This is a genomic window from Frankiales bacterium (assembly GCA_016125335.1).
Lineage (GTDB): Bacteria > Actinomycetota > Actinomycetes > S36-B12 > CAIYMF01 > Longivirga.
The window spans coordinates 1-53,980 of sequence record WGLY01000034.1; the positions used below are offsets into that span (position 1 = coordinate 1).

The 53,980-nt window shown below is 73.8% G+C and carries 56 protein-coding genes and 1 tRNA gene; 21 read left to right on the forward strand and 36 right to left on the reverse strand.

Translation table 11 applies throughout. From position 1 onward, the window contains the following. Positions 1-510 precede the first annotated feature (510 nt). The 4 genes from GC157_16550 to GC157_16565 all read right to left on the reverse strand — a co-directional run bounded on the left by GC157_16550 (position 511) and on the right by GC157_16565 (position 3,325). Positions 511-858 carry a co-chaperone GroES gene (locus tag GC157_16550; protein ID MBI1379069.1) on the reverse strand — a complete coding sequence of 116 codons (348 nt, stop codon included), beginning with the start codon at positions 856-858 and terminating at the stop codon, positions 511-513. A 34-nt stretch (positions 859-892) separates the two neighbouring features. After that, the gene (locus GC157_16555; protein MBI1379070.1) at positions 893-1,405 is read right to left on the reverse strand and encodes a DUF427 domain-containing protein; all 513 of its coding nucleotides are present in this window, start codon (positions 1,403-1,405) and stop codon (positions 893-895) included. Positions 1,406-1,410: 5 nt separating this feature from the next. Continuing rightward, complete coding sequence (locus GC157_16560; protein MBI1379071.1) at positions 1,411-2,037, reverse strand: DUF3618 domain-containing protein; 627 nt, start codon at positions 2,035-2,037, stop codon at positions 1,411-1,413. 70 nt (positions 2,038-2,107) lie between these two features. Next, complete coding sequence (locus GC157_16565; protein ID MBI1379072.1) at positions 2,108-3,325, reverse strand: HoxN/HupN/NixA family nickel/cobalt transporter; 1,218 nt, start codon at positions 3,323-3,325, stop codon at positions 2,108-2,110. A 289-nt stretch (positions 3,326-3,614) separates the two neighbouring features. Between GC157_16565 and GC157_16570 the strand changes: the two genes are divergently transcribed. Further along, positions 3,615-4,094: a thioredoxin-dependent thiol peroxidase gene (locus tag GC157_16570; protein MBI1379073.1), complete on the forward strand. Its 480-nt coding sequence runs from the start codon at positions 3,615-3,617 to the stop codon at positions 4,092-4,094. Between the two features lie 78 nt (positions 4,095-4,172). Here GC157_16570 and GC157_16575 read toward each other — a convergent pair whose 3' ends face one another. Together GC157_16575 and GC157_16580 are read right to left on the reverse strand one after the other, a co-directional pair. Continuing rightward, on the reverse strand, positions 4,173-4,442 hold the full coding sequence (locus tag GC157_16575; GenBank protein ID MBI1379074.1) for a metal-sensing transcriptional repressor: 270 nt from the start codon (positions 4,440-4,442) through the stop codon (positions 4,173-4,175). Between the two features lie 56 nt (positions 4,443-4,498). Further along, positions 4,499-6,199, reverse strand: coding sequence for a pyridine nucleotide-disulfide oxidoreductase (locus tag GC157_16580; protein MBI1379075.1), 1,701 nt, complete (start codon positions 6,197-6,199; stop codon positions 4,499-4,501). A 157-nt stretch (positions 6,200-6,356) separates the two neighbouring features. Between GC157_16580 and GC157_16585 the strand changes: the two genes are divergently transcribed. Both GC157_16585 and GC157_16590 read left to right on the forward strand, forming a co-directional pair. Beyond that, positions 6,357-6,438, forward strand: a tRNA-Leu gene (locus GC157_16585). A 79-nt stretch (positions 6,439-6,517) separates the two neighbouring features. Further along, positions 6,518-6,802 (forward strand): GNAT family N-acetyltransferase, encoded by a 285-nt coding sequence (locus GC157_16590; protein MBI1379076.1) that lies wholly within the window; start codon positions 6,518-6,520, stop codon positions 6,800-6,802. A 19-nt stretch (positions 6,803-6,821) separates the two neighbouring features. Here GC157_16590 and rdgB read toward each other — a convergent pair whose 3' ends face one another. From rdgB to GC157_16610, 4 genes are all read right to left on the reverse strand, one after another. Continuing rightward, positions 6,822-7,376 (reverse strand): RdgB/HAM1 family non-canonical purine NTP pyrophosphatase, encoded by a 555-nt coding sequence (gene rdgB / locus GC157_16595; GenBank protein MBI1379077.1) that lies wholly within the window; start codon positions 7,374-7,376, stop codon positions 6,822-6,824. Positions 7,377-7,441: 65 nt separating this feature from the next. Continuing rightward, positions 7,442-8,167, reverse strand: coding sequence for a ribonuclease PH (locus GC157_16600; GenBank protein MBI1379078.1), 726 nt, complete (start codon positions 8,165-8,167; stop codon positions 7,442-7,444). A gap of 44 nt (positions 8,168-8,211) precedes the next feature. After that, positions 8,212-8,955, reverse strand: a complete 744-nt coding sequence (locus tag GC157_16605) for an MBL fold metallo-hydrolase (GenBank protein ID MBI1379079.1) — start codon at positions 8,953-8,955, stop codon at positions 8,212-8,214. After that, positions 8,955-9,761, reverse strand: a complete 807-nt coding sequence (locus GC157_16610) for a glutamate racemase (protein ID MBI1379080.1) — start codon at positions 9,759-9,761, stop codon at positions 8,955-8,957. The genes GC157_16605 and GC157_16610 overlap by 1 nt, the downstream gene beginning before the upstream one ends. A gap of 193 nt (positions 9,762-9,954) precedes the next feature. Here GC157_16610 and GC157_16615 point away from each other — a divergent pair, with 193 nt between their 5' ends. Further along, positions 9,955-10,857, forward strand: a complete 903-nt coding sequence (locus GC157_16615) for a DUF2510 domain-containing protein (GenBank protein MBI1379081.1) — start codon at positions 9,955-9,957, stop codon at positions 10,855-10,857. A gap of 22 nt (positions 10,858-10,879) precedes the next feature. Here the strand turns inward: GC157_16615 and GC157_16620 are convergent, their stop codons facing one another. The 5 genes from GC157_16620 to clpS all read right to left on the reverse strand — a co-directional run bounded on the left by GC157_16620 (position 10,880) and on the right by clpS (position 13,755). Further along, positions 10,880-11,827 carry a cysteine synthase gene (locus tag GC157_16620; protein ID MBI1379082.1) on the reverse strand — a complete coding sequence of 316 codons (948 nt, stop codon included), beginning with the start codon at positions 11,825-11,827 and terminating at the stop codon, positions 10,880-10,882. 7 nt (positions 11,828-11,834) lie between these two features. Beyond that, positions 11,835-12,107: a molybdopterin synthase sulfur carrier subunit gene (locus GC157_16625; protein ID MBI1379083.1), complete on the reverse strand. Its 273-nt coding sequence runs from the start codon at positions 12,105-12,107 to the stop codon at positions 11,835-11,837. A gap of 260 nt (positions 12,108-12,367) precedes the next feature. Next, positions 12,368-12,784, reverse strand: a complete 417-nt coding sequence (locus GC157_16630; GenBank protein MBI1379084.1) for a peptidase — start codon at positions 12,782-12,784, stop codon at positions 12,368-12,370. A gap of 81 nt (positions 12,785-12,865) precedes the next feature. Further along, positions 12,866-13,465, reverse strand: a complete 600-nt coding sequence (locus GC157_16635) for a DUF2017 family protein (protein ID MBI1379085.1) — start codon at positions 13,463-13,465, stop codon at positions 12,866-12,868. Further along, entirely contained in the window at positions 13,465-13,755 is a 291-nt protein-coding gene (gene clpS, locus GC157_16640; protein MBI1379086.1) for an ATP-dependent Clp protease adapter ClpS, read from the reverse strand. The genes GC157_16635 and clpS overlap by 1 nt, the downstream gene beginning before the upstream one ends. A 179-nt stretch (positions 13,756-13,934) precedes the next feature. Between clpS and GC157_16645 the strand changes: the two genes are divergently transcribed. Next, positions 13,935-15,557 (forward strand): aminotransferase class V-fold PLP-dependent enzyme, encoded by a 1,623-nt coding sequence (locus GC157_16645; GenBank protein MBI1379087.1) that lies wholly within the window; start codon positions 13,935-13,937, stop codon positions 15,555-15,557. Positions 15,558-15,573: 16 nt separating this feature from the next. On the opposite strand, the gene GC157_16650 is transcribed toward GC157_16645, so the two are convergent. The 3 genes from GC157_16650 to GC157_16660 form a co-directional block, all read right to left on the reverse strand. Further along, complete coding sequence (locus tag GC157_16650) at positions 15,574-16,110, reverse strand: GNAT family N-acetyltransferase (protein ID MBI1379088.1); 537 nt, start codon at positions 16,108-16,110, stop codon at positions 15,574-15,576. Between the two features lie 61 nt (positions 16,111-16,171). Beyond that, positions 16,172-18,241: a hypothetical protein gene (locus GC157_16655; protein MBI1379089.1), complete on the reverse strand. Its 2,070-nt coding sequence runs from the start codon at positions 18,239-18,241 to the stop codon at positions 16,172-16,174. 282 nt (positions 18,242-18,523) lie between these two features. Continuing rightward, the gene (locus GC157_16660) at positions 18,524-19,699 is read right to left on the reverse strand and encodes a homogentisate 1,2-dioxygenase (protein ID MBI1379090.1); all 1,176 of its coding nucleotides are present in this window, start codon (positions 19,697-19,699) and stop codon (positions 18,524-18,526) included. A 92-nt stretch (positions 19,700-19,791) separates the two neighbouring features. On the opposite strand from GC157_16660, the gene GC157_16665 reads away from it, so the two are divergent. The 4 genes from GC157_16665 to GC157_16680 all read left to right on the forward strand — a co-directional run bounded on the left by GC157_16665 (position 19,792) and on the right by GC157_16680 (position 24,524). Further along, positions 19,792-20,685: a hypothetical protein gene (locus GC157_16665; protein MBI1379091.1), complete on the forward strand. Its 894-nt coding sequence runs from the start codon at positions 19,792-19,794 to the stop codon at positions 20,683-20,685. Further along, positions 20,682-21,920 (forward strand): fumarylacetoacetase, encoded by a 1,239-nt coding sequence (gene fahA, locus GC157_16670; protein MBI1379092.1) that lies wholly within the window; start codon positions 20,682-20,684, stop codon positions 21,918-21,920. The genes GC157_16665 and fahA overlap by 4 nt, the downstream gene beginning before the upstream one ends. A 140-nt stretch (positions 21,921-22,060) precedes the next feature. After that, positions 22,061-23,857, forward strand: coding sequence for a glycoside hydrolase family 15 protein (locus GC157_16675; protein MBI1379093.1), 1,797 nt, complete (start codon positions 22,061-22,063; stop codon positions 23,855-23,857). Positions 23,858-23,951: 94 nt separating this feature from the next. Continuing rightward, positions 23,952-24,524, forward strand: coding sequence for a dienelactone hydrolase (locus GC157_16680; protein ID MBI1379094.1), 573 nt, complete (start codon positions 23,952-23,954; stop codon positions 24,522-24,524). A gap of 5 nt (positions 24,525-24,529) precedes the next feature. Here GC157_16680 and GC157_16685 read toward each other — a convergent pair whose 3' ends face one another. Next, entirely contained in the window at positions 24,530-24,895 is a 366-nt protein-coding gene (locus GC157_16685; GenBank protein ID MBI1379095.1) for an STAS/SEC14 domain-containing protein, read from the reverse strand. Positions 24,896-25,009: 114 nt separating this feature from the next. Between GC157_16685 and GC157_16690 the strand changes: the two genes are divergently transcribed. From GC157_16690 to GC157_16700, 3 genes are read left to right on the forward strand one after another with little or no spacing between them, the layout of a single operon-like run. Next, the gene (locus tag GC157_16690) at positions 25,010-25,564 is read left to right on the forward strand and encodes a GNAT family N-acetyltransferase (GenBank protein ID MBI1379096.1); all 555 of its coding nucleotides are present in this window, start codon (positions 25,010-25,012) and stop codon (positions 25,562-25,564) included. Positions 25,565-25,614: 50 nt separating this feature from the next. Further along, positions 25,615-26,346, forward strand: a complete 732-nt coding sequence (locus GC157_16695; protein ID MBI1379097.1) for a dienelactone hydrolase family protein — start codon at positions 25,615-25,617, stop codon at positions 26,344-26,346. Further along, positions 26,346-27,047, forward strand: a complete 702-nt coding sequence (locus GC157_16700; protein MBI1379098.1) for a hypothetical protein — start codon at positions 26,346-26,348, stop codon at positions 27,045-27,047. The genes GC157_16695 and GC157_16700 overlap by 1 nt, the downstream gene beginning before the upstream one ends. Here the strand turns inward: GC157_16700 and GC157_16705 are convergent. The 4 genes from GC157_16705 to GC157_16720 form a co-directional block, all read right to left on the reverse strand. Then, positions 27,009-28,253: an MFS transporter gene (locus GC157_16705; protein ID MBI1379099.1), complete on the reverse strand. Its 1,245-nt coding sequence runs from the start codon at positions 28,251-28,253 to the stop codon at positions 27,009-27,011. The two genes, GC157_16700 and GC157_16705, sit on opposite strands and share 39 nt — an antisense overlap. A gap of 5 nt (positions 28,254-28,258) precedes the next feature. Beyond that, positions 28,259-29,653, reverse strand: a complete 1,395-nt coding sequence (locus tag GC157_16710) for a beta-glucosidase (protein ID MBI1379100.1) — start codon at positions 29,651-29,653, stop codon at positions 28,259-28,261. Positions 29,654-29,734: 81 nt separating this feature from the next. Beyond that, positions 29,735-30,454, reverse strand: a complete 720-nt coding sequence (locus GC157_16715) for a DUF2510 domain-containing protein (GenBank protein MBI1379101.1) — start codon at positions 30,452-30,454, stop codon at positions 29,735-29,737. Positions 30,455-30,521: 67 nt separating this feature from the next. After that, positions 30,522-31,379 carry a helix-turn-helix domain-containing protein gene (locus GC157_16720; GenBank protein MBI1379102.1) on the reverse strand — a complete coding sequence of 286 codons (858 nt, stop codon included), beginning with the start codon at positions 31,377-31,379 and terminating at the stop codon, positions 30,522-30,524. Here GC157_16720 and GC157_16725 point away from each other — a divergent pair. Further along, the gene (locus GC157_16725) at positions 31,378-32,097 is read left to right on the forward strand and encodes an SDR family NAD(P)-dependent oxidoreductase (protein MBI1379103.1); all 720 of its coding nucleotides are present in this window, start codon (positions 31,378-31,380) and stop codon (positions 32,095-32,097) included. The two genes, GC157_16720 and GC157_16725, sit on opposite strands and share 2 nt — an antisense overlap. Before the next feature lie 28 nt (positions 32,098-32,125). On the opposite strand, the gene hppD is transcribed toward GC157_16725, so the two are convergent. Continuing rightward, complete coding sequence (hppD, locus tag GC157_16730) at positions 32,126-33,259, reverse strand: 4-hydroxyphenylpyruvate dioxygenase (GenBank protein MBI1379104.1); 1,134 nt, start codon at positions 33,257-33,259, stop codon at positions 32,126-32,128. 134 nt (positions 33,260-33,393) lie between these two features. On the opposite strand from hppD, the gene GC157_16735 reads away from it, so the two are divergent. Together GC157_16735 and GC157_16740 are read left to right on the forward strand one after the other, a co-directional pair. Beyond that, positions 33,394-33,897 (forward strand): winged helix-turn-helix transcriptional regulator, encoded by a 504-nt coding sequence (locus tag GC157_16735; GenBank protein MBI1379105.1) that lies wholly within the window; start codon positions 33,394-33,396, stop codon positions 33,895-33,897. 78 nt (positions 33,898-33,975) lie between these two features. Further along, complete coding sequence (locus GC157_16740) at positions 33,976-35,367, forward strand: hypothetical protein (protein MBI1379106.1); 1,392 nt, start codon at positions 33,976-33,978, stop codon at positions 35,365-35,367. 30 nt (positions 35,368-35,397) lie between these two features. Here the strand turns inward: GC157_16740 and GC157_16745 are convergent, their stop codons facing one another. The 10 genes from GC157_16745 to GC157_16790 form a co-directional block, all read right to left on the reverse strand. Further along, a complete protein-coding gene (locus GC157_16745; protein ID MBI1379107.1) occupies positions 35,398-36,045 on the reverse strand; it encodes a helix-turn-helix domain-containing protein in 648 nt (215 codons plus the stop codon). 215 nt (positions 36,046-36,260) lie between these two features. Continuing rightward, the gene (locus GC157_16750) at positions 36,261-36,827 is read right to left on the reverse strand and encodes an HdeD family acid-resistance protein (protein MBI1379108.1); all 567 of its coding nucleotides are present in this window, start codon (positions 36,825-36,827) and stop codon (positions 36,261-36,263) included. 115 nt (positions 36,828-36,942) lie between these two features. Further along, positions 36,943-37,695, reverse strand: coding sequence for an ATP-binding cassette domain-containing protein (locus GC157_16755; GenBank protein MBI1379109.1), 753 nt, complete (start codon positions 37,693-37,695; stop codon positions 36,943-36,945). Further along, positions 37,692-38,588, reverse strand: a complete 897-nt coding sequence (locus GC157_16760; GenBank protein ID MBI1379110.1) for an ABC transporter permease subunit — start codon at positions 38,586-38,588, stop codon at positions 37,692-37,694. Before GC157_16760 ends, GC157_16755 begins: the two co-directional genes overlap by 4 nt. Further along, positions 38,585-39,721: a transporter substrate-binding domain-containing protein gene (locus GC157_16765; GenBank protein MBI1379111.1), complete on the reverse strand. Its 1,137-nt coding sequence runs from the start codon at positions 39,719-39,721 to the stop codon at positions 38,585-38,587. The genes GC157_16760 and GC157_16765 overlap by 4 nt, the downstream gene beginning before the upstream one ends. After that, complete coding sequence (locus tag GC157_16770; GenBank protein MBI1379112.1) at positions 39,577-40,137, reverse strand: hypothetical protein; 561 nt, start codon at positions 40,135-40,137, stop codon at positions 39,577-39,579. Before GC157_16770 ends, GC157_16765 begins: the two co-directional genes overlap by 145 nt. A 45-nt stretch (positions 40,138-40,182) precedes the next feature. Continuing rightward, positions 40,183-41,907, reverse strand: coding sequence for an AAA family ATPase (locus GC157_16775; protein MBI1379113.1), 1,725 nt, complete (start codon positions 41,905-41,907; stop codon positions 40,183-40,185). A 96-nt stretch (positions 41,908-42,003) separates the two neighbouring features. Beyond that, on the reverse strand, positions 42,004-43,407 hold the full coding sequence (locus GC157_16780) for an MFS transporter (protein ID MBI1379114.1): 1,404 nt from the start codon (positions 43,405-43,407) through the stop codon (positions 42,004-42,006). Positions 43,408-43,508: 101 nt separating this feature from the next. Next, positions 43,509-43,793, reverse strand: a complete 285-nt coding sequence (locus tag GC157_16785; protein MBI1379115.1) for a DUF3039 domain-containing protein — start codon at positions 43,791-43,793, stop codon at positions 43,509-43,511. A gap of 57 nt (positions 43,794-43,850) precedes the next feature. After that, positions 43,851-44,420, reverse strand: a complete 570-nt coding sequence (locus GC157_16790; GenBank protein MBI1379116.1) for a YqgE/AlgH family protein — start codon at positions 44,418-44,420, stop codon at positions 43,851-43,853. 227 nt (positions 44,421-44,647) lie between these two features. Here GC157_16790 and GC157_16795 point away from each other — a divergent pair, with 227 nt between their 5' ends. The 4 genes from GC157_16795 to GC157_16810 are packed head-to-tail and all read left to right on the forward strand — an operon-like array spanning position 44,648 to position 47,593. Beyond that, the gene (locus GC157_16795) at positions 44,648-44,989 is read left to right on the forward strand and encodes a WhiB family transcriptional regulator (protein MBI1379117.1); all 342 of its coding nucleotides are present in this window, start codon (positions 44,648-44,650) and stop codon (positions 44,987-44,989) included. Positions 44,990-45,021: 32 nt separating this feature from the next. Further along, positions 45,022-46,248 (forward strand): arginine deiminase, encoded by a 1,227-nt coding sequence (locus tag GC157_16800; protein MBI1379118.1) that lies wholly within the window; start codon positions 45,022-45,024, stop codon positions 46,246-46,248. A gap of 40 nt (positions 46,249-46,288) precedes the next feature. Continuing rightward, entirely contained in the window at positions 46,289-47,296 is a 1,008-nt protein-coding gene (gene argF, locus GC157_16805) for an ornithine carbamoyltransferase (GenBank protein ID MBI1379119.1), read from the forward strand. Between the two features lie 42 nt (positions 47,297-47,338). Beyond that, the gene (locus GC157_16810; protein MBI1379120.1) at positions 47,339-47,593 is read left to right on the forward strand and encodes a DUF2516 family protein; all 255 of its coding nucleotides are present in this window, start codon (positions 47,339-47,341) and stop codon (positions 47,591-47,593) included. Between the two features lie 69 nt (positions 47,594-47,662). On the opposite strand, the gene GC157_16815 is transcribed toward GC157_16810, so the two are convergent. Both GC157_16815 and GC157_16820 read right to left on the reverse strand, forming a co-directional pair. Further along, complete coding sequence (locus tag GC157_16815) at positions 47,663-49,477, reverse strand: phosphoenolpyruvate carboxykinase (GTP) (protein ID MBI1379121.1); 1,815 nt, start codon at positions 49,475-49,477, stop codon at positions 47,663-47,665. Between the two features lie 371 nt (positions 49,478-49,848). Next, on the reverse strand, positions 49,849-50,052 hold the full coding sequence (locus GC157_16820) for a cold-shock protein (protein MBI1379122.1): 204 nt from the start codon (positions 50,050-50,052) through the stop codon (positions 49,849-49,851). Between the two features lie 254 nt (positions 50,053-50,306). On the opposite strand from GC157_16820, the gene GC157_16825 reads away from it, so the two are divergent. Beyond that, positions 50,307-50,633, forward strand: a complete 327-nt coding sequence (locus GC157_16825; protein ID MBI1379123.1) for a DUF3467 domain-containing protein — start codon at positions 50,307-50,309, stop codon at positions 50,631-50,633. 339 nt (positions 50,634-50,972) lie between these two features. Continuing rightward, a complete protein-coding gene (locus tag GC157_16830) occupies positions 50,973-53,429 on the forward strand; it encodes an FAD-dependent oxidoreductase (GenBank protein ID MBI1379124.1) in 2,457 nt (818 codons plus the stop codon). Positions 53,430-53,980 lie beyond the last annotated feature (551 nt).

Genomic DNA, 53,980 nt, shown 5'->3' on the forward strand with positions numbered 1-53,980 from the left:
AGTGCGAACCCGCAGGACCCGTGGTGTCCCGGTCGTCGACGGCGGTCATCGGGCACCTCCCACGGGTTCGGCTGGTTTCGGATGGATGTAGGAATGCTATCGGAGACCACCGACAGGCACAACCCCCAAACCCCAGCAATCTCAACGGATTTCGCCGATCTGTCGTCCACAGGCTGTGGATGACAGATCGCGAGACGAGCAGCACCACCGACGTTGCAGAGCGACCAGGACATCGCACTCCCAGCACGTCGCACCCACAGGGCGTCGCGCTCGCAAAGGGCGCGCGGAGCAGGTCGTGCACACACGAGCCTCGTCGCGCGCGAGAGAAGGCGACACGGCAGAGGGCCGGGCTCCAGCCCGGTTCGGTGGGAGCCGAGGCTGCCGAGCTGAGGCTGGAGGCGTCGTGAGGGGGGGCGGGTTGCGTTCCCGGCAGGTCCGGCTCGGAGCAGCCCGGGCTCGAGGACACGAGGCTGGCTGACTCAGCCGGCGCCCGTCGTCGGCGGGGTCGCGCTAGAGGTAGAGCCCGGAGCGGCCGTCGCTCACCCGCGACGCGGCGAGGGCGTGCACGTCGCGCTCGCGCAGCAGCACGTACTCGCTGCCCTGCAGCTCGACCTCGGGGTGGCTCTCCGGGTCGTAGAGCACCTGGTCGCCCACCTCGATCGTGCGCACGTTCGGGCCGATCGCGACCACGCGGGCCCACATGAGCCGGCGTTCGACGGCCGCCGTGGCCGGGATCAGGATCCCGCCGCTGGACCGGCGGTCGCCCTCGCCGTCGTCGACGCGGACCAGCAGCCGGTCGTGCAGGAGCTTGATCGGCACCGAGCCGTCGGGCAGCGGGGTCGTGTCGGGATGGCTCACGGCGCCGAGGGTACGGGGCGGGCAGCGACCCCGCTCACCACCCCCAGGTGCCCGGTCCGCCCTTGAAGGGGCCCACCACCGACGACGTGACCCACCCGCCGTAGAAGCCGCCGTCCTGCGCGCGCACCCGCTCGCCGTCGACGAGCACCGAGTCGACCCGGCCCGGGTACAGCGAGACGTGGCCGACCAGCGCGCGGAACGCCGGCAGCGGGTCGGGGTAGGTCCAGGCCGCGGCCGGGGCGACCGCGTCCCCCGCCACCACGTCGAGGTAGGCCGCCGTGCCCTTCCACTCGCACACGCTCGAGCCAGGGGCCGGGCGCAGCGCGCCGGGCGCCCAGTCGTCGCGGGGCAAGTACCAGGTGGGCGGGTGCGAGGTCTCGAGCACCTGCAGGGCGCGCCTGGACCGGCAGACCTCCACGCCCCCGAGGACGACCACGACGTCGGCCTGCACCACGCGCAGCGCGGGCGGCCGGGGGTAGTCCCACACCGACTCCTGGCCGGGGCCGGGCTCGACGGCGACGACGCCCGGCGGCGTGCGACGGGCCACCCGGGTCAGGACCGCCGGCGGCGGCGCACCACGCCGAGGCCCACGAGCAGGACGACGACGCCCGCCGCCATGAGGACGCGGTCCGGCTTGACGCCGCCGTACTCGTCGACGAACACGCCCTTGACCGAGGCCAGGCCGCGGGCTGCGACATTCTTGGGCGACACGTAGGCCTCGAGCTCGTCGATGCGTCCGGCCAGCCGGGCCCGCACGACGTCGAGGTCGGCCTCGATCTGCGCAGGGGTGCGCGGCGGGCGCGGCGGCTCGGCGGCCGTGGGCACCGACATCCCCGCGGCACGCGCCACCTTCGTGACGTCGCGGGAGGCCTCGGCCGCGGCCTTGTCGGCCGCATGGGCCGCCGCCGCCGCTGCGCTGGACGAGGCGTCGGCCCGCGCGCCCGGGTTTCCCGCCACGCGCTCGTGGCCCTTGGCGGCCGCGTCGGCCACCTTGCCGGACCCGGCCACAGCTGCGGCGGCTGCGGCGTCGAGGCCCTTCTGGGCGGACTCCGCGGCCACCTTCGCGGCGTCGGGTCCTCCCGCGGCCGCGCGTTGCGCGGCCTGCTGGACCTGCTCTGCGGCTGCCTTCACGGAGTCGGCTGCTGCCGACGCGGTCTCGCGCACGGTGGAGTCGCTCACGCGGCGAGCCTACGCCGGGACCCTGCATCGGGGCAGGTCGGTCGGCCCGAGGACCCCGGTGCGCGGACGCTCACGCCGTGCGGCCGCCGGGCCCGGGAGCGCCCGTGCCGGCGCTCTCGGCGTCGGGTGCGTGGGTGTGCCCGTCGTCGTGCAGGCGGCCGTCGGCGTGCACGTGGGCGGTGTCCGGCAGCGCGACCTCGTCGACGTCGACGCCGGGATCGGCAGTCTCCGTCGCCTGCGCGGAGTCCGTGCCGAGGGTGGTCACCGGCTTGAGGTTCTGCGACCACTTGTGCTCGATCCGGCCGAATCGCCACACGAGGATCGCGACCAGCCAGGTGAGCACGAAGAGCCCGACGATGACGAAGCCGACGTTGTTGAGGTCGATCCCCCCGATGGCCGCGAGCGGACCGCTGGTGATGCCCAGCTTGTCGGTCACGATCGACACCACCTCGATGAGGCCGATGCCGAGGGCCACCGCCACGGACAGGCCGGTGATGACGATGTTGTAGTAGATCTTGCGCACCGGCTGGGAGAAGGCCCAGCCGTAGGCGAAGATCATGAACGCGCCGTCGATCGAGTCCAGCAGGCTCATGCCCGCCGCGAACAGGGTCGGCAGCACCAGCACCGCGTACCAGGGCAGCTGGAACGCCGCGGCGCCGCCCGCGAGCACCAGCAGCGACACCTCGGTGGCCGTGTCGAACCCGAGCCCGAACAGCAGGCCCACCGGGTACATGTGCCGCGGCTTGCGCACGGCCTTGGTGACGCCGCCGAGCAGCCGGTTCATGAAGCCGCGCTGCGAGAGGTGGTGCTCGAGCTCCACCTCGTCGAAGTGGCCCTCGCGCATGGCCCGGAAGACGTTGACGATCTTCGCCAGCACGACGAGGTTGATGATGCCGATGAGGATCAGGAACGTGCCCGAGACCGAGGTGCCGATGAGCCCGAGCGTCGTCTGGAGGGTGGAGTTGCCGTCCTCGACCTGACCGGCCAGCGACTTGACGCCGATGCCCAGCAGGAAGCAGAGGCCGAACACGACGCTCGAGTGGCCGAGGGAGAACCAGAAGCCCACCGACACCGGCTTCTGCCCGTCGCTGAGCAGCTTGCGCGTGGTGTTGTCGATCGCGGCGATGTGGTCGGCGTCGAACGCGTGGCGCATGCCCAGGGTGTAGGCGGTGACGCCGATGCCGATGCCGAAGATCCCCGAGGAGCCGAGGTCGAAGCCCTGCGGGGCCACGACGCCGATGAGGGTGCCCCAGCCGACGACGTGCAGCAGCAGGACGAAGCCGGCCATCGCCGCGAGCACGATCCACTCGGTGCGGCCGAGGGAGATGCGGCGGTTGGGGAGCGCCTCGTCGACGAGGGTGGGGCCGGTGGGGGCCGCGACCGGGCGTGAGCTCACGGGGCGAGGTTAGTGCGAACGACTGGCAACTGCATCCGAGAAGCAGGAAGGGCGGTCGCCCGGTGCCGGCCGCAGCCGTCCTCAGCGCCGGCCCGGGCGCCGGGGGCTCCCGGCACGCACCGGCGGTGGCGGGCCTAGCCTCTCCCCTGCCCGTCCCGCCCGCCAGCCGAGAGGACCCGCCATGACCGAGCGACTCGCCCCCGGGGACCCCGCACCGCCGCTCGGGCTCGTGGACGACCAGGGCACCCGGCACACCTGGAAGCAGCACGCCGGCGAGCGGGTGGTGCTCTACGCCTACCCCGCCGCCATGACGCCGGGCTGCACCACGCAGGCGTGCGACTTCCGCGACTCGCTCGACGCCCTGGCCGCGGCGGGCATCACGGTGCTCGGCATCTCCCCGGACTCGCCCGAGAAGCTCGCGCGGTTCCGCGAGCGTGACGCGCTCACCTTCCCGCTGCTGTCCGATCCGGACCGCTCCGTGCTCACGGCGTACGGCGCCTACGGCGAGAAGCAGCTCTACGGCAAGACGGTCACCGGGGTGATCCGCTCGACGTTCGTGGTCGACGTCGACGCACGCGGGCGCGCCGTGGTCGAGCGGGCGATGTACAACGTGAAGGCGACCGGCCACGTGGCCAAGCTGCGCCGCGAGCTCGGCGTCTGACCCCACCCCCACCGATGTCACTGGTGAAAGGGTCGCTTCCCGGGCTGGGAGACGACCGTTTCACCAGTGACGTGCGGCTCAGGCCAGGGACAGGAAGAGCTTCTCGAGGCGGGCGCGGTCCATGGGGGCGTCGTCGCCCCGGGACTCGGCCTCGATGCACGCGGTGAGACCGCACGCCACGATGGTGAAGGCGGCCCGGTCGATGGCCTTGGAGGCCGCCGAGAGCTGGGTGACGATGTCCTCGCAGTCCCGGCCGGCCTCGAGCATGGACAGGACGCCGTCGATCTGGCCGCGGGCGCGGCGCAGCCGGGTGGCGACGGCGGTGGAGGACTCGGCGTCGAGCTGCATGGGGTTCTCCTGCTCGGGGGCGGCTGTTGCGTCAGGTGCAACAACGTCGACGGTGCTCACGATGCCACCACCGCCCGCTCGATCCTGCCCGGGAGCAGGGTGAGGTCGCGGCGCGCCGCCGCGAGCGTCTTCAGGCCGCCGTCCAGGGAGGCGCTGTCGACGCCGTGCCCCACCAGCGCCCGGTGCGCCAGGTAGGACCGGAACCCGCTGGCGCAGAACAGCCGGACGGGCCGGCCGTCGGCCGCTGCCAGCACCTCGTCGAGGCGGTCGCGCAGCGCCGTGTGCGGGACGTTGATCGCGCCGGGCAGCGTGCCGCCGGCGTACTCGCGGGCCGACCGGACGTCCACGAGCAGCACCGAGCCGTCGGTGACGGTCTCGAGGTCGGCCTCGGTCCAGAGCACCACCGTGCCGTCCAGCACGTTCTGCGCGAGGAAGCCGGCCATGTTGACCGGGTCCTTCGCGCTGCCGAACGGCGGCGCGTAGGCCAGCTCGAGCTCGGCGAGGTCGTCGACGGTCATCCCGGCGCGCAGCGCCACGGCGAGCACGTCGATGCGCTTGTCGACGCCGGCCCGGCCCACGGCCTGCGCGCCCAGAAGCCGCCCCTCGGGGGTGAACAGCACGGCCAGGTGCACCTGGTGCGCCCCGGGGTAGTAGCCGGCGTGGTGCCCCGGGTGCAGGTGCACCACCGTGTGCTCGACGCCGGCGGCGGTCAGCTTGCGCGAGGTCGGTCCGGTGACCGCCGCGGTGAGGCCGAACACCTTCACGATCGCGGTGCCCAGCACGGGGCGCGAGGCCACCTCCCGGCCCATGATCGCGTCCGCGGCGGTGCGGCCCTGGCGGTTGGCCGGGCCCGCGAGCGGGACCACGCCGGGCGCGCCGGTGACGGCGTCGTGCACCTGGATCGCGTCGCCCACCGCCCAGATGAACGGGTCGCTGGTCTGCTGCGACGGCGAGACCACCACCGCGCCGTGGGGCGAGAGCTCGAGGCCCGCGTGGCGGGCGAGGTCGGTCGAGGGCCGGACGCCCACGCCGAGGAGCACGACGTCGGCGGGCACGCGGGAGCCGTCCGCGAGCACGACGTCGACCGCGTGCTCCGTCGCGGAGTCCTCCACGCCGGCGAGCCCGACGCCCACGCGGACGTCGACGTCGTGGGCGCGCAGCTCGTCCTCCACGAGGGCGGCCATCTCGGCGTCGAGGGCGGGCAGCACCTGCGGCGCGAGCTCGATCAGCGTCACGTCGAGCCCGCGGTGCCGGAACGCCTCCACGGTCTCGAGCCCGATGAACCCGGCGCCGACGACCACCGCGCGGCGCGCGCCCGCGTCGAGCATCTCGCGCAGGACGTCGGCGTCCGGGACGGTCCGCAGCGTGCGCACCTGGGGGCGGTCCAGGCCGGGCAGCGGCGGCACGATCGGCTCGGCACCGGTGGCCAGCACCAGCGCGTCGTAGGAGAGGTCGTAGGCCGACCCGGCCTCGAGGTCGCGCACCACCACGGTGCGGGCGGCGCGGTCGAGGGCCACCACCTCGTGGCGCACGCGCACGTCGAGGTCGAGCGAGCGCCGCAGGCTGCGCGGGGTGTGCAGGAGCAGCTTGTCGCGGTCGGCGATCTCGCCGCCCACGTGGTAGGGCAGCCCGCAGTTCGCGAACGACACGTCGTGACCGCGCTCGAGCACCACGATCTCGGCGCTCTCGTCGAGCCGGCGCAGCCGTGCCGCCGCCGACATCCCGCCGGCGACGCCGCCGACCACCACGATGCGCATGTCCGCTCCCGTCCTCGTCCGGAGCCATCAGGATACCCCTGGGGGTATCCTGATGGCGAACCGGGCGCGCGCGGATCCTTCCCGGCGACGCCGTCGTGCGCCGTCCCCGCCCGGACCGCCCGGCCGTACGACCCCGCCGCCCTAGGCTGACCACCGCGCGGACGTGGTGGAACTGGCAGACACGCAGGATTTAGGTTCCTGTGCTCCCGAGCGTGCGGGTTCGAGTCCCGCCGTCCGCACGGGCTCGGGCGTCCGCTCGGCGGGCGCCGTACGCGCCCCCGCCGGGCCGGCGGGAGGGCGCTCGCGCAGACTGGGCGCATGACGGTGCAGGTGCGCGAGAACGCAGGACTGGCCCGCTACGAGGCGCTCGTCGACGGCGAGGTCGCCGGGTTCGCGGAGTACCACGACCGCGCCGGCCGCCGGGTGTTCACCCACACCGAGGTCGACCCGGCCCACGAGGGCCAGGGGATCGGCGGCGCGCTCGCCCGCGAGGCGCTCGACGACGTGCGGCGCCGCGGCATGGCCGTCGTGCCGCTGTGCCCGTTCTTCCGGTCGTGGATCGACCGGCACCCGGACTACGCCGACCTCGTGGCGGCCTCCTGACCCCACGACGGGCGCCGGATCACTCCGGGAGGAGCTCGCGCAGCACGGGCACGAGGGCGCGCAGCGCCCGTCCGCGGTGGCTGATGGCGTCCTTCTCCCGGTCGGAGAGCTCGGCGCTGGTCCGCTGCTCGCCGTCGGGCACGAAGATCGGGTCGTAGCCGAAGCCGTTCGTGCCCCGCCGCACGCGCACGAGCCGGCCGGGCATCTCCCCGTGGACGACGGCCTCCCGGCCGTCGGGGAGCACGAGGGCCACGGCGCAGCGGAACTGCGCGCCGAGCCGCTCGTCCGGGGTGTCGGCGAGCTGGGCGAGCACGAGCTCGAGGTTCGCGACGTCGCCCTGCCCGCCGGACCACCGGGCCGAGAGCACGCCCGGCATGCCGTTCAGGGCGTCGACGCACAGGCCCGAGTCGTCCGACACGGCCGGGACGCCGGTGGCCGCGCAGACGGCGCGCGCCTTGAGCAGCGCGTTGCCCTCGAAGCTGTCCTCCGTCTCAGGCACCTCGGGCACGTCGTCGAAGGCGTCGATGCCCACGACGTCGACGTGCAGGCCGGCATCGTCGAGGATGCGGGCCATCTCGCCGATCTTGTGCGCGTTGCGCGACGCGAGCACGACCGTGCGGCGGCCGTCGACCCCGCCGCTCACGACGCCAGGGCCTCCGCCTGCAGGCGGGTCAGCTCCGCGCAGCCGGCCGCCGCGAGGTCGAGGAGGCGGTCGAGCAGAGCCCGGTCGAAGGGCTCGCCCTCGGCGGTCCCCTGCACCTCCACGTAACGGCCGCCGCCGGTCATCACGACGTTCATGTCTGTGTCGGCCGCGACGTCGTCGTCGTAGTGCAGGTCGAGCCGCGGCTCGCCGTCGACGATGCCGACGCTCACCGCGGCCACCGAGTCGACGATCGGCTGAGCGCCGGCCTTCACGTGCCCCTGCGTGCGCGCCCAGGCGATCGCGTCGGCCAGGGCGACATAGGCCCCGGTGATGGCCGCGGTGCGCGTGCCGCCGTCGGCCTGGAGCACGTCGCAGTCGATCATGATCGAGTTCTCGCCGAGCGCGGAGAGGTCGACCGCCGCCCGCAGCGAGCGGCCGACGAGGCGCGAGATCTCGTGCGTGCGACCGCCGACCCGGCCCTTGACCGACTCGCGGTCGCTGCGCGTGCCGGTCGCGCGCGGCAGCATCGCGTACTCGCCGGTGACCCAGCCGAGGCCGGAGTCCTTGCGCCAGCGCGGGACCCCCGGCGTGAACGAGGCCGCGCACAGCACGCGGGTGCGGCCGAACTCGACCAGGCACGAGCCCTCCGCGTGGTCGAGCCAGCCGCGCTGGAAGGTGACGGGTCGGAGCTGGTCGGCGGCACGGCCGTCGCTGCGGGTCATGCGCGAGAGCCTAGGCCGGGCGGGGCACGGCACCCGGCCGCGGGTCAGACCTCGAGCACCAGGCCCGGCTCGGCCAGCACCAGGTCGCCGTCGTAGGCCGCCCGGGCCTCGGCCTCGGTCTCCTCGCGCGGGGTCCACGGCACGAGATGGGTCAGCACCAGGCGCCCGGCGCCGGCCCGCACCGCGTGCTCGGCCGCCTGCCGCCCGGTGAGGTGCAGCCCCGGGGGGATCTCGTGGCGGTCGAGCAGCGAGGCCTCGAACAGGGCCAGGTCGGTCCCGGTCGCGATCTCGACCAGCGCGTCGCACTCCCCCGTGTCGCCGCTGAACACCAGCGAGCGCCCGCCGGCCTCGACGCGGACGGCGTAGGCCTCCACCGGGTGCGCCACGCGGACGGTCGAGACCCGGAACGGCCCCAGCTCGGTGACCGGGACGTGGTCGCGGAACTCGAACTCGCCGAGCATGCCCGGCTCCGGCGGCAGGTCGTAGGCGCGCACCATGCGCTGGTGGGTGCCCGTGGGGCCGAGCACCGGGATCACGTGCGCCGGGCCTTCGGGCCGGTAGCGGCGCCAGACGTAGTAGGAGGTGAGGTCGAGGCAGTGGTCGGCGTGCAGGTGCGAGAGCACCACGGCGTCGACGTCGAGCGGGTCGACGTGGCGCTGGAGCGCGCCGAAGGCGCCGTTGCCCAGGTCGAGCACGATCCGGTGCCCGTCGTGCTCGACGAGGTAGCAGGACGCCGGCGAGTCCGGGCCGGGATAGCTGCCCGAGCAGCCGACGACGGTGAGCCGCATCAGCCGAACACCTCGACGGCGTGCTCGACGTCGATCACCTCGGGGCCGAGGAACCGCCGGGCCAGGGTGGAGAACGGGGCGGGGTCGCCCGTGGCACGGAAGCGGTGAACCGGCGGCGGGAGCGACGGGTCGCGCTCGAGCCCGTGGGCCACGAGGGTGCGGTAGACGTCGAGCGCGGTCTCGTCGGCGCTGTTGACCAGGGTGACCTCCTCGCCCACGACATAGGAGATGACGCCGGACAGCAGCGGGTAGTGCGTGCAGCCGAGCACGAGGGTGTCGACGCCCTGCGCGCTCACGGGGTCGAGGTACTCGTGCGCGACCGCCTGGAGCTCGGGGCCGCCGGTGACGCCCTCCTCGACGAACTCGACGAACCGCGGGCAGGCCTGCTGCACCAGCTCGATGTGCGGCGCCGCGGCGAAGGCGTCGGCGTAGGCCCCGCTGGTGACCGTCGCCCGCGTGCCGATGACGCCGACCCGGCCGTTGCGGGTCACCCGCGCGGCGCGGCGGACCGCGGGCTGGATCACCTCGACGACGGGCACCGCGTAGCGCTCGCGCGCGTCGCGCAGGACGGCGGCGCTCGCGGAGTTGCACGCGATCACGAGCAGCTTGACGCCCTGGTCGACGAGGTGGTCCATCACGTCGAGGGCGAAGGCGCGCACCTCGGGGATGGGGCGCGGGCCGTAGGGGCCGCGCGCGGTGTCGCCGACGTAGAGCACCGGCTCGTGCGGGAGCTGGTCGAGGACGGCCCGGGCCACCGTGAGACCGCCGACCCCCGAGTCGAAGATGCCGATGGGCGAGTCCGTCACGCCTGCGAGCCTAGGGCCACCGCCGCCGTGCCGCGGCCAGCCCGCGCGGGCGCTGTGAGCGCCGCCACGGAGGGCGCCGTCACCCGTTCGCGTGCCACGTTCGGAGCAGCCCCGGCCCCGGCCGCTCAAGCCGGGCCTCCTGCCACCCGATGGACGCGGCCAGTGGCGGACCCTGGGTGGGGGTGGCGGAGCGATGTCGAGTGCGCCGGGCTGGTACGCCGACCCCGCGGCCGAGGACCGCGTGCGCTACTGGGACGGGACGGCCTGGTCGGCCGAGTCGCACCCCGTCCCGGGCAGCGTCGCGGCGCTCGTCCTCGACCCGCCCCACGAGGTGCTGCCCGACGTCGTCGAGGAGCCTGACGAGACCCCCGTCCCCTGGTGGCGCCGCCCGGCCGTGGCCGCCGGGGCGACCGCGGTGTCGGTCGTCCTGCTGGTCGCGGGCGGCGTGGCCTGGCGGGCGCTCTCGGCGTCCGAGCCGCCGCCGCAGCCGGTCGCGACCTCCGGCCCGGCGCTCAAGGCGGCGGGCGCGGGCCGCCAGCTCGACGGGTTCCGGCCGCCCGAGGACGTGCCGGAGGTGGGGGTCCACGCGGCACCCGCACCGCACGGCACCGTGCTGACGGCCGCCACGCTGGCCGGCTGGTGCGGCGCCGCGGCGGCCACCGACGGCACCCGCATCGCGCGGCGGACCTGGACCGTCACGATGCCGGCAGGCCATCCGGGCGCGCGCGTGGAGGCGGTCGCCTACGCCGACGCCGACCGGGCCCGGGCCGCGTTCGAGGAGTTCGGGGCGCACGCCCAGGCGTGCGCCGGGCGCAGCACGGTGGGCACGCGCACCGTGCGCTGGTCGCCGGTGTCGTTCGAGCAGCTGGCCGTGGGCGGCGACGGCTCGGTGGCGGCGCGGGCCGTGGTGGCCACGGACACCCGGACCCGCGGCACCCCGACGCGGCGCGCCTACACGATGACGGTCGCCGCGCAGCGGGGGCAGTTCCTGGCGCTGGTCACCAGCACCCAGGCCACGCCGTTCACGCCCGGGGACCTCGAGCGGCTGCGCCTGCTCTGGGTGGACCAGACGGCGTTCCTCGACGGGACGCCCTGACGGCGGTCGCGTCCGTGGGGCCTCAGGCCCAGAGCTGCCCGTCGATGGCGTCCTCGGCGTCGTCGAGGGTGCCCTCGTAGGCGCCGGTCGAGAGGTACTTCCAGCCGCCGTCGCAGACGACGAACGCGATGTCGGCAGTGCCGCCGGCCTTCACGACCCGCGCCGCGATGCCCAGCGCGGCGTGCAGGATCGCGCCGGTGGAGATGCCGGCGAAGATGCCCTCCTCCTCCAGCAGCTGCCGGGTGCGGCGCACGGCGTCGCGCGGACCCACGGAGTACCGGGTGGTGAGCACCTGGGGGTCGTAGAGCTCGGGGACGAAGCCCTCGTCGATGTTGCGCAGCCCGTAGACGAGCTCGCCGTAGCGCGGCTCGGCCGCGACGATCTCGATGCCGGGACGGTGCTCGCGCAGGTAGCGGCCGGTGCCCATGAGCGTGCCCGTGGTGCCGAGCCCGGCGACGAAGTGCGTGATCGAGGGCAGGTCCTCGAGGATCTCCGGGCCGGTGGTGTCGTAGTGCGCGCCGGCGTTGGCCGGGTTGCCGTACTGGTAGAGCATCACCCAGTCCGGGTGCTCCTCGGCGAGCTGCTTGGCCACCCGGACCGCCTCGTTCGAGCCGCCAGCGGCCGGCGAGGAGACGATCTCCGCGCCCCACATCCGCAGCAGCTGGCGCCGCTCCACCGAGGTGTTCTCGGGCATCACGCACACGAGCCGGTAGCCCTTGAGGCGCGAGGCCATCGCCAGCGAGATGCCGGTGTTGCCGCTGGTCGGCTCGAGGATCGTCGAGCCGGGGCGCAGCAGCCCCTCCTTCTCCGCGGCCTCCACCATCGCGAGCGCGGCGCGGTCCTTGATGGACCCCGTGGGGTTGCGGTCCTCGAGCTTGGCCCAGAGCCGGACGTCGTCGGACGGCGAGAGCCGCGGCAGGCCCACCAGCGGCGTGCGGCCGACGGAGGCGAGCAGCGACTCGTAGCGCACGGCGCCCTCAGCCCCCTGCGACCGCGGGCAGCACGGTGACGACGTCGCCGTCGCCGAGCTTGGTGTCGATGCCGTCGAGGAAGCGGACGTCCTCGTCGTTGAGGTACACGTTGACGAACCGGCGCAGCCCGGCGTCGTCGACGATCCGGTCGTGGATCCCGGGGTGGCGGGTCTCGAGGTCGGCGAGCAGCGCGCGCAGCGTCTCGCCGGACCCCTCGACCGCGCGCGCGCCGTCGGTGTAGGTGCGCAGGATGGTCGGGATGCGGACCTCGATGGTCATGGTGGGACGTACTCCGCTCGTGGTGCCCGGCGGGGCCGGGCGGCTGCGTTCTGGTCGGTGCGCCGTGCTGTCGGTGCCGGCCGGGCTCCGCGCGGGGCGGGGCGCCGGGCAGGCCCGACCATGGCAAGTCCGAGGGTAGGCCGCCCTATTCCCGCGCACGAATCCGGCGCGGCACCGTGCGTCCGCATGCCGAGACGGACCGGCTCACCCGTCGGACGTGGCCGGCGCCGGGGCCGACGACATCGGCCCGGAGGGTGGCGTCAGACCACCCGCACCGGCTCCTCGGTGACGACGCCGTCGACGATGCGGAACGACCGCAGCTCGTAGGGGCCGTCCTCCGAGCCTGTCTCGCGCGTGGACACGAGCACGTAGTGGGCGTCGGGCTCGGAGGCGTAGGAGACGTCGGTGCGCGAGGGGTAGGCCTCGGTGGCCGTGTGCGAGTGGTAGACGACGACCGGCACCTCGTCGCGCTCGTCCATCTCCCGGTACAGGCGCAGCAGGTCCATCGAGTCGAACTCGTAGAACGTCGGCGAGCGCGCGGCGTTGACCATGGGGACGAACCGCTCGGGCCGGTCGGTGCCGGCCGGGCCGGCGATGACGCCGCACGCCTCGTCGGGGTGGTCCTGGCGGGCGTGGGCGACCATGGCGTCGACGAGGTCCCGGCGGATCGTGAGCATGGCGTCAGGGTAGGAGACCGGCCCGCGCCCCGGTCGGCGGGCAGCGGCGCCCGGGTGCCGGGCCCTCCGGGACCGACGCGCTCACCCCTCGCCGCTGGCCGTGCCGTCCGGCTCGTCGTCGAGCCCGGGGTCCAGGCCGGTCAGCGCGTGGACCAGCGTCTCCTGCAGGTAGGTCAGCCAGTCGTAGACGTGGTAGAGCGCCACCAGCGGGTGGTCCTCGGGCAGGGCCAGGAACTCGTCGTGGTTGTCCTCCTGCACCCCCAGCCGGCTGCCGAGGGTGAGGCGCAGGTCGTTGAGCGTCCCGAGCCAGGACTGGGCCTCGGCCTCGGTGAGCACGAGCTTGTCGCCCGAACGGCGCAGCGTGCCGGCCACCGTGCGGGCGTGCGCCAGCTTGGTGTCGCGCAGCGAGCGCTCGGTGAACCGGCGGAACTCCGCGGCCGCGTCGTCGTCGTCGCGATAGGCGTCGGGGAACAGCCGAGCCAGGGCCGGGTCGTCCGGCCGCTGCGCCTCGGGGTCGATCCCCACGAGCTGCGCGAGCGGGTCGGCGTCGGCCCAGTCGTCGTCGGGGGCGACGAACTCCTCGAGCTGGCCGACGAGGTCGAGCAGGATGCTGCGCTCCACCTCGTCCGCGCGCAGCTGCACGCGGCCGGTGAGGCTGCGCCGGAAGCCGTGCACGCCCATCAGTCGTCCTTCTGCAGCGTCGCCCAGAGGCCGTAGGAGTGCATCGCGGTGACGTCGCGCTCCATCTCCTCGCGCGACCCGCTCGACACCACGGCCCGTCCCTCGTAGTGGACGCTGCGCATGAGGCTCTCGGCCTTCTCCCGTGGGTACTTGAAGTAGGTCATGAACACGTACGTGACGTAGGACATGAGGTTGACCGGGTCGTTCCAGACGATGGTGACCCACGGGTTCTCCGGCGCCGTGACGTCGTCGACGTCCGGCCGCTCGAGCTCGACCGGCGCGGTTCCCACCGCCCCATGCTCGCACGCAGCCGCCGCGCCCCGTCGCGGCGGCGACCACGCGAGTCCCGGCGTCGTACCCTCGGAGGGTGTCCGACGAGCTGCTCCCGATCCCGCCCCGAGACCCGTCCCTGCCGGAGCCGCCGCTGCTCGCCGCGATCCGCGACGGCGTCATCGGCGACGACCAGGTGATGCACGGCCCCTACGGCCCGCGCCGGGTGACCTACGCCGACTACACCGCGTCCGGCCGCGCGCTGGGCTTCATCGAGGACTTCATCCGCGCCGAGGTCCTGCCGCGCTACGCCAACACCCACACCGAGAGCAGCGGCACGGGGCTTCAGACCACGCGGCTGCGCGAGGACGCGCGCGCGATCGTGCACGAGAGCCTCGGGTGCGGCGAGGACGCCGTCGTCATCTTCTGCGGCTCGGGCTCCACGGGCGCGATCGACAAGCTGGTGGGGATCCTCGGGCTGCGCATCCCAGCCGACCTCGACCGCCGCTACGGCTTCTCCGCGCAGATCCCGCCCGAGCAGCGGCCGGTGGTGTTCATCGGCCCCTACGAGCACCACTCCAACGAGCTGCCCTGGCGCGAGTCGATCGCGGACGTGGTGCAGATCCCGGAGGACGCCGACGGCCACATCGACGCCGTCCGCCTCGAGGCCGAGCTCGTGGCCCACGCGGACCGCCCGCTCAAGATCGGGTCGTTCAGCGCCGCGTCGAACGTCACCGGGATCATGACCGACACCCGCGGCATCGCCTCGCTCCTGCACCGGCACGGCGCGCTGTCGTTCTGGGACTACGCGGCCGCCGCGCCCTACCTCGACATCGACATGTCCGCGGATCCGGCGGACCCGCTCTCGTACAAGGACGCGGTGATGCTCTCGCCGCACAAGTTCGTGGGCGGCCCCGGCACGCCGGGAGTGCTCGGCGTGCGCCGCGACCTGCTCACCAACTCGGTGCCCGTCGTCGTCGGCGGCGGCACGGTCGCCTACGTCAACCCGGCCGAGCACGTCTACCTCTCCGACCCCGTGCACCGCGAGGAGGCCGGCACGCCGGCCATCGTGGAGTCGATCCGGGCAGGCATGGTGTTCGGCCTCAAGCGCAGCGTGGGCACCGACGTCATCCGGGCCCACGAGTCGGACTTCCTGCGCCGGGCCGTGGAGGCCTGGAACCAGCACGAGAACATCGAGATCCTCGGCAACAAGGACGCCGAGCGCCTCTCGATCGTGTCGTTCACGGTCCGCCGGCCCGGCGGGCGCTACCTGCACCACAACCTCGTGGTCGCCGTCCTCAACGACCTGTTCGGCATCCAGAGCCGCGGGGGCTGCTCCTGCGCCGGCCCGTACGGCCACCGGCTGCTGGGCATCGACCTCGAGCGCAGCCACGAGTTCGAGCGCGAGATCACCCACGGGTGCGAGGGCATCAAGCCCGGCTGGGTGCGCGTGAACTTCAACTACTTCATCAGCGACGCGGTGTTCGAGTACGTCGTGCAGGCCGTGGGACTGATCGCCGACCACGGCTGGAAGCTCGTCCCCCACTACCGGTTCGACCTCGCCTCGGGCCGCTGGCGGCACAAGGACGGCCCGGTCGAGCCCCCGCTGCGGCTGTCCCAGGTCTCCTACGTCGACGGCGTCCTCACCTACCCCTGCCACGACGACCGGGCGCCGGAGTCCGACCTCGCCGGCTACCTCCGCTTCGCGCACGAGCTCATGGACGGCCTCCCCGACCCGGGCGAGGAGGTCGCCCGCAGCCGGGTCAGCGAGGACTTCGAGCACCTGCGCTGGTTCGAGCTGCCCGACGTCTGCCTCACCTGAGGACGCTCCGAGCCGGTCAGCCCTGCTCGTTCAGCAGCTGGAAGAGCACGTGGTCCTGCCACGTGCCCGCGATGCGCAGGTAGCGCGGCGCGAGGCCGAAGCGCTCGAAGCCGTTGCGGGCCAGCACCTTCTGCGAGGCGTGATTGTGCCGCAGCGTGCCCGCCTGGAGCCGGTGCAGGCCCAGCTCGCCGAAGGCGATGCCCACCATCCGCGCGGCAGCCCGCGTCGCGACGCCGCGGCCGGTGCAGTCGCGGCGGACCCAGTAGCCGAGGTTCGCCGACAGGAACGGCCCGCGCACGATGCCGCTCAGCGTGATGCGCCCGACGATCCGCGCGCTCCCGCCGGCGTCGTCCTCCTCCACGATCACGTGCGGCAGCGCCCCGCCGCGCGAGTGGTCGTCGAGCACGAGGGCCACGGCCGTGGCCTGGCCCGCCTCGGTGAACCACTCGGGGGTCCGCGCCGGCTCCCAAGGCGCCAGGAACTCCCGCTCGGCCGCCGCGACGGCGGCGAGCTCCGCGGCGTCGTCGAGCGAGACCAGCCTCGTCGTCAGCACGGCCCCATCGTGCCAGCGCCGGCCTGCGCGGCCGGCCACACCTGCCACCCGCGTCCGGCGCTCAGCTCACGTGGTCGCTGACGTGCACGCCGAAGTAGCCGTAGGCGCCCACGATGCCGGGCACGCCGTAGAACGCGACGCGGTACGGCGTGGTGACGTGCCGCACGGTCGGCGAGACGCGGAAGATCGCGCGGCCCCACTGGTCGGCCCTGGTCGCGGTCAGGCTGCGCCACCGGCCCTTCACCAGCACCTGGAGCACCGCGCGCTGACCGAGGTGCTTGGGGACGGCGCGGGCGATCACCAGCACCGACCCGCCGGGCGTCACCGCGGAGTACGACGGCGTGACCGAGACCTGCGAGCGCACCAGCAGCGTGCCCGCCGCACCCCCCGCCTTGCGCTCGAAGTTGCTGGCCACGATCACCTTGAACTTCGTCGCGGAGGTGACGTTGCGGGTGAAGCTCACCGTGCCGCTGGTCGAGGTGACGCCGCGGTCCGCGACGCGCCACGTCGCGCCGTGGGCCACGAGGAGCGTGGTCGTGGCGGACTCGACCGGCACGCCCTCGCTGGTCGCGGTCACGACGATCCGGGCGTCCTGCCCGTAGGTGGTGGGCGAGGTCGTGGCGACCCGCACCACGGTGGGGGTCGGCGCGATCGTGCGCGCGTAGCTGCGCAGCGCGGCCCACTGGCTCTGGTCCTCGCCGCCGATCGTCCATTGGGCGATCCCGCCGAGGTGGTACGTGCCGACCAGGCGGGCGCGGGCGGCGGCCGCCGAGGCGTCGTCGTACCACCCGGTGCGCGAGATGGTGCAGACGGCGGAGGCCAGCCCGGTGAACGAGACCGCTCCGTTGACCGCGGCCGTGGTGGCGGCCGTGAGCGTGATGGTCTTGCCGGTGCCGTCGACCGAGGCGACCCGGGTGCCCGCGGCGATGCCGGTGCCGCTCACCACCCAGCCCTTGCTGATCCCCGAGGTCGACGAGACCGCGAGCGTGGTGGCGCCCGAGGCGGCCGTCGCCGTCACCGTGATCTTGCGGTTCGCCCGGCCGGCGAAGCGAACCTGCGAGCTGAACGTCTTCTCCTGCGCCGTGGTGTCGAAGGTCGCCTTGGGCGGCGAGGTGACGGTGACGCCGGGGATGTCGAAGGCGGGGCCGGTCCACGTCGCGAGGTAGGACGGCGCACCCGCGGCCGTGTACGTGTGCGTGACCCGCGACCACGACATCTGAGCCTTGAGGTCGGCCACGTCCTGGGCGCTGGTGCCCGGCAGGCCCGTCGTCGGGCAGCTCGACACGACGCCGCCCGAGTAGGACGTGCCGGTGTACCAGTCGCGCCCGTAGGAGGCGACGCCGATCTGCACCTTGCCGCTCGGCACCTGCGTCACGGCGAAGCGGGCCACCGAGTCGACCCACGACATCGGGGCGATCGGGCCCGGCGAGGCGACGTGGTAGTCGTAGGTCATGATCCGCAGCCGGTCGATGTAGGGACCGATGCCCGCCCAGTCGTAGACCCAGTAGCCGGTGGTGGGCGAGCTGAGGTAGGGCGAGGCGATGGAGAGCTGCTTGCCCTGCGCGTGCAGAGCTGTGCCGAGGAGTCGGACGAAGGCCACCCAGTTGGGCCGCGTGGTCGACCACGTGGAGCTGCCGTCGTTGAACGCGAAGCCCTCGAAGTCCAGGTCGATGCCGTCGTAGCCGTTCGACGTCACCAGTGACACGATCTGGTTGACGAACGTGGCCCGCCGCGTGGTCGAGGCGAGCGTGGAGGCCATGCCGTGGGCGCCCATGCCGTCGGTGATGGTCGGGAGCACCCGCACCCCCGCCGCCTTCAGCTGCGGCAGGTAGGTGGCCTTCGACGACGAGCTCACCAGCTGGGCGATGCTCGACGTCGTCCCGGACAGCTGCGCGGTGTACCAGAACGGCGACACGTCGGTGAACAGGTCGGCGTTGGCGGTCACCGAGGCGGTGGACGTCGAGGAGCTCCAGTACGGGAGCCAGCCGGTGACGATCCGGCGCGGCGGCTGCGTCGTGGCGGCGCCGGCCGGCGCGCTGAGGGCCCCGGCGACCAGGGCGGTCGCGAGCAGCGCGAGGACGGCCGTGCGCGCCGCGAGGGCGCGCCGTCGCGGGGCGTGCGCGTGGTGCATGAGGCTTCCCGTCGTCGTCGGCGCTCGGCGCCGGGGTCTCGTCTCGCGGGGTCGGGGGGTCGGGCAGGGGGACGTCGCCTCCGTCGGGGCGGCGGGGGGTCCGTCCTCCAGGTGTTGTCTCGTCCGAGCCTGCCTCAGGCTTGACTGCCAACCCCCACCGGGATGCCCGTCATGAGAGCTTCGTCCGCTTTCCGGCTCCCGCCCGCGGAGCGCCTCGCGCGGGCCTCCCGGAGTCCGGACCGGGTGTCCGCGCGGCGGGGCGGACCGGGCGCGGCGAGGCGGTCAGCGAGGGCTGCGGCCCGACCAGGTCCAGGGGTAGGCCGGGTCCTCGGCCGCGCGGGCCGCCGAGCCGATCTCCAGCGGGCGGAACGTGTCGACCATCACCGCGAGCTCGGCCGTGGAGGGCGCGCCGATCGAGGCCTCCACGCTGCCCGGCTGGGGCCCGTGGGTGAACCCGGCCGGGTGCAGCGAGACCGACCCCATCCCGATGCCCGCGCCCTTGCGGCTCATGAAGTCGCCGCCGCAGTAGAAGAGCACCTCGTCGCTGTCGACGTTGGCGTGGTTGTACGGCGCGGGGATCGACAGCGGGTGGTAGTCGAACAGCCGCGGCACGAAGGAGCACACGACGAAGCCGGGTCCCTCGAACATCTGGTGCACCGGCGGCGGCTGGTGCAGGCGGCCGGTGATCGGCTCGAAGTCGTGGATCGAGACCACCCACGGGTAGTTGCAGCCGTCCCACCCGACGACGTCGAAGGGATGGTGGGCGTACGTGTAGCGGGTGAGGCCCTGGCGCGTCCGCACGAGGACGTCGACGTCGGTCCCCTCCACCTCGAACGTGGCCTCGGGGCCGCGCACGTCGCGCTCGCAGTACGGGGAGTGCTCGAGGAACTGCCCGCGCGGCGAGAGGTAGCGGCGGGGCGGCCCCACGTGGCCGGAGGCCGCGACCACCAGCAGCCGCAGCGGGTCGGGGCCGCTGGGGAGCACGCGGTGCGTCGTCGACGTCGGGAGCAGCACGTAGTCGCCCTCGGAGACCGTGAGCACGCCGTAGGACGTCTCGACGATGCCCGCCCCGGACTCGACGTAGAGCACCTCGTCGCCGATCGCGTTGCGGTACAGCGGGCTCGGCGCGGTGGCGGCGACGTAGGAGAGCCGGACGTCGCCGTTGCCGAGCAGCACGCGCCGGCCCGTGACGGCGTCGACGTCGCCGTCCATCGGGACGTCGTGGGTGCGGTAGTGCGCGGGCAGCAGCGGCAGGTTCGGCGCGAGGCCCGGGTCGGCCTCGGGCACGGCGACGGCGTCGACGATGGCGGTCGGCAGGTGCCGGTGGTAGAGCAGCGCGGAGTCGTGGCTGAAGCCCTCGATGCCGACGAGCTCCTCGGCGTAGAGGCCGCCGTCGGGCCGACGGTGCTGCGTGTGGCGCTTGCGGGGCACGTCCCCGACCCGGCGGTAGTACGGCATGGCGCCCTCCGGTCCGCCCGGAGCGGCTCCGAGCGCGTTCGCTATCCGGCGTACGATGTCCTCTCACAGTACGGTCCGCTAGCGTGGCGCGCGTGTCAACCCCGACCCCCGCCCAGCGGGCCGGCATCGACGAGGGCCGCGCCGCCGCTCTCGTGGCCGGGCTCGTCGACGACGCCGCCGTCTTCCCGCCCGCGGCCACCCCGGTGCACGAGGCGCTGCCCGCCCACCGGGGCCACCGCCGGTCCTCCCACGACGTGGTGGTGGGCCCCTTCCTGGCACCGGTGTCGCGCCTCGGCGAGGTGCTCGACGCCCTGGACGCCGAGACCGGCTCGGACCCGCTCGACCTCGTCCTCGTGGCCGACACCGGCCTGGTCGAGGCGGCCGAGGCCCGCGCGGTGCTGCTCGACGACGACCGGGTCGAGCTGGTCGGCCTCGAGCTCGCGCTGCCCGTCGACGGCCCGCTCGCCGACTCGGCGCGGCTCACCCTGGCCACCCTGGACTTCGCCGTCCCGGCCGCCGTCGAGGTGCCGCTGGTGGCCGGCTGGCAGGAGGCGGTCGAGGTGATCGCGGCCGACGGCGCGGAGCGGGTCAAGATCCGCACCGGCGGCGCCACCGCGGCGCACCACCCGTCCGAGGAGCTGCTCGCCGACGTCCTCGTCGCCTGCGTGCGGGCGGGAGCCAGGTTCAAGCTCACCGCCGGGCTGCACCACGCCCTGCGCCGCACCGCCGAGGGCACCGGGTTCGAGGAGCACGGCTTCCTCAACGTGCTGGCCGCCACCGCCCGCGCGATCGCCGGCGACACCGCGGCCGAGGTGGCGCAGGTGCTCGCGCTGCGCACCGCGGACCCGCTGCTCGACGCGCTCGCCGGCGCCGACGCCCGCGCCGTGCGCGGCCGCTTCACCTCGTTCGGCTCCTGCTCGATCAGCGACCCCGTGACGGACCTGCGTAGCCTCGGGCTGCTGGACGACGACCCCGAGGAGCGGTGATGGGCACCTGGGTGCCGGGCGCGGACGGCTCCGGGTTCGGCGTCGCGCACCTGCCCTACGGCGTCGTCTCGCACGCCGGCGGCCACCGCGAGCTCGCGGTGCGCATCGGCGACCAGGCGCTCTCCCTGGCCCGGCTCCACGACGCCGGGCTGCTCGACGGCCTGCTCCTGCACGCGACCGGCGTGTTCGACACCGGCTCGCTCGACGGGCTGCTGGCCCGCGGGCCGCAGGCGTGGGCGCTGGTGCGCGAGCGGCTGCAGTCGCTGCTCACCGACCCCGACGCGCAGGACCGGGCCCGCGCGGCGCTGCTGCCGCTCGGTGACGTATCCGTCCACCTGCCGTGGACCGTGGCCGACTACGTCGACTTCTACTCCAGCGAGCACCACGCCACCAACGTCGGGCGCATCTTCCGCCCCGACGGCGACGCGCTCACCCCCAACTGGAAGCACCTGCCCATCGGCTACCACGGCCGCGCGGGGACCGTCATGGTGTCGGGCACCGACGTCGTGCGCCCCTCGGGCCAGCGCAAGGCCCCGGACGAGGAGCAGCCGACGTTCGGCCCGTGCCGCCGCCTCGACGTCGAGGTGGAGGTGGGCTTCGTGGTGGGGACGCCGTCGCCGCAGGGCACCGCGGTGGCCGCCGACGCGTTCACCGACCACGTGTTCGGCGTCGTCCTGCTCAACGACTGGTCGGCCCGCGACATCCAGGCCTGGGAGTACGTGCCCCTCGGGCCGTTCCTCGGCAAGTCCTTCGCCACCAGCGTGTCTGCCTGGGTCACGCCGCTGGCCGCCCTCGCGGCGGCGCGGGTCCCGCCGCCGGTGCAGGACCCGGTCCCGCTGCCCTACCTGGCCGACCCGGACCCGTGGTCGCTGGACCTGCGGCTCTCGCTCGCGCTCGAGCGCGGCGGATCCTCGGCGGTGGTCTCGCGGCCGCCGTTCGCGGGGATGTACTGGACGCCGGGGCAGCAGCTGGCGCACCTCACGGTCAACGGCGCGTCCCTGCGCACGGGCGACCTGTTCGCCAGCGGCACGGTGAGCGGTGCGCAGCGCGACGAGCGCGGCTCCTTCCTCGAGCTGGCCTGGGGCGGGCGCGAGCCGCTGCCCGTCGAGGGCGTCGGCGAGGTGGCGTTCCTGGAGGACGGCGACGTCGTCACCATCCGCGGCGAGGCGAGGGCGACCGACGGCGGGATGCTCTCGCTCGGCGAGGTCGTCGGCCGCGTCGTGGCCGCCCGGTAGCGGGCACCGCGCGGCACCGTCGTAGGACCCGCGGCCCCCGCGACGCCGTCGATAAGCCGCGATGTTCTGTCATCGGACGCTGCGGCGCCGAACCGCCACGGCCGGATGCCGGACGCAGGGGCGCGTGCCACGATCGATCGATGAGCCGGATCGAGGACTACGCCCTGCTCGGAGACCTGCACACGGCTGCGCTGGTGAGCACGGCCGGCTCGGTCGACTGGATGTGCCTGCCGCACTTCGACTCCCCCGCGTGCTTCGCCGCCCTGCTCGACGATGCCGAGGCGGGTCGCTGGCTGCTCGCGCCCGCCGACGGGGGCGAGACGTCGCGCCGCCGGTACGTCGAGGGCACGCTCGTGCTCGAGACCGAGTGGGAGACCGGCGACGGCGCGGTGCGCGTCCGGGACTTCATGCCGCCGCGCAGCGACGTGCCGCGGCTGGTGCGCATCGTGGAGGGCGTGCGCGGCAGCGTGCCGATGACCTGCGAGCTGCGCCTGCGCTTCGACTACGGCCGCATCGTGCCGTGGGTGCGCGCGGCGGAGCAGGGCATCGAGGCGGTCGCCGGACCGGACCGGGTGCGCCTGCGCACCCCCGTGGAGACGGAGGGCCGCGACCGCACGACCGTGGCCGAGTTCACCGTGCACGAGGGCGAGCGGGTGCCCTTCGTGCTCACCTGGAGCCCGAGCCACGAGGACCCGCCGGACGAGATCGACGCCGACGACGCCCTCGAGGCGACCACGGCGTTCTGGCGCGACTGGCTCGACGGCAGCGACCGCATCGGCGGTCGCTACGCGGAGCCGGTCGCCAGGTCGCTCATCACGCTCAAGGCCCTCACCTACCACCCGACGGGCGGCATCGTCGCGGCGGCGACGACCTCGCTGCCGGAGCGGATCGGCGGCGAGCGCAACTGGGACTACCGCTTCTGCTGGCTGCGCGACTCGACGTACACGCTCCAGGCGCTGATCGCGGCGGGGTTCCACGACGAGGCCAAGGCCTGGCGCGAGTGGCTCCTGCGCGCGGTGGCGGGAGACCCCTCGACGCTCCAGATCATGTACGCCATCGACGGCACCCGCCGGCTCCCGGAGATGGACCTGCCGTGGCTCTCGGGCTACGAGGGGTCGACGCCGGTGCGCGTGGGCAACGCGGCGTCCGGCCAGCTCCAGCTCGACGTGTGGGGCGAGACCCTCGACGGCCTCGCGCTCGTGCGCGACGCCGGCCTGCGTGCGGGACACGACGCGTGGGACGTCCAGGTGGCGCTCATGGAGCACCTCGAGGGCGCCTGGGACCAGCCGGACAACGGCATCTGGGAGATGCGCGGCCGGCGCCGGCACTTCACGCACTCCAAGGTGATGGCCTGGGTCGCCGCCGACCGGATGGCGCGGGCCGTCCGGCGCTTCGACCTGCCCGGACACGCGAAGCGCTGGGAGGCGCTGCGCGAGACGATCCACGCCGACGTCATGAAGCACGGCTACGACGCCGACCGCCGCACGTTCGTGCAGTCCTACGGCAGCGAGGCCCTGGACGCGAGCCTGCTCAAGATCCCCCGGGTGGGCTTCCTCCCGCCGGACGACCCGGCCGTGCTCGGCACCATCGACGCGATCCAGCGCGACCTCACGAAGGACGGCTTCGTCCTGCGCTACCGCACCGGCGGGTCCGACGACGGCATGACCGGCGACGAGGGCGTGTTCCTCGCCTGCTCGTTCTGGCTCGTCGACGCGCTGCACGGCGCCGGACGGCGGGACGAGGCGGTCGCGCTGTTCGAGCGACTCCTCGGGCTGCGCAACGAGGTGGGGCTGCTCAGCGAGGAGTACGACCCCGGCACCGGACGCCAGCTGGGCAACACCCCGCAGGCGCTGAGCCACCTCTCGCTGGTGGTCAGCGCGCTCCAGCTCGAGGCCGGCGAGGCCAGCCGCAGCGACGAGCTGCTCGCCCAGCGCTGACGACGCCCGCGGACCGCCCGCGGCGGCGGACCGGACGGTTCACCGGCCGACCGTCGGCGGGGCGTGGTTGGGTCGTCCCATGACGCAGATCGTGGTGCTCCCGTCCGTCCTCGGTGTCCGGCAGGGCGTGCTCGACGCCGCCGACCGCTTGCGCGCCGCCGGCCACCACGTGCTGGTGGCCGACTTCCTCGCGGGCCGCACCTTCGACGAGTACGAACCCGCGCTCGCGCACGCCGAGGGCGAGCTCGGGCACGGCGTCCTCATGCAGCGCGCGACGGACGCCGTCGCCGAGGTGCCGGACGGGTTCGCCCTGCTCGGGTTCTCGCTCGGCACGGTGATGACCGCCCACGTCGCGAGCCTGCGCCCGGTGTCGGGCGTCGTCATGGTCGCGGGTGCCATCCCGCCCTCGGCGTTCGGCGACGGCCGCACGTGGCCTGCCGGCGTCCCGGGCCAGACTCACTCCACGATCGGCGACCCCTGGCGCGAGCAGGAGCTCGTCGAGGCCACGGCCGCGGAGGCGGCGGGTGCCGGTGCCTTCTTCGACGTCTTCGACTACCCCGGCGCGGGCCACCTGTTCACCGACGCCTCGCTGCCCGACGAGTACGACGCCGAGGCCACCGAGCTCATGTGGTCGCGCGTGCTGCCCTTCGTCGCCGGGCTGTCCTGACGGCCTCAGCCGGTGCCGGCCGCCCAGGCGGTGGCCGCGTCGAGCTCGGCGTGCCCGAACACCTTGACCCGCCCCGGCAGGAACGCCCCCATGAGCGTGACCGCGGTGCGGTAGCGGCCGTCGTCGGTCACCACGGCCATCCGGTCCAGGCTCGACAGGTGGTGCATCCCCACCTTGGTGTCCTCCCACAGCGCGCCGGCGTCGTAGCCGGCACCGTCGTCGAGCACGTAGAGGAGCGAGGCCCGGGCGTCGCCGGCCACGGCCGCCTCGATCGCCGGGACCACCACGGCCGTGTAGTCCGCCGCGGTCACCTCCCCCTCGGCGCGCAGTCCGAGAACCCCTGACGGCAGACCCTGCATCACGGTGATCACCCGACGACACTAGGCCCGCCGGCGTCCCGGTGGCACCCGTCGCGGAGCGCGGGGCGGCGTGGCGACGGTGCGCGGCCCTACCCTGGGCCGGTGCCCGCAGCCAGCGTCGACCCCGTGGCGCTGAGGTTCGGCCGGCACGTGCTCGACCTGCCGGTCGACGGCGACCTGCCCGCGCTCGAGGCGGCGCTGGCGGATCCGGACGTCGCCCTGTGGAACCCCTCGGCCCATCGGCAGGCCGTCCCGGCGCACGAGCGGGCCCGCATGTGGCTCGCGGAGCGGTCCACGTGGGACGACGACCACGCCTCCTGGGTCGTGCGCGACGTCGACGGCACGCTCGTCGGCGCGGTCTCGGTCCACCACGTCGACCAGGTGATGGCGACCGGCGAGATCGGCTACTGGCTGGCGCCCCGCGGCCGCGGTCGCGGGCTGGGGCTGGCCGCGGTGCTGCTGGCCACCCGCTTCGCCTTCGACGTCCTCGGCCTGGCCCGGCTCGAGCTGTTCCACGCGGTCGAGAACGAGGCGTCGTGCCGGCTCGCCCTGCGCGCGGGCTACCTGCTGGAGGGCGTGGCGCGACAGAGCTTCGTCTACGGCGACGGCCTGCGCCACGACGAGCACCTGCACGCGCGGCTGGCCGCCGACCCCGAGCCCGAGGTCGCCCTGCCGCAGTGAGGCGGCAGGTCCGGGGGCGGAGCGGCGCGGCATCGGGTAGACAGTGACTCATGTGCCACGACGACGACAGCCGCCCGCCCAGCCCGCCCGTCGTCGGTGAGGTCGCGAGCCACCGGCTCCTGACGCTCACCGGAGCCGACGGGAACTCCTTCGCCGCCTACGAGGCGGTCCCCGCGAGCCCCAACGGGCGCAACGTGGTGATCCTTCCGGACGTGCGCGGCCTGCACCCCTACTACGAGGCGCTGGCCGAGCGCTTCGCCGAGGCCGGCTTCCACGCGGTGGCGTTCGACTACTTCGGGCGCACGGCCGGCGTCGGCGAGCGGCCCGACGGGTTCGACTGGCAGTCGGAGATCCCGAAGCTCACCCCGGCCACCGTCGGCTCCGACGTCGCCGCGACCGTCGCGCACGTCACCTCCCTCAACGAGGGGCCCACCTTCACGGTCGGCTTCTGCTTCGGCGGCAGCCACTCGTGGCGGCTCTCGGCGTCCGACCTCGGGCTCTCCGGCGTCATGGGCTTCTACGGCCGCCCCTCGATGCTCGAGGACGTCGAGGAGTCGTTCTCCACGCCGTTGCTGCTGCTCGTGGGCGGCGCCGACGCCGCCACCCCGCAGGAGGAGTTCCACGCACTCGACGACCGGCTGCGCGAGCGCGGCGTCGACCACGAGATGTACGTCTACGACGGCGCCCCGCACTCGTTCTTCGACCGGGCGTTCGCCGAGTGGAAGGACGCCTGCTCCGACGCCTGGACGCGCATCCTGGCGTTCACCGAGCGCCTGTCCTGATGCCCTTCTTCGACGAGCTCCCGGAACCGCCCCCCGAGCCTGCCGGCAGCGGACCTGTCTACCGCGACTGGCCGTGGGCGCAGCCGGAGCACTGGAACCCGGCGCCCGTGGCCGTCGGCGCGGTGGTCGGCCGCTCGGCCGACACCCTCGTCCGCCTCGACGTGCGCGACGCCTACCCCCGCGGCCTGGCCCTCGACGTGCGCGCGTGGCTGTCGCCCGACGGCGAGGGTCTCGAGGGCCTTCATCGCGGCTTCCACCCCCACCACCGTCGTGCCTTCGTCGACGACCTGCGGCTCGGGCTCCTGTGGCCGGACGGCACCCGGGTGGAGGCCGGCGAGCAGCAGGGCCCGGAGGCCGAGGTCGGTCCCGCACTCACGGCGGCCGGCGGAGGCGGGGGCGGCCTGACCTGGCGGTGGCACCTGTGGCTCTACCCGCTGCCGGCTCCCGGTCCGGTCACCGTCTACTGCGTCTGGGCCGGTCGTGGCATCGAGGAGACCGCCACCGGGCTCGACCTCGCCCCCGCGGTCGAGGCGGCGGTGCTCGCCGAGGAGCTCTGGCACCTGCCGACCGTCGAGGAGGCGCCGCCGGAGGGCGGCTGGTTCGCGTATGCGCCCATCGGGTCCTACAGCTCCTTCCCGGCGCAGGTGCCCGAGCCGGAGGGTTCAGGGGACGCTGCGGATGCGGGTGACGAGGACGGCTGAGAGCAGCGTGATCACGGCGGTGAGCACGTAGAGCCCGGTGTAGCCGGTGGCGCCCGTGACGATCGGCGCGGCGATCACCGGGGCGAGCACCTGCGGCGCGCTGTTGGCGATGTTGATGACGCCGAGGTCGCGGCCGCGGTCGACGGCGCGCGGCAGCACCTGCGTCACCAGCGCCTGGTCGACCGCGAGGTACATGCCGTAGCCGAGGCCGAGCACGAGCGCGGCCACCATCGCCCACGTGAACACCGGTGCGACGGCGAGGATCAGCGCCGCCACGGCCATCACGGCCGTGGCGCCGATGACGTAGACCTTGCGCCGCCCGCTGCGGTCGGAGAGCCGGCCGAACAGCACCGCGGTGAGGATCGTGCCGACGGCGTAGAGCGCGATGAGCACGGTCTGGCCCTGCTCGGGGTCGGCGTAGTGCACGGCGTCCTTCAGCCAGTACAGGAGGTAGAGCGTCGCCATCGCGTTGCCCAGCATCATGAGGAACCGCGTGATCCACGCCCACGCGAAGTCCGGGTAGAGCCGCGGCGACACCCAGAACCCGCTCAGCCACGCGGAGAGCACGAACGGCGGCCGCTCGGACGCCGGGAGCGCGGCGTCGCGCGTGCGGAGCACGAACGGCAGCACGAGGAGCACGAGGAGCACCGCGGTGAGCACGAGACCCCCGTCGAGGTCCAGCACGACGAACGACACGAGGGCGACGCCGAGCACGATGCCCACGGTCTGCGCCAGCCCGATCCAGCCCGAGACGAGCCCACGCTGCACTACGGGCACCTGGTCCGGCACGGTCGCCGTGAGGCCGGCGTAGGACGCGTTGATGGTCGCCTGGCACGCGAACCACACCAGGGCCAGCCCCACCACCGTGCTCTGCACGGTGAGGGCGAGGATCCCCAGGGCGCCGAGCACCGCGCCGTAGAGCACCCACGGCCGGCGCCGGCCCCAGCGGGAGGTGGTGCGGTCCGACAGGGCCCCGGCCAGCGGGTTGAACACGATCGAGGCGAACGCCCCGGCGCCGGTGATCCACGCCAGCGCCGTCTCCTTCGAGTGCGGCGCCGCCTGCTCGGCCAGCCGCGGCAGCAGGTTCTGGATCGGGGTGTAGAACGCCAGCATGATGCCGAGGTTGGCCAGCACCACGGCGGTGATGTAGCCGCGGCGCACCGGCGTCGTCGGCTCCTGGAGCGCCGCGGACGGCGCGGCCGGCACCGTGCTCACGCGTCGGCCTCGAGGAACGCGCGGTACCAGGCGAACGACGTCTTGGGGATGCGCCGCTGCGTCGGGTAGTCGGTGTAGACCAGCCCGAACCTCGGGCGGTAGCCCTCCGCCCACTCGAAGTTGTCCAGGAACGACCAGCAGAAGTAGCCGCGGACGTCGACGCCCTCGTCGATCGCCGCGCCGACGGCCCCGATGTGCGACCGGAGGTACTCGACCCGCCGCGGGTCGTCCACGACCGGCTCCTCGCCGTCGACGAGGACGTCGGGCACGGCGACGCCGTTCTCCGTCACCATCACCGGGGGCAGCAGCTCGCCGTACCGGTCGCGCTGCTGCACCAGGACGTCGCGCAGCCCGTCGGGCACGACCGGCCACCCCATGTCGGTCACCTCGTCGGACGGGTACTGCTTGAGCTCGAAGGGCAGCGGGTTGCCCTCGCCGGGCGCCGAGACGAGCGTGGGGTTGTAGTAGTTGATCCCGACGACGTCCAGCGGCGAGGACACCAGCGCCAGGTCGCCCTCGAGGACGCAGGAGCGGTCGACGGCGATGCCCACCTGCTCCTCGTCCGGGTAGGTCCCCAGCAGGACGGGGTCCATGTACATCCGGTTCTGGATGGCGTCCATCGACACCGCCGCCCGCCGGTCGGCCTCGGAGCCGGACTCGGCGTGCACCGGCGACAGGTTGTGCGTGATGCCGATGCGCAGGTCGTGCGGCGAGGCGGCGCGCATCGCGCGCACCGCGAGGCCGTGGGCCAGCAGTAGGTGGTGGGTGGCCGTGAACGACTCGAACAGGAGGGTGCGACCCGGTGCGTGGGTGCCGAAGCCGTAGCCGAACGTGGCCGCCACCACCGGTTCGTTGAGCGTGATCCAGGTGTGCACGCGGTCGCCGAGGTTCTCCACCATCCACTCCGCGTGGTCGGCGAACCGCTCGGCGGTGTCCCTCGACAGCCATCCGCCCGCGTCCTCGGCCCACTGCGGCAGGTCCCAGTGGTAGAGCGTGGCGACGGGCGCGATGCCGCGCTCGAGCAGCGCGTCGACCAGCCGGTCGTAGAACGCGACGCCGCGCATCTCGACCGCGCCGTCCTCAGGCTCGATGCGCGGCCACGCGATCGAGAACCGGTAGGCGTTGACGCCCAGCCCGGCCATGAGGGCGACGTCCTCGGGCATCCGCGCGTAGTGGTCGCACGCGACGTCGCCGGTCTCGCCGTTCGCCGTCTTCCCCGGCGTGTGGCTGAACGTGTCCCAGATCGACGGGCCCCGGCCGTCGACGTCCACGGAGCCCTCGATCTGGTACGACGCGGTCGCCGTTCCCCAGAGGAAGTCCGGGGGGAAGGACGAGCGCCGCCGCCCGTCGGTGGTCGTCGCAGGGTCGCCCGGGTGCCACGCACGCTCCATGCGGGGCACCCTGCCACGACGCCGGGCGGTGTGGCAGGACGTCGCGCCACGTGGCGCGGGGTCGGACGAGGCGGGGTGGGCTCAGCCGGACCACGGCGGAGCCTGGCCGGGCCAGGCGGCCGGCACGCGGTCCGGCGGCGGCGCGGGCACGACGATCGTGCGGGCCGCCTTGTCGTGCAGGGCCTGACGCCAGGGGCGGTCCCAGAGCGGCCACAGGTAGTCGACGATGGCGAACAGGCCCTGGGTCAGGATGCTGCCGATCGCGTAGGTGCCCCAGCGCACGGTGGCCTGGAGCCAGGTGAGCGGCACGTCCTGCCGCAGCGGGCGGATCCGCAGGCGCAGCGCCCGCTTGCCGAGAGTGCGGCCCCAGACGACGTTCTGCGGCACCTGGTAGACGAAGCTCACCGCGAGCGTGAGCAGCGCGATCTGCACCGACACCGCGGTGATCTCCGCCGACAGCTGCTGGAGCGCTGCGTCCGACGGGACGCCGCCGGCCGGGACGGACTCGGCGAAGCGCTGGGAGGCCGGCCAGATCAGCCACATCACGAACGGCAGCGTGAGCAGCGCCTCGAGGAACGCGTCGATGATCCGGGCCACCGCGCGCTGCGGCCAGGTGGCCAGCGGGATCGGCGCCACGCGCGGGTCGGCGGCCGGCGCAGGAGGCGGGGGCGCCGGCGGCGGCGCGGCGTCGCCGGGCTCGGTGGTGACCGACGTCGAGGCGCCCCAGCGCTGCCCGTCCCACCAGCGCACGTAGCCGCCGGAGGAGAAGGGGTCCGGGTACCAGCCGGGCTCCATCGACACACCCGGAGCCTATGAGCCAGGGGCCACCGGAAGACGCACCGGCATGCCGGAAGGACGTCCGGCCGGATCAGCTCGCTGCGGCGTAGAGCTCGTGCAGGGCGGCGGCGGCCGAGGTCCCCGGCTCCGGGGTCATGAACACGATCTGCTGGTCGTCGTCGGGCACCAGCAGGACGTCGCACGTGACGGGGACCGCCCCCAGGGTCGCGTGCGGGATGGTCTTGTGCCGTCGCCCGTGCGTGGTGGTTGGTTCGCTGGCCCAGAGCGCGTCGAACCACTGGCTGGCAGCCCGGAGCCCGGCGACCAGGCACTGCAGGGTGTCGTCGGCGGGGTAGCGGGTGGCCGCGGCCCGCAGCCGGGCGACCGCGACGTCGGCGAAGTCGTCCCCGGCGCTGCTCCAGGCCAGCCGGTCCCGGAAGAACCGGCGCGCGAGGTTGGTGCCGACGGTCAGGTCGGGCAGCAGCAGCCTGGCGTGGGCGTTGGCGGCGATGACCTCGTAGTCGGCCGCGGTCGCGATCACGGCTGCCGGGCCCACGCGGTCCAGGAGGTCGGCCACGTGGGGGCGCACGGTGCGTGGCACGACCCGGGCGATCGGGGGTTCGTGGCCGGCGAGCCGGAACAGCCGCGCGACGTCGGCTCCACCCAGCTCGAGCGCATCGCCGAGCGCCTGCAGCACGGGCGGCGACGGGCGCGCGCCTCGCGCCTGCTCGAGCCGCTTGTAGTAGTCCACCGAGATGTGCGCCCGCTCGGCGACCTCGTCGCGGCGCAGCCCCGGCGTCCGGCGTCGGCCGAGCGCCTGGGTCGCCGGCAGCGCGGTGCGCCGCCGGCGCAGGAACGAGGCCAGCGCCGCTCGCTCCACCGTGGCCTCCCTGAGGGGGACTGACAGGGCCTGGTTCCCGAGGCCCCGCCCGACCAGGTTACGTGCCATGAGCTCACCTCGTGTCCTCGTGACCGGCGGCACCAGCGGGATCGGCCTCCAGGCCGCCCGGCAGCTCAGCGGGCAGGGCTGGCAGGTGCTGGTCGGCGCGCGCGACCCCCACAAGGGCGACCAGGTGGCTGCCGAGATCGGCGCCGAGGTCCTGTCACTCGACGTCACCAGCCGCGACAGCATCGACGCAGCGGCGGCCCGGGTCCCGCACCTCGACGCGCTGGTCAACAACGCGGGCATCTCCCTCGACATCGCCGACCTGATCACCGACACCGACGTCGAGGTCTTCCGCCGGACCTACGAGACCAACGTCTTCGGCGTCGTCGCCGTCACCAACGCCTTCCTCCCGGCGCTGCGGCGATCCGCACGAGGCCGCATCGTGAACGTCTCCAGCGGGACGGGGTCGTTGACCTGGAGCACCGGCCCCAACCCGCAGTTCGACCACCGCGCCGCCACGAGCGGGTCGGGCGCCGCCTACCGGTCGTCGAAGACGGCGCTCAACGCCCTCACGCTGTTCTACGCCCATGCGCTGGCGCCCGACCGGATCACGGTGAACGCGCTCGCGCCGGGGCTTCGGGCCACCCGGCTCAATGCGCGCGCCGCGGCCGGCGGCGACCCGGCCGAGGCCGCCGAGGCCGTCGTCCGGCTCGTCCAGCTGCCCGACGACGGGCCCAGCGGGAAGCTCTTCTCCTGGGACGGCAGCATCGTCCCCTGGTAGGCCCGGCGGACCGGACCGGCTCGGGGCGTCAGAGGTTGCCGCGCAGCTCCTGCTCGCGCTCGATGGCCTCGAACAGCGCCTTGAAGTTGCCCTTGCCGAAGCCGAGGGAGCCGTGCCGCTCGATCAGCTCGAAGAACACCGTCGGGCGGTCCTGCACGGGCTTGGTGAAGATCTGGAGCAGGTAGCCGTCCTCGTCGCGGTCGACGAGGATCCGGCGCGCCTTGAGCTCCTCGACGGGCACGCGCACCTCGCCGATCCGGGCGCGCAGCTCGGGGTCGTCGTAGTAGGAGTCCGGGGTCTCGAGGAACTCGACGCCGACGGCGCGCATCGCGTCGACCGTGGCCAGGATGTCGCCGGTGTTGAGGGCGATGTGCTGCACGCCGGGGCCGCCGTAGAACTCGAGGTACTCGTCGATCTGGCTCTTCTTGCGCGCGACGGCCGGCTCGTTCAGCGGGAACTTCACCTTGCGCGTGCCGTCGGCCACGACCTTGCTCATCAGGGCCGAGTAGTCGGTGGCGATGTCGTCGCCGACGAACTCGGCCATGTTCGTGAAGCCCATCACGCGGTGGTAGAACTCGACCCACTCGTCCATGCGGCCGAGCTCGACGTTGCCCACGCAGTGGTCGATCGCCTGGAAGTAGCGGCGCTCGGGGGCCGGCACCCGGGTCGAGCGCGCGACGAACCCCGGCAGGTAGGGCCCGGTGTAGCGCGAGCGGTCCACCAGCGTGTGCCGGGTGTCGCCGTAGGTCGCGATCGCCGCGAGCACCACGGTGCCGTGCTCGTCGGTGATCTCGTGCGGCGCCTCGAGCCCGGTGCCGCCGTGCTCGGTCGCGTAGGCGTAGGCCGCCGGGACGTCGGGCACCTCGAGCGCGAGGTCCATGACGCCGTCGCCGTGCGCGGCCACCCGGGCCGCGACAGGTGCGCCGGCGTGCACCGGGCCCACCATGACGAAGCGCGCCGACCCGCTCTCGAGCACGTACGAGGCGTGGTCGCGGTCGCCGTTCTCGGGGCCGCGGTAGGCCACCACCTGCATCCCGAACGCCGAGGAGTACCAGTGCGCGGCCTGCTTGGCGTTGCCCACGGCGAACACGACGGCGTCCATGCCCCGCAGCGGGAACGGGTCGCGGGTGACGGTGGTCTCGGGGGTGGCGGTCTGGGTCATGCGCGCCAGGCTGGCAAGGGAAGCCTCACCTGACAACACGCCCACGACACGACGGTCAGACTGCCCCGTTCTGGCGCGCTAGGCTCCACTCGGCTGCACATTTCGTCCAGCCGAGCGACGAGGGAGTGGTCGAGATGCCCGATGCCGTGACCGTCGACTCGGTGGACGCGGCGATCCTGGACCTGTTCGCCGCGGAGCCGCGCATCGGCGTCCTCGAGGCGAGCCGCCGGCTCCGGCTGGCCCGGGGCACGGTGCAGGCCCGGCTCGACAAGCTCGCGGCGCGCGGCGTGGTCGTGGGGTGGGGCCCGCAGATCGACACGGTGTCGCTCGGCTTCCCCGTCACCGCGTTCGTCACCCTCGAGATCGTGCAGTCCGGCCACGACGCCATCGGCGCCCGGCTCGCCTCGATCCCCGAGGTGCTCGAGGTGCACACCATCACCGGCAGCGGCGACCTGCTGTGCCGCGTCGTCGCGCGCTCGAACGCCGACCTCCAGCGCGTGATCGACCAGGTGGTCGCCACCGAGGGGATCGGCCGCACCTCCACGGTGATCGCCCTCGCCACGCAGGTGGGCCACCGGGTGCTCCCGCTGGTGAGGGCGGCCGCCGACGCCGCCGCGCAGCCGGTCGACGTCCGCTAGCGGGACGCCGGGCGCCGCGGCACGCGCACCCACCGGTCGGACGACGACTCCGCGCCGCCGCGTCGGTACCGTCCACGCATGCCCACCGCGACCACAACCGCCCGCCGGCGACTCCTCGTCGTCGCCGCGCTCGCCGTGGGCGCGTCCGTCCTCCCCGCGTCCACGCCCGCCTCCGCCAGCGCCCCGCCGCTCCCGCCGGCACCGCGGACCGCCCCCGTGGCCGGCACGCGGCTGCCCGCCCTGCTCGACCGCCGCATCGCCTCGCTGGTGCCGCGCCGGGTCGCCGCGGCCCGGGCGCTGGGCCGCTACCGCACCGGGATGGTCACCGACCCCGTCACCGGCGCGGTGCTGTGGTCCTCCGGCGCCGGTACGCCGATGCGCGGGGCGTCCACCACCAAGCTCGCCACCGCCGTCACCACGCTGCACGTGCTCGGGACCGGCACCCGGTTCCCCACCCGGGTGGTCGCCGGGACGTCGGCGCGCGACCTGGTGCTCGTGGCCGGCGGGGACCCGCTGCTCACCAGCAGCCAGCTGCGCAGCCTCGCGCGGGACACGGCCCGTGCCCTGCTGCCGGCCGTGCCGGCCGCACCGGCGACACCACCGCCGGCGGGCACCCCGCCGCGCGTGGTCCGCTACACCGTCGAGGTGGACGACACGCTCTTCCCCCGGCCGAGCGCCGCACTGGGCTGGACGTCGTCCTACCAGCCCTGGGTGGTGACCCCGGTGCGCCCGCTCGTGCGCGACCTGCGCAACGGCTGGGACACCTCCGCCGACGTCGCGGCGTACTTCGCCGGGCAGGTGGGCACCGCCCTGCGCGGCCTGCTGGCCGACCGGCCGGACCTGCGCCCCCACGTCGTCTACACCGGCCGGGCCCGGGCGGCCGCGGGCGCCGCCGAGGTGGCCCGCTTCGCCGGCAACAGCTCAGGCGCCGCGCTGCGGTGGATGCTGCTCGTGAGCGACAACGACGTCGCAGAGATGCTGTTCCGCCAGAACGCGCTGCACTCGGGTGCCGGCGCGGGGTGGGCGGCCGCGAGCGCGACCGAGCTCGCCACGCTGCGCTCGCTCGGCGTCGACGTCCGGGGATGGCGGCTCTACGACGGCTCCGGGGTCTCCCGCGACGACCGGGTCTCGGCCCGCGGCCTCGTCCAGCTGCTCACCGTGGCCGACTCGCCGTACCACCCCGAGCTCAACCCGCTGCGCGGGTGGCTGCCCGTGGCCGGGGTCAGCGGCACGCTCTCGGCGTCGGCGCACCGCTTCACCACGAGGCCCACGTCGTGCGCCCGCGGCCTGGTGTCCGCCAAGACCGGCACGCTGTTCGACACCATCGGGCTCGCCGGCTACGCGCACGGCAGCGACGGCGGCGTGCGGCCGTTCGCGGTGCTCGTGCACTCGGTCGACCCGCGCTACTCCAAGCTCACCGTGCGCCACGCGGTCGAGGTGGTGCCGGCCACGGCGACGGGCTGCTACTGACGCGGCGTCGCCGCCGTCCCGGTGTCGTGCCTAGCGCAGGGCGCGGGAGACCTCGCCGGCGGCGCGCAGCACCTTAGGGCCGACGTCGTCGATGGGCAGGTCGGTGAGGGCCACGACGCCGACGGAAGCCTCGATCCCGGCGACGCCGAGCAGCGGGGCCGCGACACCGGACGCCCCGGGCTGCAGCTCACCGGTGGAGACGACCCAGCCGGGCTCGAAGGGTCGGCCGCCGCTGGCGCGGGCCGCGAGCACGGCGCGACCGGCCGCCCCGCGGTCGAGCGGGTGGCGGGCGCCCACGCGGTAGGCGACGTGGAAGTCCGAGCGGGTGGGCTCCACGACGGCGACGGCGAGCGCGTCGGAGCCGTCGACCACCGTGAGGTGCGCCGTGGCGCCGGCGGAATCGGCCAGCCGCCGCAGCGCGGGGACGGCGGCCTCGCGCAGCACCGGCTGCACCTGGCGCGCGAGCGCGAGCACGGCCATGCCGAGCCGGCAGCGCCCGTCACCGCCGCGGCGCAGCAGCGCGTGCTGCTCCAGGGTGACGACGAGCCGGTAGACGACGGTCCGCGACACCCCGAGGCGTGCGGCGATCTCGGTGACGGTCAGGCCGTCCGACGCGTCCGACAGCAGCTCCAGCACGGTGAGCCCGCGGTCGAGCGTCTGGCTGGTCTCGGCAACCACGCCTGCCACCTCCGTCTCTCTCGTGTCCCGCGTCCCACTCTGCCGCACGGAGTCCGGCGTGGCGCGTCCGCTCACACTCTGACACGGCTCTGCGGACACCGCGCCATGCCCCGCGCGCGGAGCGTGGGGCGACTCACACTGCCCCGCGTCCTGGGACGGAAACACCGATGGCGCCGCCGGATCGTCCGGCAGCGCCATCGGCGACGTCCGCGTGCTCAGACCCCGGCGAGCCGCTTGACCTGGAAGGCTCCCCAGATCTCGCTGATGCCCACGACGATGAGCACGATGCCCGAGAGCACCACCAGCGTGCTCACGGCGAGGCTCGGCCACACGAACACGACGATGGCCCCGACGATCAGCAGGATCCCGCCGGTGATGAGCCAGGCGCGCCCGTCGACGCCGCGCGCCTGAAGGCCGACGACGAGCTCGGTGATCCCGCGGAACAGCCAGGCGAGACCGATGAAGAGCGCCAGCAGCTCCGCCTCGTTGTCGTTGTGCAGCGCCTTGAACATGAACACGGCCAGGATGATCCCGAGGATCCCCGTGACCGCCAGCAGGCCGCGGTTCACCGTGTGCGAGAACGACTGCGCCACCTGGAAGATCCCGCTGACCAGCAGGTAGAGCCCGAAGAGGATCGCCAGGACCGTCACGGTCTTGTCGGTCCAGACCAGGCAGGCGATGCCCAGCAGGAGCGTGAGCACCCCCACGGCGAGCAGCAGCCACCAGCTGCGGCCGATGCTGGCGAGCGCCTCGCGCTCCTCGGCGTCCGCTGTCATGGACATGTGGTCTCCCTTTCCGCGCACGGCGGGCGCCGCGCCCACGCGACCAGCGTAGGGACTCGGCTGGGCACGCGTGCGCCATCGCGCAGCGTGTCCCCGCACGATCCTGGAGCGGTGCCTACAGCCGCCCGGCCTCGTGCACGCGCGCCAGGAACCCCTGCGTCAGCGGGTCCGACGGCTCGTGCAGGACCTGCTGCGGCGCCCCGCGCTCGACGATCACGCCGTCGCAGAGGAACACGACCTCGTCGGCCACCTGGGTGGCGAAGCCCATCTCGTGCGTGGCGATCACCATGGTCATGCCGTCCGCGCGCAGGTCGCGCACGACGGCGAGCACCTCGTTGACCAGCACCGGGTCGAGCGCGGAGGTGACCTCGTCGAAGAGCATGAGCCTGGGCGAGAGCGCGAGCGCGCGCACGATCGCGGCCCGCTGCTGCTGACCCCCCGAGAGCCGGTCGGGGTACTGGCCCGCCTTGTCGGCCAGCGAGAACCGCGCGAGCAGGTCCATCGCGGTGCGCTCGGCCTCCGCCCGCGGGGTGCGCTGGACCCGGCGCATCGCGAGGGTGATGTTGTCGAGCACCGTCATGTGCGGGAAGAGGTTGAACGCCTGGAACACGATCCCGATGCGGCGCCGGATCTCGTCGGCGTCGGCGCGCGGGTCGGCGAGGTCGACACCCTCGAAGAGCACGAGGCCGTCGTCGATGAGCTCGAGCTGGTTGATGCAGCGCAGCAGGGTCGACTTGCCGGAGCCCGAGGCGCCGATGAGGACGGTCACCGTGTGCTCGGGGACGACGAGATCGACGTCGCGCAGCACCACCTCGGACCCGAAGGTCTTGCGCACCCCGCGCAGCTCGAGCAGCGGCTGCGCGCTCATGCCGTGCCCTGCGCGTTCTGCCGCGCGATGGACCGCGCCAGCACCCAGTCCGTGAGCCGGGTGAGCGGGACGGTGACGATGAGGAACATGACCGCCACGACGACGTAGGGGGTGTAGTTGAAGGTCAGCGACGCCTCGATCTGCGCCTGGCGCACGCCCTCCACGACGCCGAGGACGGAGATGAGGCTCACGTCCTTGAGCAGCGACACGAAGTCGTTGAGCAGGGGCGGCACCACGCGGCGCAGCGCCTGGGGCATGACGACGTGGCGCATCGTCTGTCCCGGCGACAGCCCCAGCGACCGGGCGGCCGCGCGCTGGCTCGGGTGCACCGACAGCACGCCCGAGCGGATCACCTCGGACACGTAGGCGGAGTAGGTGACCACGAGCGCCGCGGTGCCGAGCACGGCGACGTCGGCACCGGAGATCACCGGCAGGTCCAGAGCCGGGATGCCGAAACCGATCAGGTAGATCACCAGCAGGATCGGGATGCCGCGGAAGATGTCGACGTACACCGTGGCCAGGCCGCGGAACGGGGCCAGCGCGGCCGATCGCGACGTGCGGGTGAGCGCGAGCAGCATCGACATGATGGCGATGAAGACCGTCGAGACCACCACGAGCAGCAGGTCGAGCTTGAAGCCCTCCCAGATCGCGGGCACGACCGACCAGCCGTAGGACACGTCGAAGAACGTGGACTGCACGACCGGCCAGCCCGACGAGGTCAGGACCAGCCCGACGATGGCCCCGATGACGACGACGGACGAGACGCCGGCGACAACGACGCGCCGCAGGTTCTGGGCCCGCCGCGCAGCACGCCGGGCGAGCTCGTGCTCGCTCGGCGCCCAGTCCTCGGGGGCCGCGGCGCGCGCGGCCCCCGAGGGGGAGTCGAGGCTCACGACAGGACGGGGGCGCCCTGGTTGGCCAGCCACTTCTCCTGAAGGGCCGCGAGGGTCCCGTCGGCGCGCAGGGCGTCGACGGCCTGGGTCACGCAGGTCGTCAGCGGGCTGTTCTTGGCCAGCAGCATCCCCAGGCTCTCCTTGGAGTCCGCCGTGTTGGGCAGCTGGCCCACGATCACGCCGTTGTCGAGCTCGGCGCCCACGAGGTAGAAGGCCGTGGGCAGGTCGACGACGAGGCCGTCGATCTGCTTGTTCTTCAGCGCCGTGACGGCGGCCGCGTTGTCGTTGAACACCGCCGGCTTGGAGCCCACGACGTCGGTGATGGCCTGCAGCGACGTGGTGGCGACGGCCGCGCCGAGCTTGGCGTTCTTGAGCTCGGCCACGGTCGTGGCGTTGGCGATCGGGCTGCCCTTGTACGACACGACCGCCTGGGTCAGGTCGTAGTAGCTCGACGAGAAGTCCACGACCTTCTTGCGGGCGTCGGTGATCGAGAACTGCTGGATGTTCACGTCGAACTTCTTCGGCCCGGGGGCGATGGCGCCGTCGAAGGTCGTCCGGGTCCACACGACGTCGGAGTCGGCGTAGCCGAGCTTCTCCGCGACCGCGTACGCCACGGCGGCCTCGTAGCCCTTCTTGTTCTCGGGCTTGTCGTCGATGACCCACGGCGGGAACGCCGGGCTGCCGGTGGCCACGGTGAACGTGCCGGGCTTGAGGGTCTGCAGCTGGTCGGGCGTGCACGGGTCGGCCGAGGCCGACGCCGAGGTCGCCGCGACGGCGGTGTCGGACGGGCTCGCCGAGCCGGCGGAGCTCGACGTGGAGTCGCTCGTGGACGAGCCGCACGCCGCGAGCAGCAGCGCGACAGCCGGCGCGAGCACGATCAACGATCGGCGCACAGGGACCTCCGGGGATGGCGTCGGGACCGCCCCGCGCCGCGGACATTGTGCCAGCGGGCGGTCGGCGCCCCCCGCGCCGGGGGTGGACGCCGGGGTCAGCGCCCCTCGGGCCCCGGCTGCTCGCGCACGGCCCAGGGGTGCGGGGTCGCGGTGCGGGGCGTGGCGGTCGAGTGGGGCCGGACGCCGAGCAGCAGGTCCAGCGTGGTCCGCCGGTCGTGGCGCAGCAGGCAGGGCGCCCATGCGGCGACCAGCACCGCGAGCCCGGCGGCAGGGTGACCGGCCAGCTCGGCCAGCACGAGCACCAGCAGCGGGATCCCCGTGATGAGCCACACCCGCCCGCGGCGCAGCGGCTCGCCCGCGAGGTCGAAGGACTTCAGCTCGACGACGCCGTACCCCGGGGTGCCGTGGCCGAGCCGGCTGACCGCGGGCCACACCACGAGCACGACCAGCACGAACATGAGGTCGACCAGCCAGGGCGGCAGGCCGGTCTGCGTCGAGGCGTCGGCGGTCTTGTCGGTGAGCGCGATGTCGACGAACACGCCGACGCTGCCGATCAGCGCCGTGGCCGCGAGGCCGACGCCCGCGCAGACCGCGACGGTGATGGCGGCGCTGCCCAGCACCTCGCGGCGCGAGGGAGGCCTGACCTCGGTCGCCACGCGTTCCCCCTCCCGTCCGCCGCCGGAGGCAGCGCGCGTTCGAGGCTAACGACGGCCCACGGCCCAGTCGCGCAGTTTTCCGATGCGTGCGCGCAGGTCGGCCGCACCGGCGCGAGGCACCTCGGGGCCGCCGCACACGCGGCGCAGCTCGGCGTGCACCGCAGCCTGCGACATGCCCGTCTGCCGGGCGTAGGCCCGCACGCAGTCGGCGAGCTCGCGCCGCAGCGCAGGGACGTCGGTGACCGCGGCGGCGGTCGGCGGCGCGGGATCCGGCGCGCGACGGCCGCGGGCGCGCAGGAGGTCGGAGACCTGGTCGGCGTCGAGCAGGCCCGGGATGCCGAGGAAGTCCTCCTCCTCGTCCGTGGTGGGCGGCGCGCCGAACTCGCCCCCGTCGAAGAGCACGCGGTCGAAGGTCGCCTCGCTCTCCAGCGCCTCGAAGGCCAGCTGCTCCTCGACGAGCACGTCCGCGGTGTCGCGCTGCGCCAGCGCCTGCGCCACGAGGACGTCCTCCTCGCTCCAGGTGCCCTCGGCGCGGCGGCCCAGGACGTGGTCGCGCTCCTCCTCGAGCTCGCCGGCCAGGCGGAGCAGGGGCGGCACGCTGGGCAGGAAGACGCTCGCCGTCTCCCCCCGGCGCCGGGCACGCACGAAGCGGCCGACGGCCTGGGCGAAGTAGAGCGGCGTCGAGGCCGGGGTGGCGTAGACGCCCACCATCAGGCGGGGGACGTCGACCCCCTCGCTCACCATGCGCACGGCCACCATCCAGCGGTCGGTCGACGCCGCGAACTCGGAGATCCGGGCGCCCGAGCGCGGGTCGTCGGAGAGCACGACCGTGGGACGCGCGCCCGTGATGGCCTCGAGCTGGCGGGCGTACGCGCGCGCCTTCGTCTGGTCGCCCGCGATCACCAGGCCGCCGGCGTCCGGCACGTGCTTGCGCACCTCGGTGAGCCGGCGGTCGGCAGCGCGCAGCACCTGCGGGATCCACTCGCCCTGCGGGTCCAGCGCGGTCCGCCACGCCTGACGCGTGACGTCCTTGGCCTGCTCGGCGCCCAGCAGGGCGCTCACCTCGTCGCCCGCGCGGGTGCGCCACCGCATGCGGCCGCTGTAGGCCAGGAACAGCACGGGCCGCACCACGTGGTCGCGCAGCGCGTCGGCGTAGCCGTAGACGTGGTCGGCCGTGCTGCGCGGCACGCCGTCCGGACCGGGCGCGTAGGTCACCCACGGGATCGGGTTGACGTCGCTGCGGAACGGCGTGCCGGTGAGCGCGAGCCGGCGGGTGGCCGGCTCGAACGCCTCGCGCAGCGACTCCCCCCACGAGAGCGAGTCGCCGGCGTGGTGCACCTCGTCGAGCACCACGAGGGTGCGGCGGTCCTCCACGCGGCGCCGGTGCAGCAGCGGGTTAGCGGCCACCCCGGCGTAGGTGAGCGCGACGCCGAGGTAGTCGCTGCTCGTCACTCCCACGGCGCCGGAGAAGCCGGCGTCCAGCGGGATGCCCACACGGGCTGCCGCCTCGGCCCACTGCGTCTTGAGGTGCTCCGTGGGGGCGACCACCACCACCCGCTCCACCACGCGCCGGTCGAGGAGCTCGGCGGCCAGCCGCAGGGCGTACGTCGTCTTGCCGGCGCCGGGGGTCGCGACGGTGAGGAAGTCGCGCGGGCCGCGGGCGAGGTAGGCGTCGAGCGCCGCCTGCTGCCAGGCGCGCAGCCGGTCGGCCGTGCCGCGGGCGGCACGGCCCGGGTAGGCCGGGGACAGGTGGGAGGCGGGGGCTGACATAGGTGAGCGACTCTAGGAGGCGACGGCCGACGACATGCCGACCCGGGTGGTGGCCCGTGTCACGCCCGGTCCGTGCTAGTGCGGACGCCGGGTGCGTCAGGCCGGCTGCCGGATCCGGCCGCCGGCCACCACGGCAAGCGCGGCGACCACGGCCATGACCAGCCAGATCGTCACGAACGTGGCGGCGCCGACCGGCCCGGCCGCGAAGGCGGTGCCGTAGATCGCCCCCGCGAGCCCCACGAGGAGCACCGAGCCGACCGAGTCGCACACCTGGAGCGCCGCGACGTTGGCCCCCTGGTCCTCCGGCGGCGACAGCTCGAGGGTCAGGGTCCCGATCGCGCCGAAGCACAGGCCCATGCCCACGGCCCCGGCGAACCATGAGAACGCCGCGACCCAGAAGGGCACGGACGGGTCGAGCGAGAGCGGCAGGGTGGCCATGCACAGGGCCACGAGCCCCGCGCCCGTCTGAACCAGGAGGTGCCGCGGCACCCGGCCGTAGAGCCGGCCCTGGAGCTGCGAGCCGACCGCCCAGGCGACCGCGCCGATGGTGAGGGTGAGGCCCGACTGCGTGGTGGACACGCCGCGCACGGTGCGCAGCGCGAGGGGGACGAACGCCTCGCTGGCGAAGAAGGCGCCGGCCAGGATGCCGCGCATCACGACCACGGTGGGCAGCCCCCGGGCGAAGCGCAGCGAGCCCGCCGGCAGCAGCCGGCGCAGCGCCGGGAGCAGCAGCACGACCCCGACCGCGGCCATCACGACCCCGGCCGGGCCGCGGCGCGTGCCGCCCTCCTGGAGCAGGGCCAGGCCGGCGGCGGCCACCAGCGAGAGCCGGACCCTCCCCCGGCGGCGCGGCCCGTCCGTGAGCGCGCCGCCGAGGCGTGCGAGCCGCGGGGCCAGCAGCAGGATCGGGGGCAGGACGAAGGGCACGACGAGCCAGAACACCGCCCGCCACGAGACGTAGTCGGTGAGGAAGCCCGAGACCAGCGGGCCCACGATCGCGGGCAGCACCCAGGCGGCCGAGAGCAGCGCGAACGCCCTCGGTCGCAGGCTGTCCGGGAAGGCCCGGCCCATCACGACGTACACCGTCACGATCGACAGCCCGCCGCCGAGCCCCTGCACCACGCGGGCGAGCACCAGCACCGGCATCGACCACGCGGCCCCGGCCAGCAGCGCGCCCGCGCCGAAGAGCGAGACCCCCAGCAGCAGGGGCGCCCGCGGCCCGGCCCGGTCGCACCACTCCCCCGCGACCACCATGGCCACGAGGCTCGACACGACGTAGCCGTTGAAGGCCCACGCGTAGGCGCCGAGCCCGTCGAGGGCCCGTGCCACCACCGGCATCGCGGTGGCGACGCCCACGCCCTCGAACGCGAACATCGTCATCACGAGGACGACGCCGAGCGTCATGGAGCGGTAGCGCGGGCCGAACAGGCCCTGGTCCTCGACGACCGGGCGCGGCCGCGTGTGCACGGGCTCGCTCACCCGGGCGTCCTGGTCGGTCACGGCCTCCGCCAGCAGCTCGAGGCTGGGCGGGGCCGGGGCCGAGGCCGGCAGCGGCCCCTCGGGCGTTCCGCTCGGGGTGGGTCCGGGCCCGTCGGTCGCGCTCAGGAGCCGTCCCCGCCGGACGGGAACATCGCCTCGATGATGCGCCGGCAGTCGGGGCACACCGGGAACTTGTCCGGGTCGCGGCCGGGCACCCACACCTTGCCGCACAGGGCGATGACGGGCTTGCCGGTCACCGCCGACTCCACGATCTGGTCCTTCTTCACGTAGTGCGCGAAGCGCTCGTGGTCGCCGTCCTCGACCTGGGTGTCGGGACGCTCCTCCACCAGGACCCCGCGGGCGGTCTCGGGGTCGGCCAGGGGCAGGGGCTCGAGCGGCGTCGTCATCCCGTCATCGTAGGCCCGCGGCGGGTCGTCGCGGCCGGCCCGTCGGCGTGGACGCGCTCAGTTGAGGGACGGGTCCGTCGACGGCGTCGCGACGAAGGCGAGGTCGCCGCGCTGACGACGCAGGACGCGCTGCCAGAGGTCCTCGGGCTCGGCGTCGAACACGTCGTCCGGGCCGCCGTCGACGACGTACCACGCGCCCTCGTGCACCTCGTCGTCGAGCTGGCCCGAGGCCCAGCCGGCGTATCCGGCGTAGATCCGGATGGCGGTGAGCCCGGCCAGCGACTCGTCCGGGTCCTGGTCGAGGTCGACGAGGCCGAACGGGCCGGCCACGCGGCGGAACCCCTCCGGCTCCGGGCCGTCGACCGGGCCGGGCAGCAGGCCCAGTGCGAGGGCGCTGTCGTCGGCGACGGGGCCGCCGCTGAACAGGACGTCGGTGCCCGTCGTGCGCCCGTCCCACGGCGGCAGCACCGCCCCCACCGGCACGTGGGACGGCCGGTTGATGACGATGCCGAGGCTGCCCTCCTCGTCGTGGTCGAGCAGCAGCACCACGGCGCGGGCGAAGTTCGGGTCGTCGAGGACCGGCGCGGCCACCAGCAGGCGGCCCGCGGCAGGCAGGGCGGGAGGCACGTCCAGCGGCTCGAGCGTCACGGCACCAGGATGCCTTCTCACCCGCCGAAGAGGCACGGGTGACGGACATCACGACGAGGTGCGGCAGAATCTGGTCCGGAAGGCCCGCGTCCGCGTAGGCTCCTTCCTGTAGGGATCCTTCCACGGGAACCACGAGGGCCCCCGCACCGAACAGGACGATCGCAGAGCACGGGCGCCGGCCGCGAGCACTGCACGGGGAGGTTGGCATGCCGCAGCAACCGCTCGCTCAGGTTCCCCTGGACGCGACGTGGGACTGGCAGGAGCACGGCGCCTGCCGTGACGCCGATACGGCCCTGTTCTTCCATCCGCAGAACGAACGCGGGCTGTCCCGCGTGCGCCGCGACCGCGCCGCCAAGTCCGTGTGCGCGCGGTGCGCCGTCCGCCTCGAGTGCGCCGACTACGCCATCCGCGCGCGCGAGCCCTACGGGGTGTGGGGCGGGCTCACCGAGGAGGAGCGCGAGCGCATCTACGCGCGTAGCTCGCTCTCGGAGTACGGGCGGGAGAAGGGCGCGGGTCTGCGCGCCGCCTCCGACTTCACGCGCGACTGAGGGGCTGCCGGCATGGCCCGTGGCGAGCCCGCGTGACGCCCTTCCACGTCGACTCCGAGGTCGGCGACCTCCGGCAGGTGATCCTGCACCGCCCAGGCCTCGAGCTCTCGCGGCTCACCCCGCAGAACGTCCACGAGCTGCTCTTCGACGACGTCATGTGGGCCGCGCGCGCCCGAGCCGAGCACGACGCGTTCGCGGAGACCCTGCGCTCGCGCGGCGTCGAGGTGCACCTGTTCGCCGACCTCCTCGCCACGGCGATCGACCAGCCCGGGGCGCGCGAGTTCCTCCAGGAGGTCTTCACCACCGCCACCCGGTTCGGGCCCAAGCTGGAGGGCCGCCTCGACGAGATCGTGGCCGGCGCGGTCGCCGAGGACCTCGTCGACATGCTCATCGGGGGGATGCTCCGGCTCGACCTCGACGTCGACGAGTCCGAGAGCCTGCTGCTGGCCTACCTCGACCCGCACGACTTCCTGCTGACGCCGCTGCCCAACCACCTCTTCCAGCGCGACAACTCCGCGTGGGTCTACGACGGCCTGTCGGTCAACCCCATGGCCAAGACGGCGCGCAAGCGGGAGACGATCAACAGCCGCGTGGTGTGGAACTTCCACCCGATGTTCCGCGACGCCGGGCTGCACTTCTACTACGGCAACGACCAGGAGGACCACGAGCCGGCGACGGTCGAGGGGGGCGACGTCCTCGTGGTGGGCAACGGCACGGTGATGCTCGGCATGGGCGAGCGCACCACGCCGCAGGGCATCGAGTTCATCGCCCGGCAGTACTTCCGGCACGGCAGCGTGCGCAAGGTGATCGTCGTCGAGCTGCCGCACTCGCGGGCCTTCATGCACCTCGACACGGCGATGACGATGATCGACCGCGACGCCTTCAGCGTCTACCCGTTCCTGCCCGACGACCTGCGCTGCTTCAGCCTCGACCCCGTCGGCGAGGACGGCGACTACCGCGTCACCGAGCACGCCGAGCTGTTCCCCGTCGTCGCCGACGCCATCGGCGTGGAGTCCATCCGGGTGCTCAAGACCCCGATCGACCAGCTGGGCGCGATGCGCGAGCAGTGGGACGACGGCAACAACTTCCTGGCCGTCTCCCCCGGCGTCATCGTGGGCTACGAGCGCAACACGACCACCAACACCTACCTGCGCCGCCACGGCATCGAGGTGCTCGAGATCGTGGGCTCCGAGCTCGGGCGCGGACGCGGCGGACCCCGGTGCATGAGCTGCCCGATCGTGCGCGAGGCTGTGCACTGACCGGAGCAGTCCACACCCCCGAGCCGCCAGGAGCCGCCGCGTGACCGTCGACCTGCGCAACCGCGACTTCCTCAAGGAGCTCGACTTCTCCGCCGACGAGCTCGCCCACCTCATCGACCTCGCGGCCGGGCTGAAGGCCGCCAAGCGCGCGGGCACCGAGGAGCAGCGGATGCGCGGGCGCAACGTCGCGCTCGTGTTCGAGAAGACCTCCACACGCACGCGGTGCGCCTTCGAGGTGGGCTGCCACGACCAGGGCGGCCACGTCACCTACCTCGACCCGAGCGGCTCGCAGATCGGGCACAAGGAGTCGGCGGCCGACACCGCCCGCGTGCTCTCGCGCATGTTCGACGCGATCCAGTACCGCGGGAGCTCCCAGTCGGTCGTCGAGGAGCTCGCGGCCCACAGCGACGTCCCGGTCTACAACGGGCTGACCGACGAGTGGCACCCCACCCAGATGCTGGCGGACTTCCTCACCATGCAGGAGCACGCCGGCGGCCGGCCCGCGTCGGAGATCTCCTACGCCTACCTCGGCGACGCCCGTTCCAACATGGGCAACTCCCTGCTGGTGATGGGGGCGATCATGGGCGCCGACGTGCGGATCGTGGCCCCGCGCGAGCTGTGGCCGTCGGCGGAGGTGCAGGAGGCCGCCCGCGGGCGCGCGCAGGCGTCCGGGGCCCGCGTGACCCTCACCGAGGACGTCACGGAGGGCGTGCGGGGCGTGGACTTCGTGCACACGGACGTGTGGGTGTCGATGGGCGAGCCCCAGGAGGTCTGGGCCGACCGAGTGCGCCTGCTCGCGCCCTACCAGGTCTCCACGGACACGTTCGCGCTGACCGGCAACGACTCGGCCCGCTTCCTGCACTGCCTGCCCGCCTTCCACGACACGAGCACCGTGGTGGGACGCCGGGTCGCCGAGGCGACCGGGATGGCCGACGGCCTCGAGGTGACCCACGAGGTGTTCGAGTCGGCCCGCAACGTGGCCTTCGACCAGGCCGAGAACCGGCTGCACACGATCAAGGCCCTCATGGTCGCCACGATCGGCCGCTGACCCGGCCCGGCGCCGGGCGGCGCGACCTCGTAGCGTGGCCCCGTGACCGTGCTCTACCTCCTCCTGTCCGTCGCCCTGTTCCTGCTCCAGGTGCTGGCGATCGCCGACCTCGTGAGCCGGTCCGACGACGACCTGCGCCGGGTCGGTCGCGGCACCCGCGCCCTCTGGTTCGGCCTGCTCATCACCGGGGTGCTGCTGAGCATCCTGTTCCGCTGGCTCGGGCTGCTCGGCGTCCTGGCCGCGGCCTACTACTTCCTCGACGTGCGCCCGCGGCTGCAGGCACTGCGGCGCGAGTGACGACCGGCCCCTCCACGCGCCGAGGGCCCGTCCGCACTGCTGTGCGGGCGGGCCCTCGGCGTGAGCGGGTCAGGCCTGCTGGAGCCGGGTGCGGATCGCCTCGAGCTGGGCGTGCAGCTCGGCCGGCACCTTGTCGCCGAAGCGGGCGAAGTACTCGGCGGTGAGGTCGGCCTCCTGGAGCCAGGACTCCGGGTCGATGCGGAACAGCTCGGCCATGGTCTCCGCGGAGACGTCGAGGCCGTCGACGTCGATCCCGCCGGCCACGGGGACGCGGCCGATCGGGGTGTCGACGGCGTCGGCGAGGCCCTCGAGCCGGTCGACGATCCAGGCCAGGACGCGGCTGTTCTCGCCGTAGCCGGGCCACATGAAGGAGCCGTCGCCGTCCTTGCGGAACCAGTTGACCTGGTAGATCCGCGGGAGCTTGTCGGCGTCCGTGGCACGGCCGATCGACAGCCAGTGGCTCCAGTAGTCGGCCATGTTGTAGCCGCAGAACGGCAGCATCGCGAAGGGGTCGCGGCGCAGCTCGCCGACGGTGCCCTCGGCCGCGGCCGTCTTCTCCGAGGCGATCGTGGCGCCGACGAACACGCCGTGCTCCCAGTCGTAGGCCTCGGTCACCAGCGGGACGTTGGAGGCGCGGCGGCCGCCGAAGAGGATGGCCGAGATGGGGACGCCGGCCGGGTCCTCCCAGTTGGGCGCGATGGACGGGCACTGGCCCGCCGGCGCGGTGAACCGGGCGTTGGGGTGCGCGGCCGGGGTGCCGGACTCCGGCGTCCAGTCGTTGCCCTTCCAGTCGACGAGGTGCGCCGGCGGCTCGGACAGGCCCTCCCACCACACGTCGCCGTCGTCGGTCAGCGCGACGTTGGTGTAGATGCAGTTGGCGTCCAGCGAGCGGATCGCGTTGGCGTTGGTGTCCATGCCCGTGCCGGGCGCGACGCCGAAGAAGCCGGCCTCGGGATTGATGGCGCGCAGCGTGCCGTCGGGCTGCGGCTTGATCCAGGCGATGTCGTCGCCGATGGTGCGGACCTTCCAGCCGGGCAGCGAGGGCTCGAGCATCGCGAGGTTGGTCTTGCCGCACGCCGACGGGAAGGCGCCGGTGACGTAGCGGACGTCGCCGTTGGGGTGGGTGAGCTTGAGGATGAGCATGTGCTCGGCCAGCCAGCCCTCGTCGCGGGCCATGGCCGAGGCGATGCGCAGCGCGAAGCACTTCTTGCCGAGCAGCGCGTTGCCGCCGTAGCCCGAGCCGTAGGACCAGATCTCGCGGGTCTCGGGGAAGTGGACGATGTACTCCTCCGCGTTGCACGGCCAGGCGACGTCGGCCTCGCCGGGCTCGAGCGGGTGGCCCACGGTGTGCAGGGCCGGCACGAAGTCGCCGTCCTCGCCGATGAGGTCGAGCGCGGCCGAGCCCATGCGGGTCATGATCCGCATGTTGACCACGACGTAGGGCGAGTCGGTGATCTCGACGCCGAGCTGGGAGATGCGCGAGCCGAGCGGGCCCATCGAGAACGGGATCACGTACATCGTGCGGCCGCGCATCGAGCCGGCGAACTTGTCCTTCAGCGTCGCGCGCATGGCGACCGGGTCGGCCCAGTTGTTCGTGGGGCCGGCGTCCTCCTCGCGCAGCGAGCAGATGAAGGTGCGGTCCTCCACGCGGGCGACGTCGCTGGGGTGCGAGCGCGCGAGGAAGGAGTTGGGCCGCTTGGTCTCGTCGAGCCGGATGAAGGCGCCGCCGTCGACGAGGAGGGCGGTGAGGCGGTCCCACTCCTCCTGCGACCCGTCGCACCACTCGATCCGGTCCGGCTGCGTGAGCGCGGCGGTCTCCTCGACCCACTCGAGCAGCTTCTTGTTGCGGGTGGGCGGGTTCTCGAGACCGGGGAGCGTCGGCATGGCTGTTCGTCCCATCGCGTGCGGCGGAGCGGTTCGGGGGCGGTCCCCTGTCCAACAGTGACGCAAGGATGCCCGGCTCGCAGGCCTACCGGTACGGCCCGGACCGATATGGCAGCCCTTTGTGACCGAATGCACAAGCGCCGCGTGACCGGGGCCACAACCCCGTAACCGCTGTCATGCGGGAGGGCCGATCCGGGCCCGCGCGCGGGGGTCGGCCGGGCCGGTCCGGCCCACCCCTGACGAGGCGTGTGACCCGGCGTCGGCCCCACGCGGAGCGGGTGCAGCGACGTGGCCGGCGGGGGCTCGGGCGGCCCCCGGACGCAGGAACGCCCGCCCCGTGACCGGGGCGGGCGTTCCGACGAGCGAGAAGATCAGAGAGCGCGGACGTTCTCCGCCTGCGGGCCCTTCTGGCCCTGACCGATCTCGAACTCCACGCGCTGGTTCTCCTCCAGGGAGCGGTAGCCCGTCCCCTGGATCGCCGAGAAGTGCACGAACACGTCCGTGTCACTGCCGTCGGGGGAGATGAAGCCGAAGCCCTTCTCCGCGTTGAACCACTTCACAGTGCCCTGCGCCATACCTGTTGTCTCCTCATGGGGACGGTGCGGATCGGGCCCTTTGCCCGGTCCGGGTTGCTTCCCGTCGTTGTGTCAGACCTGCCCATGGGGACGTGTCTAGCGCGGTCACGAAGCGGCGGGCCGCGTCGGCAACCAGTACGAACGAAAGTGCTGCAACCGCGAGGAGCATACCCATGAGGAGGGGGATGCACCATGCCTCTGACCTGCGTCGCGCGTGGCGACGTCCCCCCGCCGGACGCCGGTAGCGTCGGGCCATGACCGACGCCCCGCACCCGGTGGGCCGCGCCCACCAGATCGAGCTGCCGCCCGAGCACGTCGTCGGCGTGCCCGCGGACTACGCCTCCGTGTGGCACACCACCGAGTCCCTCGTCATCGACTTCCTCGCCGCGCGGGGGCCCGCGGCCATGGCCGAGCACGAGGGGGAGCCCGTCCTGGTGCAGGACCTCGTCGTGAGCGCCCGGGTCCGGATGCCGCCCACGCACGTGATCGAGCTGATGAAGGCGCTCGAGCGCCAGCTCTCCCTGTGGGAGACCGAGACCGGACGGCGGCCGCCGGTCGACCCGGACCTGCCCGACCTCTGACGGGACCGGGGTCGCTCCCCGCCCCGCGCCTCCCCCGGCCCGCGCACCGGCCGGCCCCGCCTCGGGGGGGGTGAGGCGGGGCCGGCCGGCCGGACCCTTCGTCTGGGGGCGCGTGCGGGTCCGATCGGTGTGGAACCGCCGTCCGCGGTCCTGGGGGTGGGGTCCCGGCGGGCGCCGGGCGGCAAGGGGGGATGCCGTTCCGCGCGGACGGTCGTTCATTTGTACGCAGTACGTCGGCCCCGAACCTCTCGGGAGCCTCACCGGGCCGTCCGGCGCCGCTCAGGATCCGGCCGTCCGCGCTCCTGACCCACGGGTCAGCAGTCGCGTACTCTCGCGGCCATGGCCGCCCCGTCACTGCCGTCCCGGGCCCGCGTCGTCGTCATCGGCGGAGGCGTCATCGGGACCTCGGTCGCCTACCACCTCGCCGAGATGGGCTGGACCGACGTCGTGCTTCTCGAGCGCGACCGGCTCACCTCCGGCACCACGTGGCACGCCGCCGGGCTCATGGTCACCTTCGGCTCGACCTCGGAGACCTCGACCGAGTTCCGCAAGTACACCCGCGACCTGTACTCGCGGCTGGAGGCGGAGACCGGCCAGTCGACCGGGTTCATGCCCGTCGGCTTCATCGAGCTGGCCACCGACGCGGGCCGGCTCGAGGAGTACCGCCGGGTCTCGGCGTTCAACCGGTACTGCGGTGTCGACGTCCACGAGATCTCGCCACGCGAGGTGCTCGACCTGTTCCCGCTCGCCCGGGTCGACGACGTCCTGGCCGGGTTCTACGTGGCCGAGGACGGCCGGGCCAACCCGGTCGACGTCACGATGGCGCTGGCCAAGGGCGCCCGCATGAAGGGCGCCACCATCGTCGAGGGCGTCTCGGTCACCGGCGTCACGACGCACCGCGGTGCCGTCACGGGCGTGACCACGACCGCCGGCGACATCGAGGCCGAGTACGTCGTCAACTGCGCCGGCATGTGGGCGCGCCAGCTCGGCGAGCAGGCAGGGGTGAACATCCCGCTCCAGGCGGCCGAGCACTACTACCTCATCACCGAGGAGTTCGACTCGATCAACAAGTCGTTCCCCGTGCTCGAGGACCCGGCCAACTACACCTACCTGCGCGAGGAGGGCGGCGGCCTGATGGTCGGCCTCTTCGAGGCCGTCTGCGCGCCCTGGAACGTGGCCCGGGTGCCGGACTCGTTCTCCTTCGGCGAGATCCCGCCCGACTGGGAGCGCATGTCGCCCTACCTCGAGGCCGCGATGAGCCGCGTGCCGATCTCCTCCGAGGTCGGCGTCCGCAAGTTCTTCTGCGGCCCCGAGAGCTTCACCGCGGACCTCCAGCCCGTGGTGGGCGAGGCGCCGGAGCTGCGCAACTACTTCGTCGCGGCAGGGCTCAACTCCATCGGCATCCTCACCGGCGGCGGCATGGGCCGGGCGTTGGCGCACTGGATCACCACGGGCCATCCCGACGTCGACGTGACCGGCTTCAACATCGACCGCCTGCACACCTACCAGCGCAACCCCGAGTACCGCGCCACGCGCACCGTGGAGAGCCTCGGGCGCGTGTACGCGTGCCACTACCCGGACCACTCGATGCAGACAGCCCGCGGGGCCAAGCTGTCGCCGCTGCACCACCGGCTCGAGGCCCGCGGCGCGTACTTCCGCGACGTGAGCGGCTGGGAGAACCCGGGCTGGTACTCCGAGGACGGGACGCCGCCGCAGCGCGGCGAGCTCACGTGGGGCCGCCCGGACTGGTTCGACCGCTGGGCCGCGGAGCACCACGCCGCGCGGACCGGCGTCGTGCTCATGGACATGTCGTTCATGTCCAAGTTCCTCGTGCAGGGCCGGGACGCGGGCGCCCGCCTCAACTGGGTGTCGGCCAACGACGTCGACGGCCCGTGCGGAGTCATCACGTACACGCAGTGGCTCAACGAGCTCGGCCGGCTCGAGGCCGACCTCACCGTCACCAAGCTGGCCGACGACCGGTTCTGGGTGGTGGCCTCGGACACCGCCCACCGCCACGTGGAGACCCACCTGCGGCGGGCCTTCGAGGGCCACCACGCGTTCGTCACCGACGTGACCGGCGCGTACGCGCAGATCAACGTGCAGGGGCCCCGCTCCCGCGAGCTGCTCCAGTCGCTCACCAGCGCCGACCTGTCCGACGAGGCGTTCCCGTTCCGTACCGCGCGCGAGATCGACCTCGGCTTCGCGCGCGTGCTGTGCATCCGCATCACCTACGTCGGCGAGCTGGGCTACGAGCTCTACGTGCCGGCCGAGCAGGCGGTGCACGTCTACGACCGCATCGTGGCGGCCGGCCCGGCGTACGGGCTGGTGCACGCGGGCACCAAGGCGCTCGCCAGCCTGCGGCTGGAGAAGGGCTACCGCGACTACGGCCACGACATCGACAACACCGACTCCGTGCTCGAGGCCGGCCTCGGCTTCGCCGTCGCCCTCGACAAGCCCGGCGGGTTCCGGGGCCGCGACGCCGTGCTCGCCCTCAAGGAGGCCGGTCCGCTGCGGCGTCGGCTCGTGAGCGTGCTCGTCGGCGACCCCGAGCCGATGCTCGTGCACGCCGAGGTCGTCCGGCGAGACGGCGTCCCGGTGGGCTACGTGCGGGCCGGCTCCTACGGCCACACCCTCGGCGGCGCAGTCGGGCTCGCGATGGTCGAGAGCGACGGCGCCGCCGACGCGGCGTGGGTCTCCTCGGGCACCTGGACCGTCGAGATCGCCGACCGCCAGTGGCCGTGCACCGTGTCGCTGCGGCCGCTGTACGACCCGGCCAACGAGCGCGTCCGCGGCTGACCCGCGCCACGTCCGCGGCCGAGGCACCGGGTCGCGTCCCGACCGAGCCACGGCGACCGCGCCCGAGCCACGAGGTCGCGCACGGGACAGAGCCACAGGCTCTCGCCCGAGGCCGGGCGACACGATCGCTCCCGAGGCTGGGCCATGCGATCGCTCCCCGAGGCCGAGCCACGCGATGGCATCCCGGGGCCGAGCCGGGCGAGCGCCTCCGGGCGGAGCCACACGGTCGTGTTCGAGGCTGCGTCCAGCGGTCCGTCCGTGCCCGATCCCGCGTTGCGGCGACAGCCGCGGGCCTTCCGAGCGGCGGCCCGCTGTCCACATCCTGTGGACAGGCGAATCGGCCAAACCCCTTGGAAATACTGGGGTTAGGGGTTGTGTCTGTCGGTGGTCTCCGATAGCATTCCTACATTCATCCGAAACCAGCCGAGCCCGTGGGAGGTGCCCGATGACCGCCGTCGACGACCGGGACACCACCCCCTCGTTCGGCCCGGTGGGTCTCGGGTTCCACCCGGACTGGGACGTGCACGACCCGATCGCGTGGCTGACCGGCG

Coding starts and splice junctions, on each gene's coding strand:
- GC157_16565 (MBI1379072.1), bottom strand. CDS start 3,325: ATGGCCGGCTTCGTCCTGCTGCTGCACGTCGTCGGCTGGGGCACCCTC.
- GC157_16570 (MBI1379073.1), top strand. CDS start 3,615: ATGACCGAGCGACTCGCCCCCGGGGACCCCGCACCGCCGCTCGGGCTC.
- GC157_16575 (MBI1379074.1), bottom strand. CDS start 4,442: ATGCAGCTCGACGCCGAGTCCTCCACCGCCGTCGCCACCCGGCTGCGC.
- GC157_16580 (MBI1379075.1), bottom strand. CDS start 6,199: ATGCGCATCGTGGTGGTCGGCGGCGTCGCCGGCGGGATGTCGGCGGCG.
- GC157_16590 (MBI1379076.1), top strand. CDS start 6,518: ATGACGGTGCAGGTGCGCGAGAACGCAGGACTGGCCCGCTACGAGGCG.
- rdgB (MBI1379077.1), bottom strand. CDS start 7,376: ATGGCCCGCATCCTCGACGATGCCGGCCTGCACGTCGACGTCGTGGGC.
- GC157_16600 (MBI1379078.1), bottom strand. CDS start 8,167: ATGACCCGCAGCGACGGCCGTGCCGCCGACCAGCTCCGACCCGTCACC.
- GC157_16605 (MBI1379079.1), bottom strand. CDS start 8,955: ATGCGGCTCACCGTCGTCGGCTGCTCGGGCAGCTATCCCGGCCCGGAC.
- GC157_16615 (MBI1379081.1), top strand. CDS start 9,955: ATGTCGAGTGCGCCGGGCTGGTACGCCGACCCCGCGGCCGAGGACCGC.
- GC157_16625 (MBI1379083.1), bottom strand. CDS start 12,107: ATGACCATCGAGGTCCGCATCCCGACCATCCTGCGCACCTACACCGAC.
- GC157_16630 (MBI1379084.1), bottom strand. CDS start 12,784: ATGCTCACGATCCGCCGGGACCTCGTCGACGCCATGGTCGCCCACGCC.
- GC157_16635 (MBI1379085.1), bottom strand. CDS start 13,465: ATGGGCGTGCACGGCTTCCGGCGCAGCCTCACCGGCCGCGTGCAGCTG.
- GC157_16645 (MBI1379087.1), top strand. CDS start 13,935: ATGCACGGCCCCTACGGCCCGCGCCGGGTGACCTACGCCGACTACACC.
- GC157_16655 (MBI1379089.1), bottom strand. CDS start 18,241: ATGCACCACGCGCACGCCCCGCGACGGCGCGCCCTCGCGGCGCGCACG.
- GC157_16660 (MBI1379090.1), bottom strand. CDS start 19,699: ATGCCGTACTACCGCCGGGTCGGGGACGTGCCCCGCAAGCGCCACACG.
- GC157_16675 (MBI1379093.1), top strand. CDS start 22,061: ATGAGCCGGATCGAGGACTACGCCCTGCTCGGAGACCTGCACACGGCT.
- GC157_16695 (MBI1379097.1), top strand. CDS start 25,615: ATGTGCCACGACGACGACAGCCGCCCGCCCAGCCCGCCCGTCGTCGGT.
- GC157_16700 (MBI1379098.1), top strand. CDS start 26,346: ATGCCCTTCTTCGACGAGCTCCCGGAACCGCCCCCCGAGCCTGCCGGC.
- GC157_16710 (MBI1379100.1), bottom strand. CDS start 29,653: ATGGAGCGTGCGTGGCACCCGGGCGACCCTGCGACGACCACCGACGGG.
- GC157_16725 (MBI1379103.1), top strand. CDS start 31,378: ATGAGCTCACCTCGTGTCCTCGTGACCGGCGGCACCAGCGGGATCGGC.
- GC157_16720 (MBI1379102.1), bottom strand. CDS start 31,379: ATGGCACGTAACCTGGTCGGGCGGGGCCTCGGGAACCAGGCCCTGTCA.
- hppD (MBI1379104.1), bottom strand. CDS start 33,259: ATGACCCAGACCGCCACCCCCGAGACCACCGTCACCCGCGACCCGTTC.
- GC157_16735 (MBI1379105.1), top strand. CDS start 33,394: ATGCCCGATGCCGTGACCGTCGACTCGGTGGACGCGGCGATCCTGGAC.
- GC157_16740 (MBI1379106.1), top strand. CDS start 33,976: ATGCCCACCGCGACCACAACCGCCCGCCGGCGACTCCTCGTCGTCGCC.
- GC157_16750 (MBI1379108.1), bottom strand. CDS start 36,827: ATGTCCATGACAGCGGACGCCGAGGAGCGCGAGGCGCTCGCCAGCATC.
- GC157_16755 (MBI1379109.1), bottom strand. CDS start 37,695: ATGAGCGCGCAGCCGCTGCTCGAGCTGCGCGGGGTGCGCAAGACCTTC.
- GC157_16765 (MBI1379111.1), bottom strand. CDS start 39,721: ATGGGCGCCCTGCCTGCTGCGCCACGACCGGCGGACCACGCTGGACCT.
- GC157_16775 (MBI1379113.1), bottom strand. CDS start 41,907: ATGTCAGCCCCCGCCTCCCACCTGTCCCCGGCCTACCCGGGCCGTGCC.
- GC157_16785 (MBI1379115.1), bottom strand. CDS start 43,793: ATGACGACGCCGCTCGAGCCCCTGCCCCTGGCCGACCCCGAGACCGCC.
- GC157_16795 (MBI1379117.1), top strand. CDS start 44,648: ATGCCGCAGCAACCGCTCGCTCAGGTTCCCCTGGACGCGACGTGGGAC.
- GC157_16815 (MBI1379121.1), bottom strand. CDS start 49,477: ATGCCGACGCTCCCCGGTCTCGAGAACCCGCCCACCCGCAACAAGAAG.
- GC157_16820 (MBI1379122.1), bottom strand. CDS start 50,052: ATGGCGCAGGGCACTGTGAAGTGGTTCAACGCGGAGAAGGGCTTCGGC.
- GC157_16825 (MBI1379123.1), top strand. CDS start 50,307: ATGACCGACGCCCCGCACCCGGTGGGCCGCGCCCACCAGATCGAGCTG.
- GC157_16830 (MBI1379124.1), top strand. CDS start 50,973: ATGGCCGCCCCGTCACTGCCGTCCCGGGCCCGCGTCGTCGTCATCGGC.